Annotated in this window: 58 protein-coding genes and 2 pseudogenes (1 of these 60 cut by a window edge); 27 read left to right on the top strand and 33 right to left on the bottom strand. The window is 43.6% G+C overall.

The genetic code is table 11. The annotated features are described in order from the left end of the window. From L2W36_RS07270 to L2W36_RS07230, 9 genes are all read right to left on the bottom strand, one after another. On the bottom strand, positions 1 to 15 hold the 5' end (the start) of the coding sequence (locus L2W36_RS07270; protein ID WP_096441819.1) for a potassium channel family protein. The gene continues 672 nt to the left of window position 1, outside the view; the window shows 15 of its 687 coding nt (coding positions 1-15); the start codon lies at positions 13 to 15; its stop codon lies off the left edge, out of view. A 12-nt stretch (positions 16 to 27) separates the two neighbouring features. Then, the gene (locus L2W36_RS07265) at positions 28 to 906 is read right to left on the bottom strand and encodes an HlyD family secretion protein (protein WP_006072342.1); all 879 of its coding nucleotides are present in this window, start codon (positions 904 to 906) and stop codon (positions 28 to 30) included. 12 nt (positions 907 to 918) lie between these two features. After that, entirely contained in the window at positions 919 to 1,122 is a 204-nt protein-coding gene (locus tag L2W36_RS07260) for a DUF1656 domain-containing protein (RefSeq protein ID WP_006072343.1), read from the bottom strand. Then, positions 1,123 to 2,745, bottom strand: coding sequence for a TolC family protein (locus L2W36_RS07255; protein WP_236109686.1), 1,623 nt, complete (start codon positions 2,743 to 2,745; stop codon positions 1,123 to 1,125). Positions 2,746 to 2,756: 11 nt separating this feature from the next. Beyond that, positions 2,757 to 4,925, bottom strand: coding sequence for an FUSC family protein (locus L2W36_RS07250; RefSeq protein WP_236109685.1), 2,169 nt, complete (start codon positions 4,923 to 4,925; stop codon positions 2,757 to 2,759). 139 nt (positions 4,926 to 5,064) lie between these two features. Next, positions 5,065 to 6,189: a permease gene (locus L2W36_RS07245; RefSeq protein ID WP_038228320.1), complete on the bottom strand. Its 1,125-nt coding sequence runs from the start codon at positions 6,187 to 6,189 to the stop codon at positions 5,065 to 5,067. Positions 6,190 to 6,352: 163 nt separating this feature from the next. Continuing rightward, positions 6,353 to 7,720, bottom strand: coding sequence for an L-cystine transporter (locus L2W36_RS07240; protein ID WP_236109684.1), 1,368 nt, complete (start codon positions 7,718 to 7,720; stop codon positions 6,353 to 6,355). Positions 7,721 to 7,877: 157 nt separating this feature from the next. Continuing rightward, positions 7,878 to 8,561, bottom strand: coding sequence for an NAD(P)H-binding protein (locus L2W36_RS07235; RefSeq protein ID WP_236109683.1), 684 nt, complete (start codon positions 8,559 to 8,561; stop codon positions 7,878 to 7,880). A 76-nt stretch (positions 8,562 to 8,637) separates the two neighbouring features. Then, complete coding sequence (locus tag L2W36_RS07230) at positions 8,638 to 9,522, bottom strand: sigma-70 family RNA polymerase sigma factor (protein WP_038222111.1); 885 nt, start codon at positions 9,520 to 9,522, stop codon at positions 8,638 to 8,640. Positions 9,523 to 10,243: 721 nt separating this feature from the next. On the opposite strand from L2W36_RS07230, the gene L2W36_RS07225 reads away from it, so the two are divergent. The 9 genes and pseudogenes from L2W36_RS07225 (at position 10,244) to btuD (ending at position 18,922) form a co-directional block, all read left to right on the top strand. Next, positions 10,244 to 10,534 (top strand): hypothetical protein, encoded by a 291-nt coding sequence (locus L2W36_RS07225; RefSeq protein ID WP_006070567.1) that lies wholly within the window; start codon positions 10,244 to 10,246, stop codon positions 10,532 to 10,534. A 457-nt stretch (positions 10,535 to 10,991) separates the two neighbouring features. Beyond that, positions 10,992 to 12,020, top strand: a complete 1,029-nt coding sequence (gene cobT / locus L2W36_RS07220) for a nicotinate-nucleotide--dimethylbenzimidazole phosphoribosyltransferase (protein WP_236109682.1) — start codon at positions 10,992 to 10,994, stop codon at positions 12,018 to 12,020. Beyond that, complete coding sequence (locus tag L2W36_RS07215) at positions 12,017 to 12,805, top strand: adenosylcobinamide-GDP ribazoletransferase (protein WP_124941020.1); 789 nt, start codon at positions 12,017 to 12,019, stop codon at positions 12,803 to 12,805. The genes cobT and L2W36_RS07215 overlap by 4 nt, the downstream gene beginning before the upstream one ends. Positions 12,806 to 12,814: 9 nt before the next feature. Continuing rightward, a complete protein-coding gene (cobU, locus tag L2W36_RS07210) occupies positions 12,815 to 13,351 on the top strand; it encodes a bifunctional adenosylcobinamide kinase/adenosylcobinamide-phosphate guanylyltransferase (RefSeq protein WP_038228334.1) in 537 nt (178 codons plus the stop codon). Positions 13,352 to 13,379: 28 nt separating this feature from the next. Next, the gene (locus tag L2W36_RS07205; RefSeq protein ID WP_006070571.1) at positions 13,380 to 14,006 is read left to right on the top strand and encodes a histidine phosphatase family protein; all 627 of its coding nucleotides are present in this window, start codon (positions 13,380 to 13,382) and stop codon (positions 14,004 to 14,006) included. A gap of 113 nt (positions 14,007 to 14,119) precedes the next feature. After that, positions 14,120 to 15,920, top strand: a pseudogene (locus tag L2W36_RS07200) (M3 family oligoendopeptidase). 187 nt (positions 15,921 to 16,107) lie between these two features. Continuing rightward, positions 16,108 to 17,136, top strand: a complete 1,029-nt coding sequence (locus tag L2W36_RS07195) for a succinylglutamate desuccinylase (protein ID WP_038228341.1) — start codon at positions 16,108 to 16,110, stop codon at positions 17,134 to 17,136. 45 nt (positions 17,137 to 17,181) lie between these two features. Continuing rightward, the gene (gene btuC / locus L2W36_RS07190; RefSeq protein ID WP_236109681.1) at positions 17,182 to 18,180 is read left to right on the top strand and encodes a vitamin B12 ABC transporter permease BtuC; all 999 of its coding nucleotides are present in this window, start codon (positions 17,182 to 17,184) and stop codon (positions 18,178 to 18,180) included. Then, complete coding sequence (btuD, locus tag L2W36_RS07185; RefSeq protein WP_006070575.1) at positions 18,164 to 18,922, top strand: vitamin B12 ABC transporter ATP-binding protein BtuD; 759 nt, start codon at positions 18,164 to 18,166, stop codon at positions 18,920 to 18,922. Before btuC ends, btuD begins: the two co-directional genes overlap by 17 nt. A 115-nt stretch (positions 18,923 to 19,037) precedes the next feature. Here the strand turns inward: btuD and L2W36_RS07180 are convergent, their stop codons facing one another. The 6 genes from L2W36_RS07180 to L2W36_RS07155 all read right to left on the bottom strand — a co-directional run bounded on the left by L2W36_RS07180 (position 19,038) and on the right by L2W36_RS07155 (position 24,549). Beyond that, positions 19,038 to 19,238 (bottom strand): hypothetical protein, encoded by a 201-nt coding sequence (locus tag L2W36_RS07180; protein ID WP_006070576.1) that lies wholly within the window; start codon positions 19,236 to 19,238, stop codon positions 19,038 to 19,040. Positions 19,239 to 19,259: 21 nt separating this feature from the next. Beyond that, on the bottom strand, positions 19,260 to 20,747 hold the full coding sequence (locus tag L2W36_RS07175; RefSeq protein ID WP_236109680.1) for a SulP family inorganic anion transporter: 1,488 nt from the start codon (positions 20,745 to 20,747) through the stop codon (positions 19,260 to 19,262). Positions 20,748 to 21,270: 523 nt separating this feature from the next. Then, complete coding sequence (locus L2W36_RS07170) at positions 21,271 to 21,843, bottom strand: nucleoside triphosphate pyrophosphohydrolase family protein (protein ID WP_236109679.1); 573 nt, start codon at positions 21,841 to 21,843, stop codon at positions 21,271 to 21,273. A 419-nt stretch (positions 21,844 to 22,262) separates the two neighbouring features. After that, positions 22,263 to 22,526: a hypothetical protein gene (locus L2W36_RS07165; RefSeq protein ID WP_006070579.1), complete on the bottom strand. Its 264-nt coding sequence runs from the start codon at positions 22,524 to 22,526 to the stop codon at positions 22,263 to 22,265. 384 nt (positions 22,527 to 22,910) lie between these two features. Beyond that, the gene (locus L2W36_RS07160; RefSeq protein ID WP_006070581.1) at positions 22,911 to 23,486 is read right to left on the bottom strand and encodes a DUF1415 domain-containing protein; all 576 of its coding nucleotides are present in this window, start codon (positions 23,484 to 23,486) and stop codon (positions 22,911 to 22,913) included. Positions 23,487 to 23,658: 172 nt separating this feature from the next. Further along, positions 23,659 to 24,549 carry a LysR family transcriptional regulator gene (locus L2W36_RS07155; RefSeq protein ID WP_236109678.1) on the bottom strand — a complete coding sequence of 297 codons (891 nt, stop codon included), beginning with the start codon at positions 24,547 to 24,549 and terminating at the stop codon, positions 23,659 to 23,661. Positions 24,550 to 24,667: 118 nt separating this feature from the next. Here L2W36_RS07155 and L2W36_RS07150 point away from each other — a divergent pair, with 118 nt between their 5' ends. Further along, complete coding sequence (locus L2W36_RS07150) at positions 24,668 to 25,108, top strand: ester cyclase (RefSeq protein WP_006070583.1); 441 nt, start codon at positions 24,668 to 24,670, stop codon at positions 25,106 to 25,108. 78 nt (positions 25,109 to 25,186) lie between these two features. Here the strand turns inward: L2W36_RS07150 and L2W36_RS07145 are convergent, their stop codons facing one another. The 4 genes from L2W36_RS07145 to L2W36_RS07130 all read right to left on the bottom strand — a co-directional run bounded on the left by L2W36_RS07145 (position 25,187) and on the right by L2W36_RS07130 (position 28,182). After that, the gene (locus L2W36_RS07145; protein ID WP_198557706.1) at positions 25,187 to 25,378 is read right to left on the bottom strand and encodes a hypothetical protein; all 192 of its coding nucleotides are present in this window, start codon (positions 25,376 to 25,378) and stop codon (positions 25,187 to 25,189) included. Positions 25,379 to 25,708: 330 nt separating this feature from the next. Then, the gene (locus L2W36_RS07140; RefSeq protein WP_038222115.1) at positions 25,709 to 25,954 is read right to left on the bottom strand and encodes a hypothetical protein; all 246 of its coding nucleotides are present in this window, start codon (positions 25,952 to 25,954) and stop codon (positions 25,709 to 25,711) included. Between the two features lie 140 nt (positions 25,955 to 26,094). After that, positions 26,095 to 26,514 (bottom strand): hypothetical protein, encoded by a 420-nt coding sequence (locus L2W36_RS07135; protein ID WP_006070585.1) that lies wholly within the window; start codon positions 26,512 to 26,514, stop codon positions 26,095 to 26,097. Positions 26,515 to 26,970: 456 nt separating this feature from the next. After that, complete coding sequence (locus L2W36_RS07130; RefSeq protein WP_236109677.1) at positions 26,971 to 28,182, bottom strand: MFS transporter; 1,212 nt, start codon at positions 28,180 to 28,182, stop codon at positions 26,971 to 26,973. 104 nt (positions 28,183 to 28,286) lie between these two features. On the opposite strand from L2W36_RS07130, the gene L2W36_RS07125 reads away from it, so the two are divergent. After that, complete coding sequence (locus tag L2W36_RS07125) at positions 28,287 to 29,156, top strand: LysR family transcriptional regulator (protein WP_006070587.1); 870 nt, start codon at positions 28,287 to 28,289, stop codon at positions 29,154 to 29,156. On the opposite strand, the gene L2W36_RS07120 is transcribed toward L2W36_RS07125, so the two are convergent. The 3 genes from L2W36_RS07120 to L2W36_RS07110 all read right to left on the bottom strand — a co-directional run bounded on the left by L2W36_RS07120 (position 29,140) and on the right by L2W36_RS07110 (position 31,176). Then, the gene (locus L2W36_RS07120) at positions 29,140 to 29,862 is read right to left on the bottom strand and encodes a hypothetical protein (RefSeq protein WP_236109676.1); all 723 of its coding nucleotides are present in this window, start codon (positions 29,860 to 29,862) and stop codon (positions 29,140 to 29,142) included. The two genes, L2W36_RS07125 and L2W36_RS07120, sit on opposite strands and share 17 nt — an antisense overlap. 48 nt (positions 29,863 to 29,910) lie before the next feature. Further along, positions 29,911 to 30,141, bottom strand: a complete 231-nt coding sequence (locus L2W36_RS07115) for a glutaredoxin family protein (protein WP_006070589.1) — start codon at positions 30,139 to 30,141, stop codon at positions 29,911 to 29,913. Positions 30,142 to 30,282: 141 nt separating this feature from the next. After that, positions 30,283 to 31,176: a DMT family transporter gene (locus L2W36_RS07110; protein ID WP_088877153.1), complete on the bottom strand. Its 894-nt coding sequence runs from the start codon at positions 31,174 to 31,176 to the stop codon at positions 30,283 to 30,285. Between the two features lie 117 nt (positions 31,177 to 31,293). Here L2W36_RS07110 and L2W36_RS07105 point away from each other — a divergent pair, with 117 nt between their 5' ends. Continuing rightward, positions 31,294 to 31,776, top strand: a complete 483-nt coding sequence (locus L2W36_RS07105; protein ID WP_006070592.1) for a MarR family winged helix-turn-helix transcriptional regulator — start codon at positions 31,294 to 31,296, stop codon at positions 31,774 to 31,776. Between the two features lie 34 nt (positions 31,777 to 31,810). Here the strand turns inward: L2W36_RS07105 and L2W36_RS07100 are convergent, their stop codons facing one another. Both L2W36_RS07100 and aceB read right to left on the bottom strand, forming a co-directional pair. Next, positions 31,811 to 32,248, bottom strand: a complete 438-nt coding sequence (locus tag L2W36_RS07100; RefSeq protein ID WP_006070593.1) for a GlcG/HbpS family heme-binding protein — start codon at positions 32,246 to 32,248, stop codon at positions 31,811 to 31,813. A 102-nt stretch (positions 32,249 to 32,350) separates the two neighbouring features. Next, positions 32,351 to 33,949, bottom strand: coding sequence for a malate synthase A (aceB, locus tag L2W36_RS07095; protein WP_443088385.1), 1,599 nt, complete (start codon positions 33,947 to 33,949; stop codon positions 32,351 to 32,353). Between the two features lie 330 nt (positions 33,950 to 34,279). On the opposite strand from aceB, the gene gcl reads away from it, so the two are divergent. The 4 genes from gcl to L2W36_RS07075 all read left to right on the top strand — a co-directional run bounded on the left by gcl (position 34,280) and on the right by L2W36_RS07075 (position 38,632). Further along, positions 34,280 to 36,073, top strand: a complete 1,794-nt coding sequence (gene gcl, locus L2W36_RS07090; protein WP_236109674.1) for a glyoxylate carboligase — start codon at positions 34,280 to 34,282, stop codon at positions 36,071 to 36,073. A gap of 10 nt (positions 36,074 to 36,083) precedes the next feature. Next, on the top strand, positions 36,084 to 36,860 hold the full coding sequence (gene hyi / locus L2W36_RS07085; protein WP_038228368.1) for a hydroxypyruvate isomerase: 777 nt from the start codon (positions 36,084 to 36,086) through the stop codon (positions 36,858 to 36,860). Between the two features lie 22 nt (positions 36,861 to 36,882). Beyond that, the gene (locus L2W36_RS07080; RefSeq protein ID WP_172427839.1) at positions 36,883 to 37,782 is read left to right on the top strand and encodes a 2-hydroxy-3-oxopropionate reductase; all 900 of its coding nucleotides are present in this window, start codon (positions 36,883 to 36,885) and stop codon (positions 37,780 to 37,782) included. Positions 37,783 to 38,017: 235 nt separating this feature from the next. Then, positions 38,018 to 38,632, top strand: a complete 615-nt coding sequence (locus tag L2W36_RS07075) for a TetR/AcrR family transcriptional regulator (protein ID WP_038228372.1) — start codon at positions 38,018 to 38,020, stop codon at positions 38,630 to 38,632. A gap of 83 nt (positions 38,633 to 38,715) precedes the next feature. On the opposite strand, the gene L2W36_RS07070 is transcribed toward L2W36_RS07075, so the two are convergent. Beyond that, positions 38,716 to 38,979 carry a hypothetical protein gene (locus tag L2W36_RS07070; RefSeq protein ID WP_038228374.1) on the bottom strand — a complete coding sequence of 88 codons (264 nt, stop codon included), beginning with the start codon at positions 38,977 to 38,979 and terminating at the stop codon, positions 38,716 to 38,718. A 545-nt stretch (positions 38,980 to 39,524) separates the two neighbouring features. Further along, positions 39,525 to 40,031: a DUF3087 domain-containing protein gene (locus tag L2W36_RS07065; RefSeq protein WP_236109673.1), complete on the bottom strand. Its 507-nt coding sequence runs from the start codon at positions 40,029 to 40,031 to the stop codon at positions 39,525 to 39,527. Between the two features lie 174 nt (positions 40,032 to 40,205). Here L2W36_RS07065 and L2W36_RS07060 point away from each other — a divergent pair, with 174 nt between their 5' ends. Both L2W36_RS07060 and L2W36_RS07055 read left to right on the top strand, forming a co-directional pair. After that, a complete protein-coding gene (locus L2W36_RS07060; RefSeq protein ID WP_236109672.1) occupies positions 40,206 to 40,610 on the top strand; it encodes a helix-turn-helix transcriptional regulator in 405 nt (134 codons plus the stop codon). 60 nt (positions 40,611 to 40,670) lie between these two features. Next, positions 40,671 to 41,060 (top strand): VOC family protein, encoded by a 390-nt coding sequence (locus L2W36_RS07055; RefSeq protein WP_236109671.1) that lies wholly within the window; start codon positions 40,671 to 40,673, stop codon positions 41,058 to 41,060. Between the two features lie 92 nt (positions 41,061 to 41,152). On the opposite strand, the gene L2W36_RS07050 is transcribed toward L2W36_RS07055, so the two are convergent. The 4 genes from L2W36_RS07050 to uraH all read right to left on the bottom strand — a co-directional run bounded on the left by L2W36_RS07050 (position 41,153) and on the right by uraH (position 46,176). Beyond that, complete coding sequence (locus L2W36_RS07050) at positions 41,153 to 42,514, bottom strand: 8-oxoguanine deaminase (protein ID WP_096441266.1); 1,362 nt, start codon at positions 42,512 to 42,514, stop codon at positions 41,153 to 41,155. 139 nt (positions 42,515 to 42,653) lie between these two features. Then, a complete protein-coding gene (locus L2W36_RS07045; protein ID WP_236109670.1) occupies positions 42,654 to 44,063 on the bottom strand; it encodes a nucleobase:cation symporter-2 family protein in 1,410 nt (469 codons plus the stop codon). Positions 44,064 to 44,229: 166 nt separating this feature from the next. After that, the gene (locus L2W36_RS07040) at positions 44,230 to 45,573 is read right to left on the bottom strand and encodes an NCS2 family permease (RefSeq protein ID WP_006070605.1); all 1,344 of its coding nucleotides are present in this window, start codon (positions 45,571 to 45,573) and stop codon (positions 44,230 to 44,232) included. Positions 45,574 to 45,822: 249 nt separating this feature from the next. Beyond that, positions 45,823 to 46,176, bottom strand: coding sequence for a hydroxyisourate hydrolase (gene uraH, locus L2W36_RS07035; protein ID WP_006070606.1), 354 nt, complete (start codon positions 46,174 to 46,176; stop codon positions 45,823 to 45,825). Between the two features lie 359 nt (positions 46,177 to 46,535). Between uraH and puuE the strand changes: the two genes are divergently transcribed. The 5 genes from puuE to L2W36_RS07010 all read left to right on the top strand — a co-directional run bounded on the left by puuE (position 46,536) and on the right by L2W36_RS07010 (position 51,002). Further along, on the top strand, positions 46,536 to 47,468 hold the full coding sequence (gene puuE, locus L2W36_RS07030; protein WP_236109669.1) for an allantoinase PuuE: 933 nt from the start codon (positions 46,536 to 46,538) through the stop codon (positions 47,466 to 47,468). Beyond that, entirely contained in the window at positions 47,468 to 47,983 is a 516-nt protein-coding gene (gene uraD / locus L2W36_RS07025; RefSeq protein ID WP_006070608.1) for a 2-oxo-4-hydroxy-4-carboxy-5-ureidoimidazoline decarboxylase, read from the top strand. Before puuE ends, uraD begins: the two co-directional genes overlap by 1 nt. Before the next feature lie 158 nt (positions 47,984 to 48,141). Beyond that, on the top strand, positions 48,142 to 49,128 hold the full coding sequence (alc, locus tag L2W36_RS07020; protein WP_006070609.1) for an allantoicase: 987 nt from the start codon (positions 48,142 to 48,144) through the stop codon (positions 49,126 to 49,128). Positions 49,129 to 49,148: 20 nt separating this feature from the next. Further along, a complete protein-coding gene (locus L2W36_RS07015) occupies positions 49,149 to 49,718 on the top strand; it encodes an ureidoglycolate lyase (protein ID WP_236109668.1) in 570 nt (189 codons plus the stop codon). A gap of 21 nt (positions 49,719 to 49,739) precedes the next feature. After that, positions 49,740 to 51,002 carry a urate hydroxylase PuuD gene (locus L2W36_RS07010; RefSeq protein WP_062460126.1) on the top strand — a complete coding sequence of 421 codons (1,263 nt, stop codon included), beginning with the start codon at positions 49,740 to 49,742 and terminating at the stop codon, positions 51,000 to 51,002. Between the two features lie 67 nt (positions 51,003 to 51,069). Here L2W36_RS07010 and L2W36_RS07005 read toward each other — a convergent pair whose 3' ends face one another. Next, a complete protein-coding gene (locus tag L2W36_RS07005) occupies positions 51,070 to 51,390 on the bottom strand; it encodes a hypothetical protein (protein ID WP_236109667.1) in 321 nt (106 codons plus the stop codon). A 213-nt stretch (positions 51,391 to 51,603) separates the two neighbouring features. Next, on the bottom strand, positions 51,604 to 52,404 hold the full coding sequence (locus L2W36_RS07000; protein ID WP_236109666.1) for an SDR family NAD(P)-dependent oxidoreductase: 801 nt from the start codon (positions 52,402 to 52,404) through the stop codon (positions 51,604 to 51,606). 323 nt (positions 52,405 to 52,727) lie between these two features. On the opposite strand from L2W36_RS07000, the gene L2W36_RS06995 reads away from it, so the two are divergent. Next, entirely contained in the window at positions 52,728 to 53,204 is a 477-nt protein-coding gene (locus tag L2W36_RS06995; RefSeq protein WP_236109665.1) for a hypothetical protein, read from the top strand. Positions 53,205 to 53,327: 123 nt separating this feature from the next. Here the strand turns inward: L2W36_RS06995 and L2W36_RS06990 are convergent, their stop codons facing one another. Then, positions 53,328 to 54,278 (bottom strand): AraC family transcriptional regulator, encoded by a 951-nt coding sequence (locus L2W36_RS06990; protein ID WP_236109664.1) that lies wholly within the window; start codon positions 54,276 to 54,278, stop codon positions 53,328 to 53,330. 311 nt (positions 54,279 to 54,589) lie between these two features. On the opposite strand from L2W36_RS06990, the gene L2W36_RS06985 reads away from it, so the two are divergent. From L2W36_RS06985 to L2W36_RS06975, 3 genes and pseudogenes are all read left to right on the top strand, one after another. Continuing rightward, complete coding sequence (locus L2W36_RS06985; RefSeq protein WP_236109663.1) at positions 54,590 to 55,912, top strand: metal-dependent hydrolase family protein; 1,323 nt, start codon at positions 54,590 to 54,592, stop codon at positions 55,910 to 55,912. Positions 55,913 to 56,117: 205 nt separating this feature from the next. After that, positions 56,118 to 56,618, top strand: a complete 501-nt coding sequence (locus L2W36_RS06980) for a DUF3299 domain-containing protein (RefSeq protein WP_443088381.1) — start codon at positions 56,118 to 56,120, stop codon at positions 56,616 to 56,618. Between the two features lie 489 nt (positions 56,619 to 57,107). Then, positions 57,108 to 57,181: pseudogene (locus L2W36_RS06975) on the top strand (DUF1456 family protein); the annotation flags it as partial.

The following is a 57,181-nucleotide window of genomic DNA, read 5'->3' as shown; positions in this document are numbered from 1 at the left end:
ATTCCCCATTTCCATCATCGTTTCTCCCTAGTCTTCACTTTGTTCCATCACCATAATTGACGCTGATAATCCAAAACGCAGATGTACTCCTTCAGGGAGTTCATGTAACGACACTCGAACTGGGATTCTCTGGGCGAGGCGAATCCATTGGAAAACAGGATTGACGTTGGGCAAAAGGTTATAGCCAACTGTGCCATCTTTGGGCGCGATACCCCAGCCGATAGAATCGACAGTGGCATGAATAGGTTCATCTGGATGTGACATCAAAGTCACTCTTGCTTGGCTACCAGGGTGTATTCTTGGTAGTTGGTTCTCTCTAAAGAAGCCAAATACCCAGAAACTGTTTTCATCAATCAAGGCGACAAGAGGTTGGTTAGCGACGGCCTGTGTTCCTTCTCGGATATCAAGGTTGGAGACATAGCCATCCACCGAGGCGACAACGCGCGTATAGCTAAGATTGAGGCGAGCGGACTTTAATTGTTCCTCTGAGGCTTTGATTTGCAGTAGTGACTCTTGATAGGCAATTTCGCGTCGAATGAGATCCTTATGAGAGACTGCTCCTTTGTCTTTTTTGCGAATGTCGAGCAAACGGTCGTACTCGATTTTCTTTCCCTTGGAGCTGATGATGGCGCGTTGCAAAGCCACTTCAGCTTGGGAGAGGGCAACTTGATAGGTTTCAGGGTCGATTTCAAATAACAAGTCGCCTCGTTTGACTTGTTGGTTGTCAACAATAGCTACGTTGACAATCGGGCCTGAGACTCTTGGGGCAACCTTGATGATATTCGCTCTAACTTGGCCATCGCGTGTCCAAGGGTTGTTGAAGTAATCTTGGTATTTCTGATACCCAAACCACCCAGCGCCACCAAGGATAATCAGGTTTAGGATAATAATGAGAGATTTTTTCATAGTGACGAGCTCCTAAAACCTTAAATAGAAATGGTCGATAGCAATGACATACAACACTAGGATTGCTAAGAACGTGAGCGAAGGGAAGGCGATGAATCTTGATAGCTTCACCTTGTTTAGCATCACGACGGTTATCCAAGTCGCAATGAGTGCGAGAATCAGGACTAACACCAAAGGAGAAAAGTAAATATCTCCCCACGACATTTCATGTGGCATCTATTTATCCTCCTTGTCCGTTGCTGGTGGTTTGGCACCTGTGCGTAGAGTTAATGAAGGTAGCGCAACATTTTCTTGCTGTAATTGGTCACTCCAATCGGTGCGCTTGTTCATCTGTTCGACATGCTCTGGAGACACAAACGCTTTTCCTGAGTTAATTTGCCAACCGCCACCTAGTGACTTGTACAAGGCGACAACTTGGTTAGCGACGTTTCCTTTAATTTGAGCGTAACTGTCTTCGCTTCGAGTCATTTTTTCGACGGAGTTCAATAAACGCTCAAATGAGATTTGTCCGTTCTCATACTGAGTGAGTGAGATATTAAACGCGCGAACTGAGGCGTTTACTGACTCTAAGCGCAGGGATTTTTGTTCTCGATACAAATCGTAGGCTTCCATTGCATTCGTCACCTCTTGAACCGCTTGTAGTACTTTTTTGTTGTAATTGGTCAGGGTTTCTTGGAATTTCGCGTCTTCAAAACGGATATTGTTCTTCACTCGCCCATATTGAAAAATGTTCCAGCTCATTGCGGGTCCGGCCACCAACGTCAGCGAATCGTTGAAGCTGAAACTACTGCCTGAAGGTACAGAGCTGTTAATGCCTATGGATCCAAAGAGGGAGAAGCTTGGGTACAACGCCGTTTCAGCGACACCGATTTGAGCGCTTTGGGCATGAGCTTGAAGCTCTGCGACTTGTAAGTCTGGTCTGCGCATAACCAAACTAGCGTCAACAAGATTGGCTAATACTGGGGTTTCTGGAACGATAGAGCCATCTCCCTTTTCCGAAATAGCGCTTTTTGATCCGGAAGCTTTAAAACGCTGCTCAAATTGAACCAGTTTCTGCTCCATGTCTGACTTAAGAATGGGCTCTATTGCTTCAGGCAATGTGCCCAGCAGGACCGCCAACGCATTTTTGGCTTGCAACATCGCTACAGTTAGCGCCGGTAGGGCAGCTTTGGTGGTGAATAGTTGATTGCGCGCCTGTTGAACGTCGAGTTCGGTGACATTGCCTGACTCAAACTGCACTCGCGTAATGTTGACTACTCGCTCTTGAATCTCGATATTGCGCTGTGAAAGCAGTATGCGTTCTTGGAATGTTCGGTAATTAATATAGTTTCTTGCCACTTCAGAGGTGATGGTCACCAAAATATCGTTGTAGGAAGCGATGGAGGCGTAATAACCCGCTTGGGCTGATTCAATTCCGCGTGCATATTTTCCCCAAACATCCATTTCCCAACCCGCATCAAAGCTCAAGGTTGCATTGTTGAATGAACTTTCATTGGCGTAAGCTTTGGCTAGGTTGCCAGATATGGATTGTAGCTGAGGATATTGCAATCCATCGGCGATACCCAGAACTGAACGCGCTTGCAAGATTCTAAAACCGGCTGCTTCCACATCTAAATTCTGTTGAGAGGCAATATCAACAAGTTTGTTCAAAGTCGGGTCGTTAAACTGTTCCCACCATTTTACGGTTGAGTCCATGCTAGCTTGTGTGTCTGAATCGTTCCACGATGACGGAAGTTGGGTTTCTTGACTCGGTGTAAAATCTGGACCAAGCGTAGTACACGCTGTCATAGACAACGTGGCTAACGCGATAAAACAGGACTTTGTGAGGTGAGAGATCATTACTACCTTTCCTAAAATCGATGCATTTTGAGATTATTGAGGTCGACATTCTGAACCGCTTCTTCCACTTTTATCAGAGACTCAAAAACACTTCGTTTTAAGCTGAGGAAGATATAGAACTCTGCAATGTCTTTTTGAGCGTACTGCTCAGGATCTAACTGCTGAAAAAACGCATCGAGAATAGCCTCTGTTTTAGCGTATTCGCATTGCACGTCTTCAAGCGTTTGTACACGCTCTCTTTGATCACGGTTATGAGTACGGATTAACGTTAGTAAGCTTTCGTCCGTGTACTCGTTTCTAAGCTTAGTAATCAATGGGTTATTTTTCAGATGAGTTTGTGCGATGACGAGTGTATTTAAATGATTTATTAAATTACGACACTGCTTTGTGTAGGCAGTCAGTGATTGGTGATCGTTCTTGTCAAAGTAGTTGAGATCGATCTTACTTGCCCACAATGCAAGTTTCTTAGCTGCAACATTGGCCGTTTTTAGATGTAATTGAATTGTAAAGTTAGCCAGGGTTGAGCGGTTTAGCATTTGAAGCTTAACAACTAATTGATAAACATGAGTGAAAAGTCTTTGTCTTACCAATAAGAATAGGCGTTCGGCTTTACTCGAGAAAGGGAAGTAATGGGCGAACACAAGCATTAAAACCACAAGATAGAACAACATCATGATGGTAAGGAGAATGCCAAAATGGTAATTCATGACGTTGTCGATACCGAGAATAAAAAGGCCGATCATAAAGAAGATTGTGATGGGGCCTTTAAATAGATAGAAGCCAATAAAGGTATACGCAAAAAGGAAAAGGGCGAGTTCGATGCCAAGTTCCAATGTGGGAAGAACAAAAACGTAAGCGGGAACGGCAAAGATAAACCCGAACGTAAATAGAAAGCCGAGTAATTTAGGATGCACGGGTAGGAAAGAGAGTAAAGAAACAAAAATGGTGGAGAAAATGACGAAGCTATACCCACCCGGAGGATTGAAAAAGATCCAGATAAAAGCGGCTACCCAGTAGGTCACAAAGACTTTAATCGATGTCTTAAAGTTTTCTGCGTCCCACCATAGGAAAGCTCCGGCACTTTTCCGAGGCTTTTCGTCAAATGACACTGATTTGGTAACGGAATCGATACAACTAACAGTTTCGTTCAGCCTCGAAATACTGGTATGAAGGCGGTTGAGCACATACCCCAAGGTAATGGCAGAACTCTTAGATAGATGAGGATGATTACTGAGAGAGTCTAGGTCTAAGGCGACTTTTCGTTCTTGCCAACGATACTCTAACCCCTCGTCTGATGCTTGGAGGCAGTGTTCACACTGTTCGAATAATTGCTGAATATCGGCGACAAACTCATCGTAATTGGTGATAAATTTCTGAGGCTCACCCTGCAGAAAGTTCGAACTAGAAGTTGCTATCAGCAGATTGGTTATCTGTTTGGTGTAGTGAAGCGTGAGCTGCCACTCTTGAAGGTAAGCGGACACATCGCTGCATTCTTTACTCTCGGTAGAAAAGCGAGTTTCTAAGGCGGTTTGACTCGCGTACAACTTCTCAATTAAGTCATTTAGACTGGGGGACTGATTATCGTCTGACGATGGTTCAGACGCCTTTTCCGAATCTGTTATATGAGATGTTGTATCGATTGGTGGCGAGAGGCGTTCGAGGATCTGTTTTTGGAGCGAAACGACGTCGTGGGTCATACGGCGAAGATTCTGTTCTGTTTTGTTTGGGAACAGGTAGGTGCCTACCAAAGTGTAAATAATGACACCAAACACGGTCATGTGAGCACGGTCAACGCCATATAAGAATGCACCTTCTGCATCTCCTCCGTTTGACATCATTAAGGTCATGACACCTGTTAACATGAATAACGTCGGATCTTTTAGATAGGCATTTTTAAAGTAGAAGATAAAGGATGCCACAACAGAAACACTCAGCATGTATAACAGACGATCTTGGGCGAACATACCGACTAGCAACAATCCAATAACGGCACCAACTATGGTTCCAAGTACTCTTAAGGTTCCTTTCTCTAATGATTCACGTTGGCTTCCTGTTGATGCGATGAGCATAACAGTGGTAGCCGCAGTAGAAGCCTGAGGCCAACCTAATGCAAATGGAATGAGGTAAGCGAGGGTAAGACTGAGTGCTACCTTTGTCGCGAATTTGGCCTTGTCGTTCATAATCCCTTACGTTGAAGATACCAACTCATAAGAAACTATAGACATTAAATGAAGTTTTGCGTGGTAATTTTGACGATAACTATTGAAAATTAAAGAAAAAAGCGCTGCCGAGCAGCGCTTTGAAGTTTACTAAGTTGTATTAACCAAATAGGTAGCTGTAGAGGTAACCCGCGCTAATTGCCATGCCTAAGATAACGACTAAGAAAGCGGCAATCATTTGGTTCTTGAAGATAGATTTCAACAAGATAACCTCTGTTAAGCTGGCACCAGCACTGCCAATGATAAGTGCCATCACAGATCCTAAAGCCATACCTTTTTGAACCAAAGCTGCACTTAGCGGAATAACGGCCTCTGCACGAATGTATAGTGGAATACCAATAACAGCTGCAATCGGAATCGCATACCATACTCCTTCACCAGCATATTCTGCGATAAGGTCAGTTGGTATAAACCCGTAAATAAATGAACCTAACAAGATACCAATCATTAGATATGGGAATACTTGTTTGAAGTCGCTCCAAGTCGATTTCCAAATACGTAGCCAGCGGCTATCTTCTTTTGTTACTGCTGAAGTGGTGCCACAGCATGCACTACCATCGGTGTTGATGTCGGTAATGGTTGGTTCCTCGCTAGAGCAGCAGCTTGTTTTCGCAGCTACAGGTGCACAGCATGACGACTCTTTTGCCTGCGTTACAACCGGTTTTGCAGAAGTGCCACAGCCGCTAGATGTGCCGCAAGAAGAAGTTTCAACTTTTGCAGGTTCAGTATCACCACATGATGTACCACATGAGCTCGCTGCTGAGTTGGTTTGGTATGCTTCAGGTTTTACGTAGCGTTCAAATCCTAGTTTCTCTAGAACATAGCCAGCAGTGACGGCAACGAACATTGCGATAGAGAAATAGAACACTGCGACTTTGATACCAAATGTCACCACGAACAAGCCGATGATTACAGGGTTAAGTAATGGGCTAGCGAACAAGAAAACCATCATTGGGCCAAACCCCGCTCTCGCTCTCAGCAAACCTTTTAAGAAAGGGATGGTTGAGCACGAGCAAAACGGTGTAATTGAGCCAAGAAGGGCAGCGATAAAGTAACCTTTGCCATTTTTGGAACTCAGAATAGATTGGATTTTTTCAGGTGTTAGGAACTCCTGCAATACCCCAACAATGTAACTTATTGCTAAGAAAAGGATGATAAGTTCAGTGGCTAGAAAGGCAAACATGTTTGCAGTTTCTTTAGCCATTTCTAAAAATTCAGCGTTCATATTAGTTAGTCCTAATGATTCGATATGTTTGGAATTATAGAACTATTTGGATTGAGATCAATAAATATTTCGATAAATATCGAAATAAATTTTAACGCACTGAAATTAATAATAAAAAAAGCGGCCATGAAGGCCGCTTCGCTAGAATGACTTGAGCTAGTTATTATGCGTTAGCTTGCTCGAGCTCAGGTTGTTTCTTCTTGAGCAGACGACTAGTAATAGTACCTGCGGTCATCGCGCCAGAGACATTCAGTGCGGTACGCGCCATGTCGATTAAAGGTTCAATGGAGATAAGTAGCGCAGCGATAGTGACCGGCAACCCCATTGCTGGCAGTACGATAAGAGCAGCAAATGTTGCGCCGCCACCGACACCCGCGATACCAAAAGAGCTAATAGTAATAATGGCAACTAACGACAGGATGAAGTTAAAGTCCATTGGGTCAATACCGACAGTTGGTGCAACCATTACGGCTAACATTGCAGGATAGATACCGGCACAACCGTTTTGTCCAATTGTCGCCCCAAATGATGCTGATAAGTTAGCAATAGCTGGTGGTACGTTGAGTTTGGTAACCTGTGCTTCTACGTTCAATGGAATGGTCGCAGCAGAGCTTCGAGATGAGAACGCAAAAGTTAGTACTGGCCAAATCTTCTGGAAATATTCTTTCGGACTTACGCCAACAAGTGAGACCAAGAAACCGTGAACCAAGAACATTAAGAAAATGGCTAAGTAAGACGCAACGATAAAACCAAGTAGATTTAAGATGTCACCTGCACTTGAAGTCGCGACAACTTTCGCCATCAGAGCCGCAATGCCATAAGGCGTTAATGCCATAATCATTTTTACCAGGCGCATAACAACAGATTGCGTTGCATCGACAAAAGTGCGGATCGGTGACTCAAGCTCTTCTTTCTCGGCCATCACTTTTCGTGCAGCTATACCAGTAAGGACACCAAAAATAACTACAGCGATAATAGAAGTAGAGCGGGCACCGGTTAGGTCAGCAAATGGATTGGTTGGAATGAAGCTAACCAGCATTTGTGGAATTGTGAGATCGCTTACACGGTCGACGCGACTTTCTAGTACCGCGATACGAGCCGTTTCACGTGCACCTTCAGTGAGCCCTTCAGCACTTAAACCAAATGCTTGAGTGACTGCAATACCGATAAGTGCGGAGACGGCAGTCGTAGCAAGTAGTACAGAAATAGTCAGGCCACTAATTTTGCCTAAAGAGCCGCCTTTTTCCAGTTTTACCACAGCGGCAATCATAGAAACTAAGACTAAAGGCATGATGATCATTTTTAAAAGACCGACATAGCCTCTGCCCACAACGTTAACCCATTCAAGGATTTCGGAAATAGCTGCGTGACCTTCACCTAGTAGTAATTGTAGTCCGAGTCCGAAAGCACTCCCTAAAACCAAACCGAATAAAACAAGACGTGAAAGGGCGTGTTTCTTTTGTTGCTGTCCATACAAAAAATAGAGTATGCCTAAAAATATCGCTAGCGCTGCGACAACCGCAATTGACATTGAAGTATCCTTTTATCCATCTGACGTATAAACCTTATTTAGCATAAGGTAATTAGAAGTGTAGATGGCTAAAGTACCGATCTGTTGTAATCGTTAACAATAAATTAATGTCATTAGTTAGAGCAATTTGTTATATGCTGTTTAATATATATTCGAGCTAGTTTTGATAACTAGAAAGAATATCCAACATATTTGCAGAATTATATGCGACGCAATTCGCATCATGATGTTCAATTACGCTATAGAGCATCGCTTGAGCAACAGACTCTGCGGGGATAGGGGCGTATGATCTAAGAGAGCCGATCATGAGAGGTGATAGGAGGCTGAATATTTTTTGAACAGCCACTTCATCTGATCGGATCTGTTTTTCTCTACCTGCGAGTGGTCCAGGTCGAACAAAGACAACTTGGTCGAATCCCATGCCTTCGATACGACGTTCAACGCGCCCTTTGCACTTGAGATAATGGGAAAGAGATCTTGGAGAGGCTCCTAAGCTTGAAACTACCGCAATACGCGTTACACCAATCATCTTCATGGTTTGAGCAACATCACAGACAAGGTCGTAATCTACTTTTTCCAACGCCGCTTTGCTGCCAGCTTGTTTAAGGGTAGTACCGAGACAGATAAATCCAAGAGTAGGGGTAGGCGAGGAGTCTTCCCAGTTTGTAACTCTGAGCGCCCCATCCATTAGTTGGATCGTTTTTGATGCGTGTGTATCTAGAGGCGAGCGACATAGCGCGTAAACCGTTTCAATGTGATCGGTTCGCTCTAACAGTGTGAGCAGTTTGCTTCCCACTAACCCAGATGCGCCAGCGATGATGGCATTGTAACTTGATGACATAAAGAAAAGTCCCACTAACCGATGGTAAGTGGGACTATAGTAAATGTTGAGCTAACGTGCTGTGATAGAAGCGAAATTAATCAATTTCTGCTCGAGTTAGATTTTGTCGTTTAAGTTTATCTCGAAGCGTCTCCATGGCACTTTTTTGTATCTGACGCACTCTTTCTCGGGTGACGCCGACAATTTCTCCCACTTGTTCTAATGTCTTGGGATCATCGTCAAGTAATCCAAAACGGTGATGTAGAATAACGCGTTGTTTGTCGGGTAAACTGTCCACCAAATCAATGAGAGCTTTATTTAGATTCTGGGTCACGATATCTTGTTCTGGAAGCTCAAATACATCGTCATCATCGATGGTTTGCAAGTGATCTTTCTTATCGCCTTCTTCATCCCAGCCATTATCTAGTGATAAGGACTGTTCAGAGAGCTTAAGTAGTTTGCTTACTTCTTCAGGTGCACGGCCTGTACGCTCTGCTATTTCTGAAGACGTAGGCTCATGATTACCTTCTTTGCGAAGCTCATGAGCTGCTTTGCTACATTCACGTATTTGCTTTGTAACGTGGACAGGAACACGAATGGTTCGGCCTTGGTTCATGATCGCTCGGTCAATCGCTTGCTGAATCCACCAAACTGCATACGTTGAAAAGCGATAACCTAACTCTGGATCAAACTTATCAACCGCTTGAATGAGCCCTATGTTTCCCTCATTGATTAGATCATAGAAATCAAGCCCTCTGTTTGAATAGCGCTTCGCTGTTCTAATCACTAATCTAAGGTTGGAGTTGATTAAGTGCTGTCGCGCTAATGTATCTCCAGCTCGCGCTTTTCTTGCAATGTGTCTTTCATCTTCGGCGCTAAGAAGATCGTGTCCTGCGACTTCTTTGAAATACGTTGCACCAATATTTAGGGATTCATCTTTGCCTGAAGTTGTATGACTGCTCTTTTCCTTGACTGCTCTCATATTCATCCCTTCCCAACTGCTTGTAATAAATGTGTCTTTCTTCTTCTGATTATATTGTTCAGCTATGAAATTGGTTTCTCTGTCATAAATTACTATATTTTAAAATCGGAATACAATGTTCATTTAATAAAATGGATACATAGCGGCAACATTTATCCTTTGTTTCATTTGTTGCCACCACCTGTTTGAGAATAAGCATCATTTGTATCAATGTTCCTGAGTATGTGCGCCATTACACCGCCAATTTAACCTTATGATTTATATGATATAAATCATAAGGTTTTTCTGTTGTTCAGAACGATTTTACTCAACACTTCTAATGTATACCTAAATTGAAGTGGCTGGTTTACAGTTGTATAAATCATGCTCGTTACGTTGTGAAAATTCTTTATTGTTGATTGTTTTGTAGATAAAAGTGCGATTATAAGGGTGGATGCTGGTGTAATAATTGGCCTTTCTTGGGTGGTTTAGTATCGTGCATCGTATTGCATTTGGCCGTTTAATTGTGTGATATTTAACCCATTTTATATTCTTGGAAGCTATATATTTACCGGCATGTTACAAAGTGCTGTCGTTTGCGAAGCGTTTTATAAAAATAGGACGATAGTTTAGAAATATGACAAATGTATCAATTTAAGTGATCAAGGTTGTTGGATTTAATAAGTACATTAGACTTTAGTATAAATAGACAGGTAAAGACCGCCAGAGTCGGGATAATAATATGAATCAAGAATTAAAACAGAAGATAGAAGAGCTTCTTGTGCTTGCGAGGATGCAAGGAGTTTCTATCGTTGGGTTAGCGGATATACCTAACTCAGATAAATGTCACGTATTTAAAACTATTGAGCATGATTGCAAGCAAGGTACGCGCAATTTAGATGATATTATGATGCGCCAAATGTGCGATGGAAAGCCGAGTAATTGTTCTACTTGCCACAAAACTACACCAGTGATCTCAGACGATGGCCTTGCACAACTATTTTCTGAACTTCAGCAGCCGATTGACACTTAGCAAGCCAACTTTCCCTCTAAAATGACGGACACTAAAAAGCCCTCTACAGCATTGTAGGGGGCTTTACTATTTTACTTACAGTTAAGTGATTTGGTCACGTCAGCGATAAAGGGACATTAGAACGTTTCTTGTTACTATTTTGCGGTCCTTTTTTAGACGGAGCTCTTTGATTGGTAAGCATAATTGCCTCCTCACTTTTTTGTTATGTTGTTATTTTCAACACCTAGTCCGATTTAACTCAATTCCTTCTTCTCAATGTACGTTTGTTGATACGATCTTGGCAATACAAGGCTGTCCTTCACGTTATGCTTCCAAGATTTGGGTGAGATCTAAAGTTGGTTTGTGATCTCGTAATAAGTACACTAGGTGAACCCTAAGTATAGCTCATAAGCTCTAATGCAAATTTTGACCGTTTTGCAGGGAGTTAGAGTAAGTGGAACCATAAAGAAAGGACGTCATGCTAGCGAATACATTTGATCAATCTATTCAAAACCGAATAGACCAAAAGACCAAGCCATTAGGTGCATTAGGAAAGCTTGAGGGCATCGCTTTCCAGTTGGCAAAGATTCAAAGCCTCTCTTTAGGTTATTTAGCAACTAGTGTCGATGTATCAAATCCGCATGTCATAGTATTTGCTGGCGACCATGGTGTGGCCGAGCGAGGAGTGAGCATTGCGCCAAGTGCGGTAACTCAGCAAATGGTGATGAACTTTCTTGCCGGTGGCGCTGCAATTAACTGTTTCTGCCGTGCTAACGAGATAGCGTTCTCCGTTGTAGATTGCGGAATGCTTGAGCCAGTTTCAGATAGTTCAGGTACCTTAGTTTTGAGTCGTTTAGGATGTGGAACGGATGATTTCTCCGCACATCCTGCAATGACACTAGAACAAGCTACACAAGGTATCGAAGCGGGACGGAATATCGTCGCATCAAAGATAGAAAGCGGCGCAAACATACTCATGTTTGGCGAAATGGGTATTGGTAATACTAGCTCAGCATCAGCGTTGCTTTCTGCTATCACCGAGCTACCAGTGGCCCAGAGCGTAGGGCTTGGGACTGGAATTAATGCCGAGCAGCTTGCGTTAAAGCTGGCGTTGGTTCAGCAAGGTGTCGATAGAGTGCAGAGCAAATCAGTCATGGAGATCTTATCCGAGCTGGGTGGTTTTGAAATTGTTCATATGGTGGGTGGTTTTCTAGAAGCCGCAAAACGACGCGTTCCAGTATTGGTGGATGGCTTTATCGTTTCCGTTGCAGCGCTTATCGCTGCTAAGTTAGAACCAAGCGTAGAAGATGTTTTACTGTTTTCTCATACCTCTCAAGAAGCAGCGCATCGTTATGTATTGGAACAATTTAACGCGAAGCCGCTTTTAGACTTGTCGCTAAGATTAGGTGAAGGGACTGGAGCGGCACTTGCGTATCCACTTATTAAATGTGCGGCTGAGTTCTATAACTCAATGGCAAGCTTCGAGAGTGCTGGAGTAACAGTGTGAGTAACGAAAAATCTCGCAGTTGGTGGCGTTATCAATGGCAACTGTTTTGTCTCGCATTGAGTTTTTTTTCACGTTTGCCGATACCTAAAAACACGCCATATTCCACTGAGCGGATGAATCGCTCTGGTCGTTATTTTGCGGTAGTGGGCTTTGTGATAGCGGTACTGTGCGCTCTGGTATTTGTTGCTGCGAGTACTGTGCTTCCTGTCTCTGTCGCCGTCGTTATAACAATGGTGTTTAGTTTGCTATTAACGGGGGCGTTTCATGAGGATGGCCTGGCAGATATGGCAGACGGCATTGGGGGTGGAATGACGGTCGAAAAACGACTGCTTATCATGAAAGACAGCCGACTTGGAACATACGGCGTCAGCACGCTCGTGATGGTGTTACTGTTAAAGTTCGTCACCCTTGTAGAGCTTGCTAACCACAACCAGTTCATTGCCGCTATTATTCTGGCGTATGTTTTTAGTCGAGCCGTCGCGGCGTCGTTGATATCGACGATGCCGTATGTGTCTGATCCAGAGGGTAGCAAAAGCAAACCGCTAGCTAATCAACAAACACAAAAAGAGCTTATTTTTCTCGCTGTGTGTGCACTGCTTCCAGCGGTTTATTGGGGTATGCAAATCACTATTACTTTAGTGATTTGGGCATTGTTATTTCGAATAGGATTTAAACGTTGGCTTATGGCGAGATTAGGTGGATTCACAGGTGACTGCCTTGGCGCTGCGCAACAAATCGTGGAGCTGTCGGTTTACCTTATCTTGCTCGCATACACTGTGCCATAGGAGAAGTCTGTGCCAGTAGAATTGATAATAGGCGGTGCTCGCTCAGGCAAATCAAGCTTTGCAGAAAATAGAGTGTCGGAATTAATTGACGCTAGCGAGGGGCTTACCAAGCATTATGTAGCAACCTCTGAGCCGATTGATAACGAAATGCGCGCTCGTATTGAGCACCACCGTCGCCAACGTGGACTTGGCTGGCGAGAGTGGGAGTGCCCATTGGCGCTGGTGGAGCAATTATCGACCTTCTCATCGTCGGATGTCGTACTTATTGACTGCCTCACGTTGTGGCTGAACAACCACCTTTTCCATTTAGGTGACGACTGTGATGATCTGGGTTTAATGAGGGAAATTGAAACCTTAGTCAAGGCCTTAGCACAATGTGATGCGCATGTAATTGTCGTGTCGAACGAGGTCGGCTTAGGGGTTGTGCCTATGGGCGAAGTGTCTCGCCTTTTTGTGGATAATGGGGGGCGTATGAACCAACAAATCGCAAAGATTGCAGAGAAAGTTGTGTTTGTCGCCGCTGGTTTACCGTTAGTTTTGAAGTAACTGCGGAGCGGAGTAACAAGGGAAGGTAATGCAGAACATTTTACTGATGCGTCACGGCAAAGTATCGGCGCCTCCAGCTTTATACGGCGTAACCGATGTTGAAGTTGCTAAGAATACCAACCTAGACATTGTCTCAGCTTTGGCCGCCACACAAATTGATATTCAAAACATCTACTCTTCTCCTTTAAAGCGCTGTGCCACGCTAGCGCAAATGGTAAGTCAAACGATGAATATCGATGTAGCGCACGTCGATGAATTGGCTGAAATGAACTTTGGCACCTTTGATGGTGTCCCATTTGATAAGATGAGCAAACAAGATTGGTTGAGCGTCGAGCCGTTTTGGAGTGACCCGGTGAACCATCCTCTTCCACAAGCCGAGTCACTGAGTCAATTTAGAGCTCGTGTTCTTCACGGTTGGCACAGCCTTCTTGCGTTACTTAGTCAGCCCAATAAAACAACATTGGTAGTTGCTCATGGTGGTGTAATTCGATTGATTTTAGCGGAAGTTGTTGGTTTAGATTGGGCCAATCCAAAGCTCTACTCAACGCTTGATATTGGCAATGCCTCTATCACTCATTTACAGTTTAATTCCGAGTTCCCTGCGCATGTAAAAGTGAAAACGGTCGGGGCCTCTCTACATTCTTTTAAGTTATAACAGTGACTTACGGCAGCTGTGCCTCTTCGAAGGCTGTCAGCAACCGTTAACTAGGTCTCGTGGAATCAATGATGTTTAGGTTTCGCGAAACACTAATACAAGGAAATATCGCAATGAACAAAGCCGTTTGGGATCTATCAATAGCTTATCAAAACCTTGATGATCCAAAAGTAGAGCAAGACATTGCTTTGATTCAACGTTCTATTGAATTGTTGAATAGCCATAGTGGTGAACGTCAAAACGTGTCAGCGATGCAAAATGCGATTCAAACCATGGAGGCGGCTGGCACTTTGTTGGCGACCGTAAATACCTTGGCAAATTGCTTTGCCTCTACAGATGCGCAAAATACACAAGCCAAACAGTTAATTGGACGTATTGCTCAGCTCAACTCAGAGCTGGAGCAGGCGTTTACGCCGTATGAAAATACCCTAGCGTTGGCGGAAGTGTCATTCATAGAACAAGTTTTAAATCATGATAATCCTTCAGTCTCCGGGCAAGGTTTTCAAATTGAGTTATTGCAGCGCAAAGCCGAAACTCAGCTGAGCATTGAGGAAGAGCAACTGCTTTCAGCGATGCAAGTGGACGGACGCGATGCATGGGGCAGGTTATACGATAATATTACTGGCTCACTGACCATTGATATCAAAACGGATTCCGGCTCTGAAACCGTAGGATTTTCAACAGCGGCGAGTCTCTTGTATGGTGGTGAATTTGCTAAGCAGCAAGCTTGCTTGGGAAGGCATCCAATCAGCCATGAAAGCCAATGAAACGTCGTTTGCTGCCATCGTGAATGCCTTAGCCGGTTGGCGACACAATGAAGGTAAAAAGCGTTCAAAAGCGAAGCAAGAACATTTCTTAGACTCTAGCTTGCGCGAGAATCGTATTCAACGAGAAACACTGGATGCGATGATGTCTGCTGCTAATGAGAGTAAAGCAATAGGTCAGAAAGCGGGAAGATTAATGGCTCGCGTTCATGGACTTGATGCGATGACACCTTGGAACCACCTCGCTGCGATGCCACCATTAAACAGTGGCGAAGCACAAGTCTATTCTTTTGAAGAAGGCATCGCGGTCATTAAAGCCGCATTTGAACAGGTCGACCCATCCATGGCGGAGTTTGTTCAAACCATGGTTGATAATGGTTGGATTGATGCGGAGCCGTCAAACAACCGCCGTTTAGGCGCGTATTGTACCAAGCTTGCCGCGACACGCACGCCATTGGTCTTTATGACTTGGGGTGGTAGCCGCTCGGATTTGCTAACGTTAGCTCATGAGCTAGGACATGCTTTTCACAACTGGGTGATGCGTGACTTGCCTCTGTGTCGTACTCATTACCCGATGACTTTGGCAGAAACGGCCTCCATTTTTGCTGAAAATATCGTTCGAGATTACTTGTTAGATCAAGCGCAAACCACGGAAGAGAAGCTAGAAATGCTGTGGGAGGAGTTATCTTCTGCCTACGCTCTGACGATCAATATTCCAGTGCGCTATGAGTTTGAAAAAGCCTTCTATGAAGCCCGAGAAACAAATGAGTTGGACGCTAGGCAACTGTGCGAACTTATGTCGACAACATGGAGTGATTGGTATGGTGATTCCATGTCAGGAACCGATCCATATTTCTGGGCGAGCAAGCTGCATTTCAGTATCTCAGAACTGAGTTTCTACAACTATCCATATTTATTTGGTTATCTATTTAGCCAGGGTGTTTATGCACAGCGTACAACCAAAGGAGAGGCATTCTTCCCTGACTATGTTTCCTTGTTACGAGATACAGGGTCTTATTTAGCTGAAGAGGTTGTGTTGAAGCACATGGGTAAAGACCTCACTCAAGCCTCATTTTGGAATGAAGGAATGGCTAAGTTGGCGTTGAAAGTGGATGAATTTGAATCTTTGCTTGATAGCCTAGAAAGTTAAGAAAGCCTGAAACGTATGTGGTGATAGAGTAGTTATGTCACCACATGCGTAGTGCTCAACATTGATTTTTCGGTAAAATAGGTGTTTTGCCTTAAAGTTACGAGACTTACTTCGATAAACGCGATCATATCCGTATAAATTTATTGAATGTTTCATTACCATACCGCTGTTAGATAGGGAGCAGCGCATGACGAAATCGCTTTTTCGCCAGTCATTTCTAAAAGATACATTGGAAACCGAAACTGAGTTCACTGCAAAATCGCTGAACACTCCAGATGGAGTGAAAATGGAACTGAGTTATCGTGGGGTATTAGAAGTTACCCCAAAACATCTAGATAAAGACAGTAAACACATCATAATTTCATGTGGCATCCACGGTGACGAAACAGCACCGATGGAACTGGTCAGCAAAATGGTGGAAGACATAGAATCGGGCTTTTTAAAGCTGAATGCTCGTTGTCTGTTTATCATTGCTCATCCAGAGGCTACCAACCGACATACGCGTTTTATTGATGAGAATCTAAATCGATTATTCGGTAGTAAAGAGCACGCCGTAAACCGTGAGGTGGCGATTGCTAAGCACTTGAGATTGTTAGTCGACAAGTTTTATCAAGGAACAGAAGAGGCAAGTCGCTGGCATTTGGATTTGCACTGTGCGATTCGTGAATCAAAACACTATTCTTTTGTCGTTAGCCCTCGTGCACGACATGCGGTAAGAAGCAAGGCTCTGTTTGATTACGTTGCGAGTGCTCATATGGATGCGGTGCTGTTATCCAATGCGCCGTCGAGCACGTTTAGTTGGTTCTCCGCCGAGAATTATGGCGCACAAGCGTTAACAATGGAGCTTGGGCGTGTAGCGCGAATTGGCGAAAACGATCTGGAAAAACTGCTTGCGTTTGATATTGCTACTCGAGATCTGTTGTCTGAAGAAACACCAGAGCATTTAGCGAAGCAGCCAGTCATTTATCGTGTGTCACGCACTGTGGTTCGTCACCATGATGATTTTGGCTTCTTGTTTGACGATGATGTCGAGAATTTCACAGAGTTTAAACACGGTGAAGTCTTTGGCCATGACGGTGATAAACCATTAATGGCAAAGAACGATCATGAAGCCATTGTTTTTCCGAACCGCAAAGTGGTGGTTGGGCAACGCGCTGCCTTGATGGTGGTTAAAGTGGCAACCCGCTATGAGGATGACCAATTGGTCTACGATTGATCGAAAAACAGTGGCGTTCTGCATCGCCGCTGTTATGCTTCTCAAATGGAATTCAATCAGTTACTGAATCAAAACCAAAGACGCTGGCGCAAATTGATTATTGCGATGACTGGCGTCTTAGTTATTTTCGCGTTACTCCACCTATCGGTTGGAGAGCTTTTTATTAATCCGTTCTCACCTCAGACCGCACTTGAGTCTCGTCTTCTCTATGATTTGCGTTTACCAAGACTGCTTGCTGCCGCTGCGATTGGAGCCGCGCTCGCGCTCTCTGGTGCTTCGCTGCAAGTGTTGTTAGGTAATGTACTCGCAGAACCTGGTGTCCTGGGTATTTCAGGCGGTGCCAGTTTGGGAATGGTGATCATTTTGTTTGCTTTTCCCGCGGCTGCGACGCCACTGGGTTTTATGTTATCCGGGGTGGTTGGGGCACTTGGCTTCACCTTGATATTGGTGAGTATGGCCAAAACCTTGAGATTGACAACAACTCGACTGCTGTTAGTGGGGGTCGCACTTGGAATTCTATCTAGCGCTGTGGTGACTTGGGCGTTCTACTTCAGTGACGAGCTTAGTCTTCGCCAGTTAATGTACTGGTTGATGGGAAGCGTCGGTGGCGTAAGTTGGTATCAACATGTTCTCACGGTGTTAATGATTCCAATAGGCGTCTGGCTATGCCTTCAAGGTAAGGTTTTGGATAAGTTGATGGTAGGAGAAGTTCACGCTAAGCAATTGGGTGTGGATGTAAACCGCGTCCGTTGGCAACTCATCCTTTGTGTATCGCTGTTGGTAGGTGGCTCGGTTGCTTTAGGTGGTGTGATTAGCTTCGTTGGATTAGTTGTCCCGCATCTACTTCGCTTGGCTTTCGGCACTGAAAACCGTTACTTGTTGCCATTGTCTGCGGTAACGGGAGCAACATTGTTGGTGATCTCTGACATACTTGCGCGACTAGTACTGGATTCTGCTGAGCTACCCGTTGGAGTGATGACCACGACAATAGGAGCGCCGATCTTTATTTGGATGCTGGTGAAGAGTCATGATTCAAGTTCATAACCTAACTATTGGCACTAGGTTACTGCCATTGACGATAGATATCCCAACGGGACAACTAACGCATGTTATTGGTCCGAACGGTAGTGGCAAAAGCACCTTACTAGCAGCTTTAGCTGGTGTGATTGACTATCAAGGTGACATTGTTATTGAAGGTACGGCGCTGTCGACCTTATCTCTGCCAGATATTGCATTAACGCGAGCGTATCTCAGTCAATCCGCTCGCCCAGCGTTCAATATGCCTGTTTACCAGTTTCTTTCGTTATCCATTCCTGCAAATTGCAGAGATGACAGCGAAGAGGTAAATCGAGCCATTTTATCTATTGTCGAACTGCTTAATCTGGATACCATGTTGAGTCGTACCGTCCATCATTTATCTGGTGGGGAGTGGCAGCGAGTGCGGTTAGCGGCTTGTTGTCTTCAAGTTTGGAAACCCATCAACCCATTAGCCAAATATCTAATTCTGGACGAACCAGCGGCTCCACTTGATATTGGTCAGGAAAAATACCTCCATAGACTCATAGATCTTGTCACTGGGCAGGGTACAACTGTCGTTGTGGCGAATCACGATCTTAACGTGACTCTGAGAAGGGCGGACAATGTTGTGCTATTGAGCAATGGTGTACTCGAAGCGGTAGGGAGTAGCCAGCATGTTCTGACAGTTGAGAACATTAACTCGGTTTACAGGACTAATGTGCAAAAGGTTGAGCATAACGGCAGAGCCTATCTTATTTTTGAAGATTAATGATGCCGTTAATAGAATGACCAGCGCATTTGGACGAACAGCCTCATCGTCGTAATAGGTTAGCTTTGTACAGCTAACCTATGCTTAGCTTAATGATTGAACTGAAGAATTAACATTAGTGGTTGAGAGCCACGAAAATCGCAATAACAGATAAAATGGATGGAATTGCGATCCCAAAAATCATCACTTTCAATTTCATCCAATATAATCTTGATTCATATCTCCGCGTTTGCTCCAGTAGATACAAAAGCCGATCTAACTTCATATCTTCATCACCAAAATAGGTAGCGAGTTCTTCGTCATAACGTAAGCTCATTGTTGGTTCTCCCAATGGTGATTAGTGACCGAATGTCATAGTTAAGAAGTTAGGGTTGTCATATTTACCGTATTTTTTGACCAGAGCTTCGGTTTGAGGATTCATCCCGATGACTTCAACTTGATTACCAAGTTTGGAAAAACGTAATACCACTCTATCTAAGGCATCAACCGCGGTAATATCCCAAAAGTGAGCATCTGATAAATCGATTGTGACCACAGGGTGCTCATTGTCATAACTAAACATATCAACGAAGTCGTAGGCTGATGCAAAGAAAATCTGCCCATGAACCTTATGAGTAATATGCTCTCCATCAACAATAACTTCGTCGACCACATCCATGATAGAGATACTGGCATTGGCGTAAAATACGGACGCCAAAAGTACGCCAACTAGCACGCCGATGGCGAGATTATGTGTCATAACCACGGATACCACCGTTGCTAGCATGATGACATTGGATTGGAGTGGGTGATGTTTTATCTCGACCAGCGATTTCCAAGAGAAGGTGGAGATGGAAACCATAATCATCACAGCGACAAGTGCAGCCATTGGGATTTGCTTTAAGAAGTCGCCAAGAAAAACTACCATTACCAGCAATGCTACGCCGGCAAATAAGGTGGACAGTCGAGTTCTTCCTCCTGATTTCATGTTAACCATAGACTGACCAATCATGGCACAACCAGCCATGCCGCCCAGTAATCCTGCAACAATATTAGCAACACCTTGACCTTTGCACTCTTTGTTCTTATCACTGGTTGAATCGGTGTAATCATCAATGATGGTCGCCGTCATTAGTGACTCCAACACGCCAACAACTGCTAAGGCAAGTGAATAAGGGAAGATGATTTGCAGCGTTTCTAAATTGAATGGAATATCAGGTAAAAGGAACACTGGTAAAGTATTAGGCAGTTCACCCATATCACCAACGGCTCTGACGTCAAAACCCAGGTAGGTACTGATTAGGGTAATCGCGACAATACACACCAAAGGAGAGGGTAACGCCTTGCCAATTTTAGGGATTAAAGGAAGCAAATAAATGATGCCTAATCCTGCTAGTGTTAGTGCGTACACGTGCCATGTCACATCGGTCAACTCAGGCAATTGTGCCATGAAGATCAAAATGGCTAACGCATTGATAAACCCAGTAATGATCGATTTGGCGATAAATCGCATCAGATTGCCCAGTTTAAGCCAACCGATTACATATTGAATCACTCCGGTTAACAGAGTTGCTGCCAAAAGGTAATCCAATCCGTGGTTTTTAACCAAAGAGGTCATCAATAAAGCCATGGCTCCAGTAGCCGCTGAGACCATGCCAGGTCTTGCGCCAGTAAAAGCAATGACGACACAGATACTAAACGAGGCATACAAGCCTACTTTAGGATCTAATCCTGCAATAATCGAAAAGGCAATAGCCTCTGGAATCAGTGCTAGGGCAACAACAATACCTGCTAAGAGATCGTTGCTGATGTTACTAAACCACTCTTCTTTACTAAAAACTGCCATATAAATGAGTTCTGTCCTAATTATCAAATTGTAAAAAGCCAACTTCGTTTCGCGCGAGCGCAAGTACGAATTTGTCGTTTAGAACCTAAGTTCTTTTTGTTTCGGCTGTCGCCGAGCGTTCATTTTTGGGATTTTGTAGTCACAACCAGATATCTGGGACGATACCTAATCGCAGTGAGTAATCGTGTAATTACTTACATGCCGTGACCAATGCTGTGTTGACCTCAAGAAGGCAAAGATGCCTCAATCAGTCTGCGTATAGCTGTGACGCTTGGGAGAGCGCCGACAAGAGTTATTCGATAGCAATAAGGTATTAAACTAGCGCCAGTTTTTATAAACTTGCATTAGGTTTTTTGCCTTGGTATCGAATGGATGGCATTGTACGCTCATCTCGTTATGTGCATAGATGCTCAATCATAACTTGCAGTTTTGATAGGTAGAAATAAAGCGAAGGGGTGAATGATTCTAAGGGAAACAAAAATGGCTATCACAAGGATAGCCATTTAAAAGCAAGTCGCTAGGTCTATACCAAAGGAGCTAGATCTGCTGGGCGGTAATAGACGGATTTAAGTACTTTGCCTTTACGAATTGTTTTTGCTTCAGAAACGAAATCTTCAGCACATTTTGCGATGATGTATTCGCCTTTTTGAACGGCCATTAGGGCAATGCCTTGCTTCGCGTAGTGCGCTTCAGTTTCCGTATACTCTTGCTCGTTGCGGCATACTTTGCTCATGTTACTAGAGTGGATTTCATCCCAGCATTTGATGAAGTCGATGTCGCGGTTGGCTGCTACATGCAGTAGAAGCTCAATAAGGTAACTGATAGCCACGTTATCTTCTACTTTGCTGTCGCCAAGGTGCACTAAGCGACCCATTAAGACATAAACAGAATCGATGATCGCGTCCGCTTGTTCGACTTTGCTGTCAGCTTCGGCCAACTCAGTCATTTCTTCGATAGCAAGAGAGCTATGCAAAGTATCCGCTGCATCATCTAGAGAATTAGAGTCATTTACTGGTAGGTCAAATGTAGTACGGAACTCAGTGATATCACGATAAAGGTGATCGAAAATCTCTTGGGTAAGTTTGGTTAATTTCATCGATTTCTGTCTTTTGGTATAGGTTTTACGATCCTATCAAACACCATAGCTTTTCGCTAGCAATGCGATATATGCGTATTGTAGATATAAGTGTGATTGAATTATCACTATTGCTAATTTGTGTGTACACTTTGTTCACGATCTAATCACTGTAAGATTGAATAAGATCATGATTGTTATTAGAATTATTTCGATCCCCAAAACAAGCTGTGAATTTCGACCAATCGGTGTCATGTATACGAGAACGGGTTGGTCTACAGTTTCAGAAAGTACACGTACTTTTTGGAAAACGTCGTTTCGGAATTAGGGTCCCGAGTCGTCGTACTTAAAGGCCACCTTTCGAGGTGGCCTTTTAACATCTTGTACTCAATAGCGCAGTAAAATGGGCGTTAACTAGACACAAGTTTGTGTTGGAAGTGTCATCTGTCAGTTGGCAGTTCAGTATAAAAGTCATCGAAATTGCCCCATAGTTCTAGTAACTGATACACCTCTTTTTGATTAATAAACTTACTATTCACATGATCTTTGCCATCTAAAAGCACGAGGTAGTGAGGCGTGACTTGGTTTGCTGTTGATATGGCATTCCATTGGGCGAGAATGCTATCGGAGCAAGCGTTAGAAAAAGTGGCAAGCTCGATGCCTGTTTCTCCAACAGTATTGTAGATAGTTAGAGATAAACTCATATTAAAATGCTGAATGAATAGAGTCTTAAGGATGGCTGTAGTGTATCAGTAGGCATGAATACTACAAAGCAAAGACTTGTCAGAATTGTATGGCATTTATACGTGGAAAAGTTCGCCCACTAAACTAACAGCATAGTGGGCAGACTAATCACTTCGTTGACTCTATTTGAGCCGTAGTTTGGGCTGCGTTGTCATGTCCCATTTGATCCATGATGTCGTAGGTCACAAAATAGGTGACAAGCAGAATCAAAGGGATAAATTTAATCCAAGGTTTCATGGTGGTAGTCTCATCAAATCAATTAAGGTGAAACTACCACTGAGTTAACGGTTTCGATACGACTAAAATCGCAATGTAAGGTTGACTTGAGCAGAGCTTGAATTTGATCAGTGACCAAATAGATATGGGAACAATTGTTTTCTTTCCGATTCATTTAGAGCGCTGACGCGATCAATATTATTATCTGGGATCGCTTCCGGATTCGGGTAGTGCTTTAGCACTCGCTCCATACTTTCTTCTCGAATAAGGTGGAAGATAGGGTAGGGAGAACGATTGGTCAGATTTTCTGGGTCTTCTGGCTCTGCACCACCAAAGCAGTAATCTGGGTGGAATGTCGCGACTTGGTAAATACCTTCCCAATCATTTTGTTTGATAAGCGCTTCGACCCAATCAATAAAGAAGTTATAGTCCATAAAGTCTTCAAGCATGTTCGGAACTACAACCAACGTGGTCTCGAGATCACTCACTTCGGTTTGTTCCAATAACATCAGTTCACCCAGAATATCTTCTAAAAGACCTTCTTCATTATTGGCCAGACTAACAAAAGTTTTGATTTGCTTGTTTCTTTCTGGTTTAGCTGCAAAAGGGCAAAGGTTTAAACCAATAACCACATCTTTCAACCACTGTTGAACTTGCTGCTCGATCTTTACTACTTCTTCACGTAAGGGTCTAATTTCTTTCATATATTTTTGTAATCAACGCATTGTTGCTATTCAGTTGCTTAAGCTGAGGCACCAAAAATCCATCAGCTGAAGTGAAATGATACTCGAACCCATTGGATTAAAGCGTCAGTTAGCCACATGCTAATGCAGTTGAGGCTAATTTGAAACTCTTTTGGGTCACAGTCAATAATAGTCAAAGCATCAAGAAAGCTCTAAGTTCCTCAATAAACGTTCTGACTTTTCGAGGTGTATTAACTCGTTCTCGATAGAGTGCGTACACTGCCCGGTTTTGTAATTGGTAGTGGCTGAGCACTTCGATGAGTTTACCATCAATGATTTCTTTTTTAGCCAATTGTCTTGGGAGCATAGCGACACCAAAGTGGTTGAGCAGCGCCACTTTAATGGCTTGAACACTATTGACCGAAATCGAAGGCGAAACCTCAATGTCGTGTTCTTCTATGCCCTTGCGAAAACGCCATAGAGAATAGTTTTTAAGATTTGGGTCTTCAACTACCCGATGAGACAATAAGTCTGTTGGATGTAGAATCGGCTCATGATTTTGCAAATATTGTGGTGACGCACAGACAATGCATTGGTTTTCAGTGAGTTTCGTAGCAACAAGATCTAGGTCTTGTTTGACTAAGTTACCCGAGCGGATGGCGACGTCATAGCCTTGCGAAGAGATATCGTTTACTCCGTCATCAAGGAGTAGGTTAACTTTAACTTCTGGATACCTAGTACAAAATTTGCAGATGAATGGCATTAACATGATCTCGGTAAGACCATTCGGTGCGAGAACGTTCAACGTACCCGACATTGCAACGCTATCGTGCTTAATGCTGTCGTTCAGCGTATCCAACTTAGTCACTAAAATATTTGACTCAAGGTAGTAGTGTTTACCTGCATCAGTTAAAGACAGTGTTTTCGTTGAACGATTCATTAACCGCGTACCTAGATGATTCTCTAGATCTCGAATGTTTCGGCTAACCAGAGATTTGGATACGCCTAATTGCTTTGAAGCACCAGTGAAGCTGCCTTCTTCAACGGTACTGATAAACGAGCGCATAAGTGTAAGTAGATTCATGGTTCTTCTTATTGTGTACTAATTGTTGACATCCTATCCACCTTTTAAAGTCTATTCAAATCTACTGATGCCAATAAAATAACAATAAAAACAAAGGTAAAGTAAAAGGAGAATAAAGATGACAAGTAAACAAGTTCAAACAATTAAAGACTATTTTGAATTTTGTGTTGATGGAAAGGCAACAGAGCGTGTGGGCGAATATTTTGCGGCTGATGCTTTGATCCATAGACCGGATTGCGGAACAACATTACGAGGGCTTGAAGAGTTTGAAGCTAAGCTCAAATCTTGTGTTACTGAACGGTACGAAAGTGTGAAAACAACGTTTCAAAGAGTCATCGAGACTGAGGGCGAAGTAGTCGTGGCGTTAACGCATAAGGCTGAAAATTCAAACACGTGGATGGGTTTTGATGTGTCAGGAAAAGATGTGACATGGACTAGCCTTACCTATTTCCGTTTCAATAATGAAGGCAAAATAATCGAAGAGATTGTTGAACGAAACGAACTTAGTATGGCTAACCAATTGGGCTTACACCTAGATGTCACCAAAGAGCGTAATTAACACTTACAGCATAGAATTCGAAGTATTTCTTTGAGTCAACAAAGTAGAAAGCCATCTTGTATAAGATGGCTTTTATCGTTAATCGGATTTTCTTTCTACCTCCGCAGGACAAGACTTCGCCAGTGGGACTTCAACGACGTAGTCACGACCGTTGTCATCGTAATGGCAAATACGATGATCACCATTCTTAAACTCATAGTCGTACTTGACTGTGTAAGCGAAGGCTAGCGGAGCTGCTAGTGATAGCGCTAGAAATATCAGTTTTTTCATAGGTACTTCCTCCTTGTTTGTCTTTGTTTGATTGACAGTTGTAATCGCTTAAAAACAAAAAATCCTTAAGTGAGTAATTCCATGAGAGTGAGAAACGCTGGAGCTATCAAAAGAAGAAAGCAGAGCCACATCATCGCAATGGCCAGACGCTCAACACAGTCAGTAGTGCAGACCTTGAGTAGGGTCTTTGTGAGCGGGTGGTCTAAAAACTTAACTATACGCGCCATATCAACAAGCATTGAGCAAGTAATACGTTGTCGTTGCGACAGCGCAGGCAGAAAATAAAAGTAGGATGAGAGCGAGCGTTTCTTTATCCATCTTCTTATGCCGCTACTGACTAAAAAGTAGCGCTTTTGAGAAAAAACGAGTGAAACCGCATTTATCGCAACAGAGATGTACATATTCAATGTTGCCCATCGTCACCGTATAGATAGTATCTGGTAGAGCCGAAATATTGGAATAGCGACTATTGATCTTTGGTGTTCGCCAATATTCAGAGCCACATTGAGAACAGACAGATTCGACTTTCTTTTCTTTCAAACGGTCATATAGTTCATTTATTGTTAGTGTGTTCATAACTAATACCTAGATGTTCTTTTGAGAGAAAAATAAGATAGTAGATCTCGCATTAGCCAATTGTTAACTAAACATAACGAGAAAAAAGAGAATACTTGAATATTGTTATTGGTCATGTTTGGTTTCTTCATTATTGATGTTCATAGATCTTTTGCACATCTAACATCTTTCAAGGTTCTTATCGTCGGTTCCATTACGGGAATTTGCCTTTTGCGAAAGACCTTGCGATGTTTAATTACTTCAGTGATAGATTGGTGTTGAGAGATATTCCCGGTATAGATGACCTTAATGTCATGACACAAGAACCAACCACCGATAAAATCGCCGCTTAGCCTTGTCAGCAGCTTATGCGACGAGGCTTTCTTACTTCGTCCAACATGCCCTCCAAATGACATCAAATCACCGTTAGATACGACACACCAATACACTTTGCTCACTTTTCGGTTTATGAATAGTGTCCCGTCGGGGAAAAGAGGTGGGGCGTTCTCACCCAATAAGTTCTCTATATCAGGGTTGGTAAGAATTTGGAAAGGTTTGCGTTGTGCTGTAGCGCGTCCCATTGTTTACCTCTCATAAAATCTTCGTTTTATGTTAATTTTGATTATATAGGCTGACATGGTTTGTTGATTAATTAACTATTTTTACTGTTATTGTGATTATATTATTAAACGATTTTTAACTTATTTGGATAATGGTTTTAATAGTCCTTGTTATACATGGCCTTCAATTGGGCGATCTTGTGATTTCATATTTTAAAAAGAACCCTCTAACAATTTTTCATGGAAGTTTGTTAGAGGGCTAATACACGGATTCGTGTAGAATGTTAGCATTAATATTAACGGTGTAGTTCGTTAATAACTCTGTGAGTTGTTGGATAGCCACAAAGTAAATAAACCTTAAACAATTAGTTAAGGTTTGTAACGAGAAAAGTTATTAACGTTATTTGTTACTTACATTAATATTGATTACCGTTGGTTAGTATGTGCCCAACGGTAAAGGAAAGTTTAGGAGAGGATTTAGCGAGAGTCTGCGACAAGTGCCGTAGTTTGCTCTGCTCGATCTAGCTTGGAAAGTTTCCAACATAATGCAAACAGGACAAGGTATAAGGCTAATCCACCTTCAACCACAGAAGTCCATTTACCGTGTTGCCAACAATACAGTAAGAAGAAACCTCCAATACTTCCGCCGACGTAATAATGCACAAGATAAAGTGCGGTAGCCGTTGCTTTGGCGGTAGTCGCTTTCTGACTTACCCATGCGTATGCCAATGTATGAGTAAAAAACGCGCCGCCGCTGATGAGAAGTAGCCCGACCAACATAGCAGGAATGCTCTCTATTATTGCGACTAGCATACCGAGTAAGCTGAGTGTCGTGCCTAGCGCCATTCCAAGAATTGGCGAGAAGTAAGCGCGCCATTTGCCAGTCCATTTGGAAGAAACCGTACCCGCTAAGTAGCAAAGGAAGATCAGCGCAGATAGCGTGACTGGTAGATTATGCGGATCCGCCACCAATCTAAACCCCATCACAGAGTAGAGATTGACGAAGAGCGCAAAGTTAATACCGCCGATGATCATTGCAACCCAAACTATCGGTGTAGAAAGATGAGTTAACAGGGCTCGGTTGTGGTGAAAGAAAAGGCCACGCGTCGGTTTGAAATGTTGCTGCTTCGGCAATAGCAAGGCGACAATGATGACGCAAACTAATGTAAAGCTGGAGATAATTAGCACCGCGGTATGCCAATCAAAGTAGCCTGTGAGTATACCGCCAGCAACACGCCCTGCAATACCACCTAGTGAGTTGGCAGCGATATAGCCGCCGATAGCTCGAGTAAAGGCTTCACTGGATAATTCCTCTACCATATAGGCGACGGCTACTGAGGCAAATGCTGCTAAGGATACTCCCATACAAGCTCGCAGAAACACGAGTGTCGATAAGTTATCGGTTAACAACATCAAATAACCGATAACAGGAATCGCAAATAAACCTGCGAGCATAACGAACCGTCGGCCTAAGCTCTCCGAAGTAATAGCCCAAGGTACTAGACATACCGACAGCCCTAGCGTAGAAGCAGCGAACACCCAGTTTATATCAGTTTCAGAGACTGAAAAGTGTATAGCAAGCTGCGGTAGGATTGGTTGGAAGATATATAGATTACAAAACACCAAAAAGGAGCCGAGGGCTAATGCCCAAGTTATCTGTTGGTATTGTTTCGTATGCAGCTCTATCACAACCTGATTCTCTATAACTAAACGATGCTTATGTGACCAAGTTAGCACTCAGATATGGATTAATGAAATATATTAAAGCTATAACTTCGATATGTTTTATTAATATGGATATTAAACAACTTAAGCACTTTCTTGCCGTCGCAGAACACCAAAACTTTACCCGAGCAGCCCAAGCGGTGGCCATTGCTCAGCCTGCACTGAGCATTTCTATCAAGAAGTTTGAGCAGCAGCTCGGTGTACAGCTTTTTTCCCGCGTCGATAAACAAGTTATGTTGACACAGGAAGGTCGAGTATTATTGCCTCATGCTCAGAAGGTTCTGCGCCAAATTGATGATGCCAGCCTAGCCATTGATGAGATGAAAGGGTTATTAAAGGGCGAAGTTCGTTTGGGGACACCAAGTATGATGGGGTCCTATTTTTTTCCAGAAATAGTCATGGCATTTAAGAGTGCCTATCCCAATCTCAAAATGACGGTTATTGAGGCAGGGACACAAGACATCAGAAAGATGTTACTCCATGGGGATATCGACCTCGGTGTTATTCGCAATACGGACGTGCCCGGTGATCTAGAAGTCGACCAGATCTTTCGCTCTGAAATGGTCGCGGTAGTCAGTCAAAACCACCCATTTGCAAATAAACAATCATTAGATTTTGACGAGTTTTTCGATGAAGAACTGGTGATGTTTAAACCCGGATATTTCCACCGCGACTTTATTGATGAGGAGTGTGAACGCCGTAATATCGAAGCGAAGTTCTCGTTTGAAACTAATCTTCTCCCAATGATTCTATCTATAGTAAAGCGTGAGTTTGCTATTACGGCATTATTGGAGTTGGTCACAGGGCATGAACCAGAACTTAAGGGGTTGTCGTTTGAGCCGCCAGTATTCGTCGACCTTGCTCTAGCTTGGCGTAAAGATGGGTACTTATCGCGCGCTGATAGGACTTTTATAGACTTTGTTAAGAAGCATCTTTGATGCAAGTACTCGAAGTAGGTAGCCGAGTGAGCACTTGCCCGATAAACGTTGCGGAATAAACAGAATGGCTTATGTCTTGTTGTTTATTGGTGACCATACCAATCAAAGCCATATTCACACCTATTTGGACGTAAATAGGTGTGCCAGAAAACACCTGAGTCATATCACTGCATTGACTTATGGTCATGTTGCTCAGATTAGATGAGTCAACAAAACAGGTTTCAATGGCAAGTGCTGCACGAGCTTGATCATAAACCAACAATTGAATCGGCTCGTTCTCCCATTGAACGGTAGAGGCGTCGACGAGAGCGGCGATATCCTGATGACAGCCTAGCTGAGAACCCACTTCAAGAATGGCCCAGTCATCTCGCGCCGTCATCTTTTCGACGTTCTGGTGATCGGTCTTTACTGAAGTCGCGTGAGCAAAGTCATAACGTTCATCTTGGCCAAATAGCGCGGTTAGCCGAATATCTCTAAGTGGGTAGAAACTGCGAGAGGTATAATCGTAGATACAATGAGCCGGTGTGATTAACGTTTGGTTGGCAATTTGGGTGGCGAAACAAGTGTGTATCGGCGAAGGCTGACTGCCAATATGAACTAAATACAGTCGTTGATTAATGATCCTCGCTTCATCCAAGACTTCTAAACTGTCCGCATGGCTGAAAGCGGTAACGAATCCAATTAAAAATGCCCACCAATTGTTCATACTATACTGCCTCTCGACATTGATAGAAGCAGTATAGGAAATGAAGGATTAATTGCTTTTGTACATACGTTCGAAATTCTTCGGGTTCCAACCTACCATATATTGGTCACCAATTTTCAGTACAGGAAGAGAACGAGCTCCAATCGCATCTAACTCTTTGCGACCACGCTGCATTTTTGCATTGGTCAGGCGGTATTTATAACCCTTGCTGTCCAAATAACGCTGAGCATCTTTACAGTGAGGGCATTTGTCTGAGACATACAGTACTAATCGTTTCACAAGGATTCTCTTTTGGTAAAAACAGCCGCCTATAGTACGGTTCTGACTATGTTTGTAAAGTGTTAGCCTCGGAAACAACAATGCTCGGTAGAAGCTGCCGAGCATTGTATTAAACGCTTTTGGGAAAACGGTATCTTGTAATTATCGGTTGGCTAGTCGCGTCACACGATGCTGTTTTATCGCCATGATCATTTGTGGAATCAGTGAGGTTATTATCATACCCATCATCAGAATGTATTGAGTATGCGTGAACGACTCACCAAGTAGCATTAGGCCACAAACAATGCCTGCTATTGGGTTTGCGATACCACCGAAAGTGAAATCTACCACTGTCATCCGCTGTAACAGCCATACGTACATGCCGTAACTTAGTGCGGTATTGAGACCAACGACCCAACTTAAACCAAACAGGTTTCGACCATCAAAGTTCTCGATGACCGAGACATAAGTTTCCGGTGCAATTGCGGCGTGAAAGCCAGAAGCAATCGCTAAGATTGCGCCGCCTAAGATTAGCTGCCAAGTTAATATTGTCCACCAGTGAATTCTTGTGCCCAATGACTTAGTGATACTACTACCCGCGACAATACACATAATCGCTGCAAGCATTGCGCCTAAACCTATTGGGTTAAGGCTGATCGAACCTGGCGAAAACAAGAAAAATGCCAGTGATACCAGTGCTAGACCACTCAATGCTTGTGACCAGCTCGGACGGTGTTTTTTTACCAGCCATTGATATAACATTGCGAAAACAGGCACCGAAACCATACCTACGCCTGAAATGGCAGACGGCAAGGTTTGCGCCATCACAAATATCAAACCAAAGAAGGTGGCGATGTTGATAAGACCAAGCGTTAGTAATACTTGCCATTCACCTTTTTTAGGTAAAGTCGGCTTAACCAGCAGTAATAATAAACCTGCTGGTAGCGCTCGCAGAGCCCCTAACAAAATCGGCGGCCAGTCTGGTAGCGTAAATTTGGTTACGGCATAAGTTGTACCCCAGAAAAAGGCGGGGATCATTGCCAGAAGTATGTTCATTTAATTTATCTTTACGTTAAGATATTTGCGCACACTCTAACGACAAATTGGCTGCCTGTAAAGTATCTTTATGTTAAACTAATTTTTCTTGATGATTAACCAGTGGATGAATAAGACATGGATGCGATTGATCGCGTAGTAGAGCAGTGGGCAAAACAGAAGCCTGAGCTGGACACAGAACCTATGGCCATGATGGGGCGGCTAATGCGCATTGCCAAATATATGGAAACCAAAGTTGCGGATTTACATAAAAAATACGACTTAAAACTTGGTGAATTTGATGTCTTGGCAACCTTGCGACGTAGTGGTAAGCCTTATCGTTTAACACCGTCAGAGCTAATTAACACGATGATGCTTACGTCAGGAGCGATGACCAATAGATTGGATAAGCTGGAGTCCAAAGGATTAATTTCGAGAGAGCACAGCAAAGCGGACCGTCGAAGCGTTACGGTGCAATTGACGCAAGATGGTTTAGTGCTGATTGATAAAATGATCGAAGAACACGTCGAAGTGCAAGATGGATTGGTGAAATCTCTTTCGGCTTCTCAGAAAAAGCAGGCAAATCAGTTGTTTAAAACTTGGTTGAGCCAATATGAATAAGCATTAAGGCCCTAATTCGTTAGGGCCTTATACGTTAAGCGGCTACCTCATCGCTGTATAAGTTGGCACAGTTAATCCCTTGAATAGCGCAGCGCTCATCAATATCAGAGAGATCGCCACTCACGCCAATAGCGCCAATCACGTTTTTCTCTTCGTCTCGAATAAGCAGTCCGCCCGGAACGGGAACCATGTTACCGTGGGCAAGTACGTTAACTGCGGAGATAAATGCAGGACGAGAATCAGCGTCTTGCGCTAGTTTTCGGGAGGAACAACCTAACGCTAATGCGCCCCATGCTTTGGCAATTGCAATGTCAGGTCGCATCATGCTAGACCCATCTTGTCGCTGCAAAGAAATCAGTTTTCCTCCATTATCAAGAACGGCAACAGTCAAAGGCGCACAGTCGTCAGACAGTCCAGCTTCAAATGTGCCATCAATAATGGTCAGTGCTTGTTGTAGAGTTAAACTTCCCATGTTATCTCCTCGTCTCATAGCTTGCGCTATTCGTACCTGCTGCCTTAAGCACTTATTCGGATTAAGTCAGCAGGATTTAGGCGTACTTTGCCAACAGTTTGGTTAAAGTAACGAATAGCTTGGAAGGGTCAGGAAGTTAGCGAACTGTTTTGCTGTAGAAAGCTCATAAAAAAGGTCAGCTGTTTCATCAAAGCGTCCTGCAGCATAACGTGCATCGCCAACTTCCTGTTTAATCGTTTTTAGCTCTTGGTAGAGCCAAGTGTGAAAGAGTGATGATGTAAAGACTTGGCCATCATCCAGAGTGACACCATGGTGGATCCACTGCCAAATGTTGGCACGAGAGATCTCAGCCGTTGCGGCATCCTCCATCAGTCCATAAATTGGTACGCAACCGTGCCCCTGTATCCATGCTTCAATGTAGTAGAGAGCAATACGAATATTCTTGCGCACACCCGCTTCATCACGCGTACCTTCGCAAGGTTTTAATAGCGTCTCGGCAGTAATGTCTTCCGATGGACTGACATAATCAAGTTGATTTGTTTTCCCCTGAAGCTGCTCGTCAAACACCGACATCGCAAGATCAACCAATGCAGGGTGCGCGACCCAAGTGCCGTCGTGACCGTTATTCGACTCGCGTTTTTTATCTTCAATGACTTTCGCTGTTACACGTTCCATCTCTTCAGGATCTTTTGCCGGAATGAAGGCAGACATCCCGCCCATTGCAAGTGCACCACGTGCATGACAGGTTTTAACCAGTAATTGGCTGTAGGCGTTTAGGAACTCTTGGTCCATACCGATGCCGTGTCGGTCTGGTAAAATTCGGTCTTTGTGGTTCTTCAACGTCTTAATGTAGCTGAATATATAGTCCCATCGACCACAGTTCATGGCCACAATGTGGTCCTTCATTGCATACAACATCTCTTCCATTTGGAATACAGCAGGTAGTGTTTCGATAAGCACGGTCGCTCGAATTGTTCCTGTTGGTACCCCGAAGTAGCGTTCAGTAAAGGCAAATACGTCATCCCACCATTTCGCTTCTTCCATGCTTTCCAACTTTGGAATGTAGTAATAAACACCTAAGCCTTTGTCTGCACGAGACTGATAGTTGTGGAAGAAATACAACGCAAAATCCATTAAGCACCCGCCAATCGGCTGGCCCTGATATTGAATAGATTTTTCTGGTAAATGAAGTCCGCGAGGTCGAGCAATTAATAGTGCTGGATCACTATTCAATGAGTATTGCTTGTCTTTGGTGTCGTCGTAATAACTGATGGTTCCAAGGTTAGCGTCGCGTAAGTTGATCTGTCCCTCTACCATGTTTTGCCAGGTCGGGGAGGAAGCATCCTCAAAGCAACACATAAATACTTTTGCGCCGGAGTTCAGTGCATTAATGACCATCTTTCTATCAACAGGACCGGTAATTTCAACGCGACGATCTAATAGCGGAGCTGGCGGCGGGCTAACCTTCCAACTCTTGTCATCTCTTATTGATTTGGTGTCCTTGCGAAAATCTGGTAGCTCGCCCGCATCAAAGGCGGCTTGTTTGGTTTCACGGTCTTGTAGCAGTTGAGTGAGTCTACTGCCAAAGTGCGCAACTAACGTTTCTAGGAAGGTTAGGGCGTCGGAATTTAGGATCGCTTGATAAGCTGTGGACTGGGTATCTCCAATTACCTTAAGACAATCTGCTTGTGCTGCGTCCATAACTTCATTAAGTGCCATTGTTCGTCTCCTTTAAACAATACTTTCTTATTTTGTATACAAAACTGTATCCGTGTATTTACTTATATTGGAAAACAAACAAATGATCAAAGGGTATTTAACATTAATTTATCATCGAATTTTTCTGAAAATATTTTTACGTAAAGATATTTTATATAAAGCATTATCTGTTAGGAACTACGGCGTAAGTGGTCACTTAGTGCTTTAACTCTATGTTGCAAAAATGTTGATTTTGGGGTTGCGATTCTCTGGATATGGTTCATAGTACACAATATGGATTTGAATTGTATACAATCTGAGAGGGATATTAGAATGGCGAAAATGAAGGCAATTGAAGCAGCTGTAGCCGTACTAAAGAAAGAGGGAGTAGACATTGCGTTTGGTGTTCCGGGCGCAGCAATCAACCCCATGTATGCGGCGATGAAACACCTAGGTGGTATTGACCATGTGTTAGCCCGCCACGTTGAAGGCGCATCACACATGGCTGAAGGCTACACACGAACTAACCAAGGTAATATTGGTGTTTGTATTGGTACATCGGGACCCGCTGGAACGGATATGATCACGGGACTCTATTCTGCGTCGGCGGACTCGATTCCGATTCTATGTATTACTGGGCAAGCCCCTCGAGCAAGACTGCATAAAGAAGATTTTCAGGCGGTAGATATAGAATCTATTGCCAAACCAGTAACGAAGTGGGCGACCACAGTACTGGAACCCGCTCAAGTGCCACGCGCATTTCAAAAAGCATTTCATTTAATGCGTTCAGGTAGGCCTGGCCCGGTTCTTATCGATTTGCCACTAGACGTACAGCTAGCTGAAATCGAATTTGATATCGATACCTACGAGCCACTTGCGGCATACAAACCAACCGCAACTCGCGAGCAGGCAGAAAAAGCACTCGATATGCTGTGTGCTGCCGAAAAACCGGTCATTGTTTCAGGTGGCGGTGTTATCAACGCAGGCGCATCAGAATTGCTACAACAGTTTGCGGAACTGACTGGTGTGCCAGTGATTCCAACGCTGATGGGCTGGGGTACTATCCCTGATGATCACGAGTTGATGGCAGGTATGGTGGGTCTTCAGACGGCACACCGCTATGGTAACGAAACGCTTTTGAACTCTGATTTTGTATTCGGTATTGGTAACCGCTTTGCTAACCGTCACACCGGTTCATTGGATGTGTATACCGAAGGCCGCAAGTTTGTCCACGTAGACATTGAGCCGACTCAAATTGGACGCGTATTCTGCCCGGATCTTGGTATTGTGTCGGATGCCAAATCTGCATTGGAGCTGTTAGTCGATGTTGCTCGCGAACGTTCATCAAAAGGCACTCTACCTAATCGTGCGTCTTGGGTTGGTGAATGCCAGCAGCGCAAATCCAGTATGTTGCGTAAAACGCACTTCACGGAAACGCCAATTAAACCAATGCGTGTTTATGAAGAGATGAACAAAGCATTTGGTCGTGAGACTTGTTACGTCAGCACGATTGGTCTATCGCAAATCGCGGCGGCTCAGTTCCTTCATGTATACAAGCCACGCCATTGGATTAACTGTGGCCAAGCGGGTCCTTTAGGCTGGACTGCTCCCGCTGCGCTGGGTGTGAAAGCCGCGGATCCAAACCGTGATGTTGTCGCAATATCAGGTGACTATGACTTCCAATTTATGATTGAAGAGTTAGCTGTGGGTGCGCAGTTTAATCTTCCGTATATCCACGTAGTCGTTAACAACTCGTATCTTGGCCTAATTCGTCAGGCACAACGTCAGTTTGACATCGATTATTGCGTGCAGCTTGCGTTCGACAATCAGAACTCTCCAGAACTTGAAGGGTATGGTGTTGACCATGTGAAAGTGGTGGAAGGGTTAGGCTGTAAAGCGATTCGTGTAACACAGCCAGAAGACATCCAAGATGCGTTCGTTCAGGCAAGAGAGCTGATGGCGAAACACAAGGTCCCTGTTGTGGTTGAAATCATTCTAGAGCGTGTCACTAACATCTCAATGGGTGTCGAAATCAACGCTATCAATGAATTTGAACCACTAGCTGAAAATGCAACGGATGCACCAACCGCACTGTCGTCACTAGATTCGTCAAACTCACAGTCTTAAGGAGAAAATTATGCCAAAATTCGCAGCTAACCTATCGATGCTGTTTAATGAAGTTGACTTTCTGAGTCGATTTGAAAAAGCGGCTAATGCAGGGTTTCACGGAGTAGAGTATCTGTTTCCTTACGATTTCACAGCAGAAACTATTAAGTCGGTGTTGGATGACAATAATCTAGAGCAGGTTTTGTTTAACCTTCCTGCTGGTGACTGGAATGCGGGAGATCGTGGTATTGCGGTCGACCCAAGTCGCATCGAAGAGTTCCAACAAGGGGTGAGCCAAGCGATAAGCTACGCCCAGACTCTGGGCTGTAAGCAAATCAACTGCTTGGCAGGCATTGTTCCGGCAAGTGTGACTGAGCAAGACGCGAGAACGACGTTCGTAATCAACCTTCGTTATGCTGCTCAGCAACTGGAAGCGGCAGGCATCAAGTTGGTGATTGAAGCGATTAATACACGTGATATTCCAGGCTTCTTCTTGAACACCACAGAACAAGCGAAATCCATTATTGAAGAAGTCGGTAGTGCGAACCTATCGGTTCAATACGACATCTATCACATGCAAATTATGGAAGGCGACTTAATTCCGACCATCACCAATAACTTATCGCAAATTTCTCACATTCAATTGGCTGACAACCCGGGGCGTCATGAGCCAGGTACCGGTGAAATCAATTATGACTTTGTATTGAGAGAACTTGACGCAATGGGCTACCAAGGTTGGGTGGGCTGTGAATACAAACCGAAGACGACCACTGAAGAAGGTCTTTCTTGGTTAAACGCTTTTCAATAATTCGATACGTTAAGGAGAACACATCATGAAAATTGCATTCATCGGTACCGGAATTATGGGTCAGCCAATGGCTAAAAACCTGCAAGCGGCAGGTTACGAATTGGTATTGTCGGATCACTTCAATGCTCCACCGGCTGAACTGGTTACTCGCGGCGCAACAGTATGTCACTCACCGAAAGAAGCGACTGAGCTCGCCGACGTTATCATTCTAATGGTGCCAAATACACCACAAGTTGAAGACGTATTGTTCGGAGCAAGCGGAGTGGAAGAGGGGTTAGCGGCAAGCACGTCTCATAAGTTAGTGATTGATATGAGTTCAATTTCGCCAATCGCGACTAAGTCATTTGCTAAACGCATTAAAGAAAGTGGTGCACAGTATCTAGATGCTCCGGTGTCAGGTGGTGAAGTGGGGGCTGTTAATGCAACACTGAGCATTATGGTAGGCGGCGACCAAGAAGCATTTGATCAAGCTCGCCCACTGTTTGAGAAACTAGGCAAAAACATCACGCTTGTTGGTGACAGTGGCGCAGGCCAAACATGTAAAGTCGCTAACCAAATCATTGTTGCACTTAATATTGAGGCAGTGTCGGAAGCCCTTGTTTTTGCATCGAAAGCCGGTGCGGATCCAGCGCGTGTGAGACAGGCGCTATTGGGAGGCTTTGCAAGTTCTAAGATTTTAGAAGTGCATGGCGAGCGTATGGTAGAAGGCACATTTGACCCTGGCTTTAAGATTGCGCTTCACCAAAAAGATCTAAACCTTGCGCTAACTGGAGCTCAAGAACTTGAAGTCGCGTTACCCAACACTGAAAACGCGCAAGCACTGTTTGGTGAGTGTGCCGACTTAGGTGGTGAAAACTGGGACCACTCTGCACTAATTAAAGCAATAGAGGCTCGCTCTAATCATTCAATCCGTAACGAATAATGATTACTTAGGGCCATGATTTCCGCATAAATCGCGTAGTTTTGTCTCCTTTTATACGCGTTCCCGAAATCGTGCAGGCAGTTATTGGAGTTAAAGGGCTTCTAACTTCAACATTAACAGGCGCTGTTTGTATCGGTTTTGGGATTTTTTACCTCTCAGTATTCCCCATAAGTTTTGGACTTATTCTTTGTTTTCATTAAGATTAACTAAGTAGCACATGAGAGCAGGGAAGAGTATGTCGCGAATCAGACGAAAGAACCAAGACCTTATTATCGAGGTTGCCAGTGAACAGTTTGCTATGCATGGTTACGCTGCCACCAAGATGGCCGATATAGCAAAAGCGGCAGATATTCCCAAGCCTAACGTCTTTTACTACTTTAGCTCCAAAGACAAACTTTACTATGCCGTGCTCGAAACCGTCACTCAGCCATTGCTTGCTGCGTCATTACCTATCGAACAGTTAGATGATCCCGTCGAAGCGTTGACTCAATACATTCGTACCAAACTGACGATTTCCCGTGATTATCCTCATGCTTCTCGTGTGTTCGCTAGTGAAGTAATGTCCGGGGCAAAGGTGTTGCCAGAATCCATTCGAGACAAGCTGTTTGAACAATCGCAGATGATCATTTCCAAGTTTGCTACTTGGTCGAAACAAGGCTTTATGGATGAAGTACCACCGCATCATCTTATGTTTGCGATTTGGTCTGCGACTCAGACCTACGCTGACTTTAATTGGCAGATTTGCAGTGTGCTGGATAAACCCGAATTAGACGATGCAGATTATGAGCAAGCGGCGACGTTTCTCACCAAGTTAGTTATACAAGGTTGTGGTGTTAAGAGTCGCGTATAAGTGCACTTTTACAAGGTAGAGGTGACGTACAGCTGCTCCATCGATATAGAGCGGAATAGAAGCAGCTGTGTCTAATAGATATGCTAAAGGTCTTTATTTCGGGTGGTTTGCTGGCGAATATAGTCACCAAATTCGTATTTGCGTTCCTGACTACCAATTTGATACAACTCTGTTTCTGTTCGCTGTTGAGCATAGTTAGAGGCTTTCATCGAGCCATTGAGAATTTTTAACATCTGAGCAGAGACACGCTTCATAAATCGATCAACACGCCTTCCATACACTCTTAGTATGCCTAGAAAGCTGCAAAAGCTCATTGCGAGCGCGACCGACCAATGGATTTCAATCATGAGATTTCCTTGAGTATTATAACGACTTTGACTTCAACAAAGGTTATTAACCAGTGCACAAATATTTATATAGTTATTATGGTTTGTGAATATAGTTATATAAGTTCGTTATATCAATGTGCCAGAAATCTATTGATACAAACAGTCACACAGCTAGAAACTAATTAACGGAACTTTTAATATTGAAACTAATATATCCCATAGTTTCTTTGTGGGTACTGGGTTGGGTTTACTTTCAAAGAGCCAATGAAGTGGATAAATAAAAATAGATGTTACTTGAAGGTTAGCTTAAAGTAAAATTAAGTATGTCATATATAAATCAATGAGTTATTTAATATGTTGGTCATTGTGTATTAATTGGTTAGATTATATTTCAAAGTGACCGGTGTGTTAGTTGGTTGGCACTGGTTTATGGGGGTAATAAAAGTCTGAGGATTTGTTTGTTATTGAAACAGAGTGTTTCTTTAGAAAGTATCGCCTATTAAATATATTATTTAAAGGCGATGTTCAATTGATGGTGATATTTTTATGTGGCTTAATGAATATTAAAATTGCTTCAATATTGCTGAGTCGTAGTCGCTGACATTAATTGTCACACCGTACTTTTGTATCCACTCGTCAAGGTTTTCCTGTGCAGTGCTTAAGCTACTTATGGTGATAGTGTTGTCATCAAGCTGCCAAAGTTGGCGCGACCCTTCATAGCTGAACTGCAGGGCTAACATCGCATCAGCGTTGCCTTGTTCGGCGGCAGCTAGCAGCTTGCGATTTTTGCGATAAATGAGGTTCAGTGCTTGTTTCAGTTCCCAAACGTAAACGACCTCTTTCATCTTGGGTTGGGCTTTTAGCTTCAGAAGAACAATAACAAGCCCAATAGCGCTAATTATTACGCCTAGAAGGTTCCAGTGAAAGTGAGAGCCAGAAGGAGAAGGGAAGAGATAAATCAGGGTTTGTGAAATCGCTAAACTTGAAATTGCTAAGGTCGCGATACAAGCGATTATGACGATGTTTAAACGAGAACGGTATAACTGCTTATCGATAGTTTGTAATTTCATCTTCCATCCATTTTAGTTCGCTGTCTTTCTCATGCTGACAGCAAGAGTCTGCCGACGATTATACACACTTGCTCGTACTCATAAATCATACCGATTGAGATTTGTTTGCCTAGCAATTAAGACCAAGTCGTGTGTTAGACTTTGATGAGTATTTTGGAAAGGGACAGAGTCCAAGTGGCACCTTCTAACAAAACATTCTATGAACAAGAGATTGACCGTCTCTACAGTGAATCTCCCATAAAGGCCAAGCAGTATTTACTCATTCGCCAATCCAAAGCCTTCATGGAAAAGTTTCACTCAGAGAATATTGAGTTGAACGACTTAGCTAAAGCGGCGTTGATGTCGCGCTTTCACTATGTACGCCTCTTTAAAAAGCTCTATGGTGTCACACCTCGAAGCTATCTCAGGGATATGCGCATCGCCAAAGCGAAAGCACTGTTGCGAGAGGGGCACCAGATTACCTATACCTGCTTTGAAGTGGGGTACGAAAGCGTAGCGACGTTTTCCTCGGTGTTTAAAAAGTGTACGGGTTATTCACCAAGGGAGTTTCAAAAGCGCAATAAAAGCAATCTAGAATAAGTTTTCCTATGACTTCTTGGCTATCTTTTAGTTATTCCATTACGTCTAAGGTAAATATGAATGATTAAAATTGCTTTAACGAGTGTTCCTGTCAACGATCAGGACAAAGCATTAGACTTCTACACCAACATGTTGGGCTTTGTGAAGAAGACGGAAGTACCTGTAGGTGAGCACAAATGGTTAACCGTAGTATCTCCACAGGAACAATCGGGTGTTGAACTACTACTTGAACCCATGGCATTTGAACCTGCCAAGTTGTATCAACAATCTCTTAAAGAGGCAGGTATCCCTTGGACGTCGTTTGTTGTTGACGATATTACTGCGGAATACGAAAGAATGTCTGCCCTTGGTGTTGAGTTCTCCATTGCGCCAAGAGAAACAGGCACTGTGATGATTGCAGTACTTGATGATACCTGCGGTAACTATATTCAGTTGATGCAAGAAATTTAACGCATCACATCTCGTTAGAAGTTATTGATGTGAATAAAAAGGGTCTCACTAATAGTGAGACCCTTTGCTATCGTGATAACTCAATGAATAAGCTACATACTTAATGCTGCTTGTCTTAAGCGAAGTGCGGCGGCTTTATGTCGCTCAATGAGCTGTGGCATATCCACGCCCATAACAGCACCATCGTGAACTCGCCATTGACCAGCCACCATCACACGGTCTGCCTGTTGAGCTCCGCACAATAGTAGAGCAGCGAGTGGATCGTGGCTGCCAGAGAAGCGAATGTCATCGAGCTTAAACATGGCAATATCTGCTTGTTTGCCGACGGCGAGTTCGCCTATATCTGTGCGCCCCATAGCGCGTGCTGATCCTGACGTTGCCCAGCGAAGCGCGTCAAAGTGCGTCACGTTGTTAGAGCCATAGCGAAGGCGCTGCAAATACATCGCCATACGAACCTCAGCTATTAGGTTTGAACCGTCGTTGGAAGCGGAACCGTCTACCCCCAAGCCTACTTTCACGCCAGCTTTCTCAAGCTCGTTATTTTTACAGATACCGGAAGCTAACATCATATTAGAAGTAGGGCAGTGACTTATTCCTACCTCTGCTTTACCAAGTCTGCGAATCTCTTCACTGTTAAAATGGATACCGTGAGCTAACCAAGTGCGCTCATTAAGCCAACCTACGTCCTCAAGGTAATCTACCGGACGCATACCAAACTTCTCAAGACAGAAATCTTCTTCGTCCAATGTTTCGCAGAGATGCGTATGTGTCATCACCGATTCATTTTTGGCGATTCGTGCCGTTTCTTTCATTAAATCAGTGGTCACAGAAAATGGCGAACAAGGTGCGAGCGCGATTTGAGTCATCGCTCCATCTTCACGTTGATGATAGCTATTGATCAAGCGCAAGCTGTCATCAACGATGGTCTGTTCAGTTTGTATTGTGTGACGCGGTGGTAGTCCGCCATCATCTTCCCCTAAACTCATCGAACCGCGAGTAAATATGGCTCTTATTCCGAGCTTTTGCGCGGCTTCAACTTGCAAATCTATCGCATGTTCAAGACCAGTCGGGATTAAATAGTGGTGATCCGAGGCTGTCGTACAGCCAGAGAGCAATAGCTCAACAAGTGCCAATTCTGTAGCGACACTCATCATCTCTTCGTCGAGATTTGCCCATACTGGATACAAGCTTTTTAGCCAATGAAACAGCTCTTTGTTGAGCGCATCGGGGTAAGCTCTAGTTAGCGTTTGATAAAAATGATGGTGGGCATTCACGAGCCCTGGAGTGACGACATGTTGTGATGCGTCGATAACCGCCGTTATGGTTGTGGTGGGTTCTTGGTTGCTTGCTACTAGCTCGACAATTCGACTGCCTTGTACAACGATACCGCCGCCAGCGTCTTCTGTAGTGCCAGTGTAAATAGCAAGTGGATTCTTAATCCATACGGTTTCCATTCATAGTAATCCTTAGCCATCTCAGCCTTTTCAGGGAAGAGGGTCTTTTTTAGTTTTTAGTTGATGTAAGGTGCTCTATGTCATTGATTAAGCCATGTCTTAGAGCACGACAGTTATAGCCACTGATTGTTAGCTGTTCTTAATTATTACCTTTTGCAGACAGCTCTGTCTGTGATATTTCTTGGTTTTCTTCTTGTTGCTGAAGTTCATGAATCTCTTGCTTAACCATAGCACGGCTTTCTTCGTGTGCTTCTTGCTCTTCGTGCTTGCTTGATTTTGGCAAGAACTGATGCAAAAGTACCGTGACGATCGTACCAGTTGTAATCCCTGAGTGAAGGAAGTTTGAAAGTTCATGAGGGAAATGTTGAAGTAAGCGTGGCTCAAACGTGACTGCCAATCCTGATGCTAAACCAACGCAGATGACAAGAGCATTCCGTTTAGTGTCAGCTGCTTTAATAAGCATGCGAATGCCCGCGTAAGCTATCATGCCAAACATGACAAAACCCACACCGCCTAACACCGGTTTTGGAATCGTTACTGCAATCGCTGCCAGTTTCGGGAACAAACCACCCAAGATGAGCAGTCCACCCGTTGCTGCAACAACGTAACGGCTTGCAACACCTGTAATGCCAACAATACCTACGTTTTGACTGAATGATGCCAGTGGCATAGCTGTTAAGCATGACGCAAGTGTGCTGCCCAAACCATCGCCAAGCAATCCGCGCTTAAGGTCTTTACCATCAATCTTGGTGTGACAGTTGTTTGCGAGTGCCATAAAGTCACCAGTCGCTTCGGCGATGACAACTATATAAACCAAACTCATACTAACAATGGCGCTGGCTGAGAACGTAAGACCATATTTAAACGGTTCTGGACCACCTACCCATTCAGCGGTGCTTATTTGGTCGAGATCAACCATTCCCATGGACAGCGCTACGATGTAACCACCGGCAAGGCCGATAACAATAGCTGAAGCCGCAACCGCACCTTTACAATAAACCGATACCGCAATCACAATACCAAGTGACACAGCGGCAAGAAACAGCTTAGGCAAGGTAGCAAATTCACTGCTAACGGCGGGGGCGTCTCCGACCCAGTTCATGGCAACGGGGAGTATGGTGAGCCCGATTAGGGTGACCACGACTCCACTTACAACAGTTGGGAAGAGCTTACGAACTTTGTCCATATAGAAGCTAGCTAATATGACGACAAACGAGCCAACCAACGCTGCACCCATAATGCCGGATACGCCAGAATCTTTACCTATGGAGATGGCAACACCAAGAAAGGCAAAGCTTGAACCCATAACAACTGGTAGCTTAATTCCGATAGGGCCGAAACCGACACATTGTGCGATGGTGACGATACCAGATGCCAGTAAGGCGGCGTTAATGAGGGAGACAATTTCGTTGTTAGGTAGGCCAATGGAAGCGCCAACAATTAATGGTACAGCGACGATACCACCAATAGAGGCCAGCATATGTTGGACGGCCAGTAAAAAGGTCATGCCGTGAGGCGGTTTTTGGTTCAGGGTGTACAGAAGTTTCATACTTATTCCTTTAGAGAGCGATGAATCGACTCTTCCTTGGTGGTGACATGGTGACTTCTACAAACTGCGTAGTGATAGTAATCCTGCTCGTCCTTTGTGCTGACCTAAACGGCAGGGTTAAAAACAAGCGGTAACCGTTAAGGCACGATTACCGCTTGATTTTGGGTTAGCCAATGAATACCAGTTTGGCAACGAAAATGGCGCTTAATAGGTACATTGAAATAGAGACATCTTTGGTTTTGCCCGTTGCTACTTTAAGAACGGTGTAAGTGATAAAACCAAGAGCTATACCATTAGCGATAGAGAAAGTAAGTGGCATCATTAGCGCTGTTATGGCTGCTGGAGCACCATTGGTAAAGTCTTTCCAATCAACATGCTGCATACTACTCATCATGACGAACGCGACATAAATAAGAGCGCCAGCTGTAGCATAAGAAGGAATCATACCGGCTAATGGAGAAAGGAAAATTGCTGCTAGGAAAAGAGCGGCAACGACAATCGCGGATAGACCAGTTCTAGCGCCTGCAGCTACACCTGCGGCACTTTCTACATAACTGGTCACTGGTGGACAACCCACACATGCACCAGCAACACTAGAAATACTATCGGCTTTAAGTGCCTTGCTTAGCCCTTCAATTTTGCCTGTTTCTTTGTTGATTAGGTGAGCTCGCTCAGCGACACCCATTAGCGTACCTGCTGTGTCGAACATGTTCACAAAAAGGAAAGCAAGAATCACACTGACCATAGAAACGTTAAGTGCGCCTGAAATGTCCATCGCCATAAAGGTTGGGGCAATGCTTGGTGGTGCAGAGAAGAAGCCATTGTATTGAACAAGACCCAACATCATGCCAACAATAGTAACGCTCAGAATACCGATTAATACCGCACCGAACACGCGACGCTCACTGAGCACCGCAATGATCAAGAAGGCAATAGCAGCCAAAAGCGCATCTGGTTTAGTGAAGTCACCTAGAGAGACCAACGTTGCTGGGTTTTCAACAACAATACCTGCGGTTTTCAGGCCGATAAGACCCAAGAAGAGACCGACACCTGCCGTCATCGAATAACGTAAACTTTCAGGAATACTCTCAATGATCCACTGTCGTATCTTATAGAAGCTCATACCGACAAAGAGAATACCGGAGATAAATACCGCTCCGAGTGCCACTTCCCAGCTGTATCCCATTTCACTGACGACAGTGAAAGAGAAGAAAGCGTTAAGACCCATACCGGGCGCGAGTCCAACGGGCCAGTTAGCAAACAGCCCCATGAGTAAACAGCCAATGGCTGCACCAATACAGGTGGCGACGAAGACCGCTCCCTGATCCATTCCAGAGGCCGCCATAATGCTTGGGTTGACGAAAATAATGTACGCCATAGTAGCAAAGGTCGTTACACCTCCGACGAGCTCATTTTTAACGCTCGAACCGTGTTGCTTTATCTTGAAAAAGCGTTCAAGCACGCCATTTCCAGCCGATTCGTTGAGCACTTCTGCTTTGCTTTCATTCATTTGAGTAAGTCCTTTACACAATACCCTTAATGTAGAAATTGGGTATAAAGTTTGTTGCTTTTCCTTAAATTGAAAACAGCAGTACCCATGACACCTTGCTGCAGAGTCACTCCAGCACTAGTGCCATTCTCCAAAGAGAGTAGGTTCATTCCAATTTACTTATTGCTCTTTCGCAAAAGAGCGAGCTCTTAGAAGTGCAAGGCTGCCTGTTGTTGTCTTGCACTTGCTAGGAGAAGGTTGCTACAGCGATCAACTGCCTCTGTAGGTTGAAAAACTGTAAGGGGAGGCGAGCAGAGGCACATGATAATGCGCATCCTCATCATTCAATCCAAAGCGAATTACGATATCGTCAAGGAAAGGAACTTGGTCTAGCTCGACACCTTTACGCTCAAAGTAAGGAGCGACATGAAAAATGAGTTGATATTTTCCAGCGACAAAATCATCGCCTTCAAGAATAGGAGAATCAGTTCGGCCATCGAAGTTCGTCATTACGCTCTTAATAAACTGACTTTCTTCACCTTCAATACGGAAAAGATCCACTTGGATCTCTGACCCAGGTACACCATTTGCGGTGTCTAGTACATGCGTTGTTAGTCGTCCCATAATTGCTTCGTGCTTACACACGCTCCTTTAATGTCATCTTGTAATTCTGTATACAAAAATCAGGTCTGTTTAATTCTATTGATATTAATATGTACACAATTTACGCCATTAGTAAAGGTTTATGTTATGAAAATGTTGCATCAAAACAGTGCTAAATATGGGCGGAACATGCACTAAAATGGTGATGGTTAAAAATCATTCAATTATAACTTGTTGAAAAATAGCATTATGTTTTCAAAATGTAATTTGATAAACAAAATCTTTACATTGAGATAAATTATTGTATACAATTAAGTAAACCAAAGAGTAAAAGCGCACTCCAAAGAGAGTGCAGAAAAGAACCAAGAAGGAGTCTGTGGATGAATAAGGATTATTCGCGCAATCTCATCGGCTACGGAGCGAATCCCCCTCACCCTAAGTGGCCAAATAACGCACGAATCGCGGTTTCCTTTGTATTGAATTATGAAGAAGGCGGTGAGCGTTGCTTACTGCACGGAGATGATGAATCGGAATCATTCCTATCGGAAATTCCGGGTGCTATGCCAATAAAAGGTGAGCGTCACATCAGTATGGAATCGATTTACGAATACGGAAGCCGTGCAGGTGTATGGCGTGTGCTTAGGTTGTTCGAGCAGTATGATATTCCACTAACCATTTTCGCGGTTGCGATGGCGGTTGAGCGCTATCCTGAAGTCGCTGTGGCAATGAAAGAAGCGGGGCATGAGATATGCAGTCACGGCTATCGTTGGATCGACTACCAATATACTGATGAATCGCAAGAGCGCGATCATATGATCAAGGCGATAGAGATTATTAAGCAGGTGACGGGTGAACGTCCGCTTGGTTGGTATACCGGAAGAACCGGTCCAAATACACGACGTATTGTGGCAGAAGAAGGCGGATTCCTTTACGACTCTGATGCCTATGATGATGATCTTCCTTACTGGCACACAGAGGTGGGGAGACCTCAGTTAGTTATACCGTACACGCTTGACGTAAATGATATGAGATTTGCTACCGCCCAAGGATTCAACTCCGGTGAGCAGTTCTTCCAATACCTAAAAGATACCTTCGATACTCTGTATGAAGAAGGTGAAACTGCACCAAAAATGATGTCTGTAGGCTTACATTGCCGATTAATTGGACGTCCGGGACGTATCGCCTCGCTAAAACGCTTTTTAGATTACGTCAGTCAACATGAAGATGTGTGGCTATGTCGCCGCATCGATATTGCCAAACACTGGCATGAACACCACCCATATCAACCCGATGAACAGCAAGGAGCTCAATAATGACACAATTCAAATCATGCACACCGACAACTATGGTACGTGATGAGTTTGTCTCAAGCTTTGCTGACATTTATGAGCACAGTCCTTGGGTGGCTGAGTCCGTTTTTGACGCTGGACTGGATGCAGATGACAACCATATAGAAAGTTTACATTTGAAAATGTCGATGACGCTGCTTAATGCGTCTGAGCAAAAACAACTCGACTTGATCAACGCTCACCCAGATTTAGCCGGTAGAGCAGCGGTCAATGGAGAACTTACCGCGGCATCTACAGCCGAGCAGGCTGGTGCTGGTATTGACCAGTGCTCCGAAGAGGAATTTGCCAAATTTACTACTTACAACAACAGCTACAAAAATCGCTTCAACTTTCCCTTTATCATGGCGGTTAAAGGGGCCAATCGTTACCAAATTCTTGAATCGTTCGAGATGCGATTAGGCAATGATAGTGAAACTGAGTTTGCTACTGCGCTTAACGAAATCAACAAGATAGCGTTATTTCGCTTGAGAGATATGTAAGTCAAAGGAAAGGCGACTATCTCTTTTATTAACCTAAGCTCGAAAGCCTAAGCTGGAAAATCTAAGCAATGAGCGCGTCGGTAGAGGCCGATAATGGCGACGAGCAAGCAGGTACTCATTTTATTATTAATTGGATTAATTGAACTGGATGACAGGAAATGTCTTTGAATATTGAACAATACATCAACCTTGCAGATGACAAACTAGGCGCAGAAGCGCTATACGCTACCGATGACTTTTTTGCTGACAAGAGTCGTTTACTTCGTCGAGAAGCACCAGAGTGGAAAGACGACCTTTATGATGACAATGGCAAATGGATGGACGGCTGGGAAAGCCGCCGTAAACGTGGCGAAGGTTATGACTTCTGTGTGGTTAAGCTCGGTTTAGCAGGAACGATTGCAGGCCTTGATATCGATACCTCATTTTTCACAGGTAACTTCCCTCCGTCAGCGTCTGTTGACGCGATTTATAGCCCAGATGCTGATCCCACTCATGCGGAAGGCTGGGAAGAAATTCTACCATCACAAAGTCTAGAAGGTGACAAGCACCATCTAAACGAAATTGACAGCGACAAAGTATATACCCATGTTCGTCTTAACATCTATCCAGACGGTGGTGTAGCGCGTCTTCGTGTCTACGGAAGCCCTAGTGTAGATTGGAATGCTATCGACGAGTTGCAACAAGTTGACTTGGCGGCCGTAGAAAATGGTGGTCGTGCGTTGGCTTGTAGTGATGAGCACTATGGTAACAAGTCAAATATCCTTGGCCCTGGTCGTGGTGAAAACATGGGTGATGGTTGGGAGACCGCTCGACGCAGAACACCGGGTAACGACTGGGTGATTGTGGCACTTGGACATGCGGGTAATGTTGGTCGAGTTGTTGTTGATACAGCGCACTTCAAAGGTAACTATCCAGATAGCTGCTCAATTCAAGCCGCTTACGTGAAAGGTGGAACAGATGATCAAGTCGCCACTCAGAGTTTGTTTTGGAAGGAGCTACTTCCTTCTCAAAAACTAAACGCGCACGATATTCACGAGTTTGTCTCTGAGGTTAATGAGATTGGCCCAGTTACCCATGTAAGACTAAACATTTTCCCTGATGGTGGTATTAGTCGCTTACGCCTATTTGGTACAAAAGCAGACTAAACTTAATAGAGGGAATTTTTATGAGTAATGGTATTCGTCATCTAACTATTGAGCCACTCACCAAGGCCGCATTTGCGCAGTTTGGTGATGTGATTGAAGTTGAAAGTAGTGACTATTTTATGATCAATAATGGGTCAACTCGTCGCTACCATAAGCTAGCTGAAGCCGATGTTGAAGAGCATGGGGGGCGTGCGATCATGAGTATCTTCCAAGCGACCCCGCTTCAGTATCCGCTCACCATTTCGATGTTAGAGCGACACCCGCTGGGGTCACAGGCGTTTATACCATTGCTTGGTCAACCGTATCTTATCGTTGTCGCACCAAAAGGCGACGATCCTTCGTTGACTGATTGCCGAGCTTTCTTTAGTAACGGTCGTCAGGGCGTCAACTATCACAAAGGTGTTTGGCACCATCCTGTTTTGGCTCTGACCGACCAAGATAAATTTCTGATCGTCGATAGAGCTGGGGAAGGGCATAACTGTGATGAAGTGTTCTTTGAAGAGAACTTTGTACAGTTGGACTTGAAGGATTTACCGAAAGACATCGATAAGACGAAACAAGATAAGGACAAGCAGCAAGCGACTGTCTAAGCTGCTTTTGAGGAGTGTGTTATGGATCCGCACATGACAGAATGGCTCAACCTGATGATTCGTTGGGCCCATATGATTGTAGGTATCGCATGGATTGGAGCGTCTTTCTACTTCGTTTGGCTTGAGAACAATCTCAACCGTACTAACCCTAGAGACGGCCTATCTGGCGATTTGTGGGCGATTCACGGCGGTGGTATTTACCATCTTGAGAAATACAAACTGGCACCACCAAAAATGCCAGAAAACCTTCACTGGTTTAAGTGGGAAGCTTACTTTACTTGGATTACGGGTGTACTGCTATTGGGCGTAGTGTATTACCTCAATGCTGAAATCTATCTAGTAGCTCCAGGTTCGGGCATCGACTCAACAACAGCGATTATGATCGGTATTGCTGCGCTTATCTCTGGTTGGGTAATCTACAACCTACTGTGTAACTCGCCTTTGGGCAAAACGCCGGTACTGTTAGGTATCGTGTTGTTCCTAGGGTTGGTAGGTGCAGCCTATGGTTTGTCGCAGGTGTTCAGTGGACGTGGTGCTTACATCCACGTAGGCGCTATCATTGGTACCATCATGGTTGGTAACGTGTTCTTCGTCATCATGCCTGCGCAACGTGCTTTAGTGAAAGCGATTGAAAACAATCAAGAGCCGGACCCTACATTGCCAGCAAAAGGCCTGTTACGTTCACGACACAATAACTATCTGACTTTGCCAGTGTTGTTCATCATGATCAGCAACCATTTCCCAAGCACATATGGTTCTGAATACAACTGGGCAATTTTGGCTGCGCTATCAGTATTTAGTATCTTGGTTCGTCACTACTTTAATACACGTCATGGTAGCCAGAAGTTCGCATGGACAATACCTGCTGCTGCTTTGGGTATGGTAACGCTAGCCTTTGTTACATCGCCTTATGCCAATAAACCAGCTGCCCCTGTCGCAAAAGCACCTGTGGTTGAAGCTGGTGATCATCATGCAGACATGCAAGCCTCAGCCGATATTGCGGCTCAAGCAGATGATGGCACAATTGCCTTTGCACAAATTAATGATGTCATTCAAGAGCGCTGTTCGGTATGTCACTCTGCAACGCCAACACATGCTGCATTCCAAACCGCTCCAGCTGGCGTGATTCTGGATACGCCTGAAGAGATCAAAGTGAATGTACCACGCATTGTCGCGCAAACCGTGACGACGAAGGTAATGCCGTTAGGTAATCTAACTCAGATGACAGATGAGGAACGTATGTTAATTGGAGAATGGGTAGAACAAGGTGCTCAGATTCAATAACTGATGAAGTCATCTTTAATACGTTTAAACTGACTAGCACATGCTAGTCAGTTTTTTTATGGTTTAGCTAAAAGCAGAACTCAGACGCTGAGGTACAGACACCATAATCTGTCGTGGCTTGTCGTGAAAGCTCTATGTCTTCAACGTGAAACTCGCCTTCGACGATTTTAACTTTGATGTCAGATCGACTGTAAAACTCAAATGTGCAGCCAGTAATAACCTCATGGTACATTCCCGATACATCAAACACGTCTTTTTTAATACTTATTCCTTTCAACTTATGAAGCTTGTTGCCATCGTTGAAATATTGAGTACTAAACTGGTTATTCTTCATTGAGGTATGAATATGAAAAACCTCTTTAAAGGAATCAATGGTAAATATAATCATAGTTTTTATTTTGGGTTTGAACGGAGCGGGAAGGTTATAGGAATCAGTTGGTTACCACAGTCGAGGTTTTGTCATGGTTTTGTCAAGAATTGCGATAATGGCTAGGTCTATTACTCTATTTTTATAGTTGCTGCCTATCCTGATTATTAATAATAGAAAAGGTTAACCTTTCGACACGATATTGTTGGCTAACCTTTTTATTCCTATATGAGTCTATCTAGCAGATAACATTTCAATAACGGATAATATTTGTTCAGTTTTCGTATCATTTAATGCATCAGGATGCGGTGCGGCAAAGCTTTCTAAATCATTATCAAAATACTTGCCATGTGCATGCGCGAATTCATCGGACAGCGATGCTCGAACTAGAATATCAGCACCGAGAGCTAAGTCATTTCCTGCAATACCATATGCATCTTTCACCATTTTACTTCCCAAAAATGACTTCGGATTAACAGACACAATCATTGGTCCTGTTTGCTCATAGCGTAATCCCAACGCGCGAGACCACATAGTAAGAGCGAGTTTACTTTGCGCGTATGCATCTGAATCACCGAGTGGCTTGTTTCCTCGCAATGCATCCAAGTTGACAGTGGCTTGTGCTGCCGAAGATAAGTTAACCACACGTCCGTTAGCAGCAAGCAATGGAATTAAAGCCTGTGTAAGACGATAAGGGGCAATAGTATTGACGATAAAACGAATGTCGAGATTATCTTCAGTCTTAGTTGCGGGGGCTGTAAATACGCCGGCATTATTAATGAGGACATCGATTTGAGAGAATCGCTGAGAAACCTCATCAGCCATTTTGTTTATTTGGTTGAGATCAGATAAATCAGCAATGATCGTTTCTACTTTCGCATCTGAATTCAATTCCAGTAACTGATCAACGACGTCTGAAACTTTGGCTGGCGTTCGACCGTGAATGATAACTGTATGATTTAGCTTTATTAAATCCTTGGCAGTTGCTAACCCAATACCATCGGTTGCTCCAGTAATTAAGATCACTTTGCTCATTCTAAGCTCCTAGTTATTCAATAGATTTTTATCTGAATAACAACAGATAAATTCTTGTCATGGACTGGCACATAACAACAAACTGCCCAATCGATTTGGTCACTGTAATGTTAGCCGGACTCTGCGACAAGTCACCTTGTTAAGGAAATACTTTATAGATTTTGTTGATAATAGATGGAAACAATAAAGAATTCTTAGTGCTTTGCAGCTATATCAGCCAATCACCTATCGTGGTTTTGTGAAAGATTAACGAGTTTATGTCCCTTTTCGTGTTTCGTATCTACCTTATGACATTCGTCATCCAAAATTCCGATTAATGACGAATGTTCTCTGCTCGATATTCAGATGGTGCTTGTTTCAGGCAGATGGCAGCGGATGCATTCCAGTGGACAGTGAAAGCAACCGTCCATCAAATGATTGCAGCTGCAAACGATTCTAAACAGAAAATGTTTGAAACCGGCAAAGCTAACTATGTGGCCCCTTTGGGCTTAAATGACGAACAGTCAAAAGAGGAGTTTGTTGGAGAAGCTGACTTTCCGGAAATAGCGGAGGAAACATATGATTACTGTGGTCGTGATGGCTATCGAGGTCTTGTAGCAGTCGAGAACTTCACCAACATCCATGTGGCAGATCAGCCAATGCAATCCTTATTCTCTCTTTGTTTCAACGTATTGAAAACAGGCCCCAGCGAAGCATCATTTGACTTACTTTTCGTAATACTAATCAAGTGTCTATGGAAGCAGGGGAATATCAATCGCGATAGCTTGTTCTTTTGCCATTATGGGGCATTGTTTGCCTAACTAGCTGTTGTCAAGTCTGGGTAGTGTAAAAGCTTATACTTAACATTTCGGAAGTATTGGCTGCTATCAAAGATTAATAGGGAGACGGCATTACAGACAGGGCTTAGCTTAGAAATCTAAAAGTTAACTTTTGTCGTTGATATAGTGCTTAAATGATACTCCAAAGCGTTTTTTAAACGCTCTTCTAAAGTTTGATGCATCGGTATACCCGCAACGAAAGGCGATGTCTTCGTTGTTTAATATAGGGGTTGCGTTGTAAAGCTTTATGGCATGATTGAGTCGAGAGTCTAACAAAAGATCCCTGAAAGAAACCTTCTCGGAATGCAATCGCCTTTGCAAAGTTCTCGAACTCATGCCGATAAGCCGCGAGAAAGAATGTATAGACATATTTTCTACAAGCAGATAGTTGTCGAGAACCAATGAAATTGATTTGCTTAGAGACCAATCGCTGTCGTCGCTAGTTGGTTCTATCTCTTCAGAGAGTGGGATAGAAAACCCAGAAAAAGAATGCCCATCGATAACTTGAATCTTCAATCTCGATTGGATTAGCGAATGCGAAATTTTCCCTGTGACCCATATAAAATCAGGCTCCCAGTCCACGCCTAAATAGAGTTTGCAAAAAGAGATAAGTTGCAGGTTTCTATAGATATCAAAGTCTGCTTTACCAATACTTTTGTTTGAGTAACCACTGTCGTGGCAAAGATACCATTTGCGATCTTTTCCATAGCTTAACCAGGTCTTCGCTTGGGATGTTATGTAGGGGATTTTTGGAAGCAGCACGTTTAAGGCTTGGCCAAGTGTGCTTGGTCTGTTCTCTTCGTTCAGCTCATCTGTGATTAGGGAAATATCAAAAGCCTTGCTCGCTTGAATAAGGATGTCGAGACGCTTCTCATGGGGGAGTTCTTGTAAGATTGCGACCAATTCATCGATAAGTACCCAAGAATCATCACTGCTAGAAGTATCTTGGTTTACTCGAGAGTAATTCAATTTTGCTGCAACGTTTACATTGAAATCGTAAAGTGCTTGATAAACTGGATAAAAAATCGTGCTTCGAGCAATTTTAAGATTTTCCATTTTCGTATCTCTCTACCATTTTGTGAACTTAACGTTTATCAAAGTACTCAACGGAATCACTAGGAAAATTTATTGTCATTCAGTATTCATTATAAGTCACTTTGGCGCAAAGTGACCTTTTTATGTTAAGTGTCTTAACTATAATGAATACCATTGAAAGCGGGTAATAATAAATGGTTTATAGATCGGATTTATAGTTTAGTTATAGAGCTACTTCTACTGACTTAATTTAGTAACGACACCAAATTACCTTGTTGGACATTATTTTTTCGATAGAGAATCGTATTATGATAAATTCAAAAAGAACTAAAATGGCTAAATTCTGCTTTAGCTTATCTTTACTTGCGGTATCTATAGGAGTAGAAGCTGCATCGACAGTAATAACAAATGCAAACGTATTTGATGGTGAAAACAAAAATCTCCAAAAAGGCGTTAGCGTACTAGTGGAAGAAAATAAAATTACATCGATTGGTAAAACGGTATCTGTCCCTGAAGATGCCACCGTCATTAATGCTAAGGGTAAAACACTAATACCGGGTCTAATTGATGCTCATTGGCATACGATGTTCGCCAATGCTTCTATGAGTGAGCTCATGAACTCGGATTTTGGATACTTGACCCTCATTGCTTCTGATGGTGCAAATAAGACTTTAATGAGAGGGTTTACAACAATTAGGGATGCAGGAGGAAACCCTTTTGCTATCAAACAAGCGAGTGATAAAGGTTTAATCAATGGACCGAGAGTTTATCCATCAGGTGGCCCAATCAGTCAGACCGCAGGACACTTTGATTATCGTGGACGTTATGATGTGCCAGCCAATAGCACTGACCCATTAAACTATTTAGAGCGCAACAGTCTTGCTATCGTCGCCGACGGCGTGCCTGAAGTGACGAAGAGAGTACGAGAGCAGTTGAGACTTGGTGCTACCCAAATAAAACTGGCTGCTGGTGGCGGGGTATCTTCAAGCTATGACCCGATTGATGTTGCTGAATACACTTACGAAGAATTCAAGGCTGCGGTTGACGTAGCAGAAAGTTGGAATACTTATGTCATGGTGCATGTGTTCACTAACAAAGGAGCACAAACCGCATTAAGAGCAGGTGTTAAGAGTATCGAACACGGCAACCTTCTCTCAGAAGAAACTTTTAAGATGATGGCAGAAAAGGGCGCTTGGTTGAGTATGCAGCCAATCTTCGATGATGAAGATGCAATCCCTTTTCCTCCTGGTTCTTTTCAAGAAGCGAAGTTTAAGTTAGTGACCAAAGGTACAGCACGAGGTATCGAGCTTGCTAAAAAATACGGGGTGCCGATTGCATTTGGTACCGACATGCTGTTCGACCCATCACTCGCCAACAAACAAGGTAAATTCTTAACTAAGCTAACACCTTGGTTTGAACCTTGGGAAATCTTAAAAATGGCGACGCATGATAACGCTCAGCTTCTCAAACTCAGTGGGCCTCGTGATCCCTATCCTGGTGAGTTAGGTGTAATAAAAGAAGGTGCGTTAGCCGACCTTGTTTTGGTTGATGGTAACCCTTTAGAGGATATTAAATTGGTTGCCAATGCAGATAAGAACTTTGTGCTAATTATGAAAGATGGGAAAATATATAAAAACTCACTTTCAAAGTATTAGCTACAACACAACTGATTTTAATTTTACCTGAGTTGTTTGCTTGTTGATTTGTCTTTATTCGAATATTGGCAGGTAAACAACTTGAGTAAGTGATTGACTACAATGCTGAATTATATTTTGAGCGATGATTTAGTTTAAAAATATATTCGACATAGGGATGGAAATTGACAACGGAGTGTTGACGTTAACAAGAATAGTGAACGATATGAAACAGTTAAAAACACTCTTAAGTCTAATATTTTTGATGTTAACCATCTTACCTCCACAAACTGCGCTTGCTGACATTGAAACAGATGTACAAAGACTGCATTGGATAGATTTGATACCAGAGCAAGAAAGAAATATTCCGACCAAGAATTTAATTACCGAGCACACTGGTGGAGCGGCACTACAATCTCAAGCACACACGGTGCGCCAAGAACTCGATGGAACTGAGGTCAAAATAGCCGGATTCGTCATACCGCTTGAGGGGGATAATGAGCTGGTGACAGATTTCTTGCTGGTGCCTTATTTTGGAGCCTGTATTCATATTCCACCACCGCCACCGAACCAAATTATTCGAGTGAGATTTAAAGAGGGTGTGGCAATATCTGAAATCTGGGATGTGGTTTACGTAGTCGGTATGCTCAGAACAGAAAGCAGCAGCTCGGAGCTAGCAGATACAGCGTATGTCATTGATGGTAGTCGAATTGAGACATACCAATAATCACCTTAGTAAAAAGCAGAGAGACAGATAGTTTGGATAGTGTTTAACGACCGAACAACACACTCTGAAACGGCACGGTCCTGCTATTTAAGATAGATAAAGTTACCCGTGAGTTGCTAATTTAGTAATTTCACTGACGCACTTTTGTCCAGAGGCTTCATGTGGCGGAAGTTTACATACGGCACTTTTTTATCAAACTGCCTCCTAGCTAGGCTTTGCCCCATTCCTTGCCAGTAACGCTCAACCTTGCAAATCACAATAAGGTGGTTTGATCTACTTCTTCTAATCAGCATAGGGTCTATGAAAGTGGGGTGTTACCAACTTAGCCAACTAGTTCGAATAGGCCGTCTTATTTCCTTTTTTACCTACCGAAGAAACGCGTTCTCTGTTAGAGTCACCGTCAACTACGCTATTGAATCAAGACACCCACAGATCGCATGTAACTGATGGATTTTTATTCACCCTTAGAACTCATTTTAGGAATCCCTAGTGACTAACAACGAAATTTTACGTCGTATCCAACACGCGTTAAACCTTAAAAACGCACAGATAATGAAAGCTTT

It is taken from the genome of Vibrio sp. McD22-P3, assembly GCF_021568915.1.
GTDB classification, from domain to species: domain Bacteria; phylum Pseudomonadota; class Gammaproteobacteria; order Enterobacterales; family Vibrionaceae; genus Vibrio; species Vibrio mediterranei.
The sequence above is the reverse complement of the archived record's forward strand: the minus strand, read 5'-3'. Positions and strand labels throughout refer to the sequence as shown.

Bases quoted from the DNA above. Each gene is read 5' to 3' on its own strand.
- L2W36_RS07265 (WP_006072342.1), bottom strand. From the start codon at position 906: ATGAAAAAATCTCTCATTATTATCCTAAACCTGATTATCCTTGGTGGC.
- L2W36_RS07260 (WP_006072343.1), bottom strand. From the start codon at position 1,122: ATGCCACATGAAATGTCGTGGGGAGATATTTACTTTTCTCCTTTGGTG.
- L2W36_RS07255 (WP_236109686.1), bottom strand. From the start codon at position 2,745: ATGATCTCTCACCTCACAAAGTCCTGTTTTATCGCGTTAGCCACGTTG.
- L2W36_RS07250 (WP_236109685.1), bottom strand. From the start codon at position 4,925: ATGAACGACAAGGCCAAATTCGCGACAAAGGTAGCACTCAGTCTTACC.
- L2W36_RS07245 (WP_038228320.1), bottom strand. From the start codon at position 6,189: ATGAACGCTGAATTTTTAGAAATGGCTAAAGAAACTGCAAACATGTTT.
- L2W36_RS07240 (WP_236109684.1), bottom strand. From the start codon at position 7,720: ATGTCAATTGCGGTTGTCGCAGCGCTAGCGATATTTTTAGGCATACTC.
- L2W36_RS07235 (WP_236109683.1), bottom strand. From the start codon at position 8,561: ATGTCATCAAGTTACAATGCCATCATCGCTGGCGCATCTGGGTTAGTG.
- L2W36_RS07230 (WP_038222111.1), bottom strand. From the start codon at position 9,522: ATGAGAGCAGTCAAGGAAAAGAGCAGTCATACAACTTCAGGCAAAGAT.
- L2W36_RS07225 (WP_006070567.1), top strand. From the start codon at position 10,244: ATGAATCAAGAATTAAAACAGAAGATAGAAGAGCTTCTTGTGCTTGCG.
- cobT (WP_236109682.1), top strand. From the start codon at position 10,992: ATGCTAGCGAATACATTTGATCAATCTATTCAAAACCGAATAGACCAA.
- L2W36_RS07205 (WP_006070571.1), top strand. From the start codon at position 13,380: ATGCAGAACATTTTACTGATGCGTCACGGCAAAGTATCGGCGCCTCCA.
- L2W36_RS07195 (WP_038228341.1), top strand. From the start codon at position 16,108: ATGACGAAATCGCTTTTTCGCCAGTCATTTCTAAAAGATACATTGGAA.
- btuC (WP_236109681.1), top strand. From the start codon at position 17,182: ATGGAATTCAATCAGTTACTGAATCAAAACCAAAGACGCTGGCGCAAA.
- btuD (WP_006070575.1), top strand. From the start codon at position 18,164: ATGATTCAAGTTCATAACCTAACTATTGGCACTAGGTTACTGCCATTG.
- L2W36_RS07180 (WP_006070576.1), bottom strand. From the start codon at position 19,238: ATGAGCTTACGTTATGACGAAGAACTCGCTACCTATTTTGGTGATGAA.
- L2W36_RS07175 (WP_236109680.1), bottom strand. From the start codon at position 20,747: ATGGCAGTTTTTAGTAAAGAAGAGTGGTTTAGTAACATCAGCAACGAT.
- L2W36_RS07170 (WP_236109679.1), bottom strand. From the start codon at position 21,843: ATGAAATTAACCAAACTTACCCAAGAGATTTTCGATCACCTTTATCGT.
- L2W36_RS07165 (WP_006070579.1), bottom strand. From the start codon at position 22,526: ATGAGTTTATCTCTAACTATCTACAATACTGTTGGAGAAACAGGCATC.
- L2W36_RS07160 (WP_006070581.1), bottom strand. From the start codon at position 23,486: ATGAAAGAAATTAGACCCTTACGTGAAGAAGTAGTAAAGATCGAGCAG.
- L2W36_RS07155 (WP_236109678.1), bottom strand. From the start codon at position 24,549: ATGAATCTACTTACACTTATGCGCTCGTTTATCAGTACCGTTGAAGAA.
- L2W36_RS07150 (WP_006070583.1), top strand. From the start codon at position 24,668: ATGACAAGTAAACAAGTTCAAACAATTAAAGACTATTTTGAATTTTGT.
- L2W36_RS07145 (WP_198557706.1), bottom strand. From the start codon at position 25,378: ATGAAAAAACTGATATTTCTAGCGCTATCACTAGCAGCTCCGCTAGCC.
- L2W36_RS07140 (WP_038222115.1), bottom strand. From the start codon at position 25,954: ATGAACACACTAACAATAAATGAACTATATGACCGTTTGAAAGAAAAG.
- L2W36_RS07135 (WP_006070585.1), bottom strand. From the start codon at position 26,514: ATGGGACGCGCTACAGCACAACGCAAACCTTTCCAAATTCTTACCAAC.
- L2W36_RS07125 (WP_006070587.1), top strand. From the start codon at position 28,287: ATGGATATTAAACAACTTAAGCACTTTCTTGCCGTCGCAGAACACCAA.
- L2W36_RS07120 (WP_236109676.1), bottom strand. From the start codon at position 29,862: ATGAACAATTGGTGGGCATTTTTAATTGGATTCGTTACCGCTTTCAGC.
- L2W36_RS07110 (WP_088877153.1), bottom strand. From the start codon at position 31,176: ATGAACATACTTCTGGCAATGATCCCCGCCTTTTTCTGGGGTACAACT.
- L2W36_RS07105 (WP_006070592.1), top strand. From the start codon at position 31,294: ATGGATGCGATTGATCGCGTAGTAGAGCAGTGGGCAAAACAGAAGCCT.
- L2W36_RS07100 (WP_006070593.1), bottom strand. From the start codon at position 32,248: ATGGGAAGTTTAACTCTACAACAAGCACTGACCATTATTGATGGCACA.
- aceB (WP_443088385.1), bottom strand. From the start codon at position 33,949: ATGGACGCAGCACAAGCAGATTGTCTTAAGGTAATTGGAGATACCCAG.
- gcl (WP_236109674.1), top strand. From the start codon at position 34,280: ATGGCGAAAATGAAGGCAATTGAAGCAGCTGTAGCCGTACTAAAGAAA.
- hyi (WP_038228368.1), top strand. From the start codon at position 36,084: ATGCCAAAATTCGCAGCTAACCTATCGATGCTGTTTAATGAAGTTGAC.
- L2W36_RS07075 (WP_038228372.1), top strand. From the start codon at position 38,018: ATGTCGCGAATCAGACGAAAGAACCAAGACCTTATTATCGAGGTTGCC.
- L2W36_RS07070 (WP_038228374.1), bottom strand. From the start codon at position 38,979: ATGATTGAAATCCATTGGTCGGTCGCGCTCGCAATGAGCTTTTGCAGC.
- L2W36_RS07065 (WP_236109673.1), bottom strand. From the start codon at position 40,031: ATGAAATTACAAACTATCGATAAGCAGTTATACCGTTCTCGTTTAAAC.
- L2W36_RS07055 (WP_236109671.1), top strand. From the start codon at position 40,671: ATGATTAAAATTGCTTTAACGAGTGTTCCTGTCAACGATCAGGACAAA.
- L2W36_RS07050 (WP_096441266.1), bottom strand. From the start codon at position 42,514: ATGGAAACCGTATGGATTAAGAATCCACTTGCTATTTACACTGGCACT.
- L2W36_RS07045 (WP_236109670.1), bottom strand. From the start codon at position 44,063: ATGAAACTTCTGTACACCCTGAACCAAAAACCGCCTCACGGCATGACC.
- L2W36_RS07040 (WP_006070605.1), bottom strand. From the start codon at position 45,573: ATGAATGAAAGCAAAGCAGAAGTGCTCAACGAATCGGCTGGAAATGGC.
- uraH (WP_006070606.1), bottom strand. From the start codon at position 46,176: ATGGGACGACTAACAACGCATGTACTAGACACCGCAAATGGTGTACCT.
- puuE (WP_236109669.1), top strand. From the start codon at position 46,536: ATGAATAAGGATTATTCGCGCAATCTCATCGGCTACGGAGCGAATCCC.
- uraD (WP_006070608.1), top strand. From the start codon at position 47,468: ATGACACAATTCAAATCATGCACACCGACAACTATGGTACGTGATGAG.
- alc (WP_006070609.1), top strand. From the start codon at position 48,142: ATGTCTTTGAATATTGAACAATACATCAACCTTGCAGATGACAAACTA.
- L2W36_RS07015 (WP_236109668.1), top strand. From the start codon at position 49,149: ATGAGTAATGGTATTCGTCATCTAACTATTGAGCCACTCACCAAGGCC.
- L2W36_RS07010 (WP_062460126.1), top strand. From the start codon at position 49,740: ATGGATCCGCACATGACAGAATGGCTCAACCTGATGATTCGTTGGGCC.
- L2W36_RS07005 (WP_236109667.1), bottom strand. From the start codon at position 51,390: ATGATTATATTTACCATTGATTCCTTTAAAGAGGTTTTTCATATTCAT.
- L2W36_RS07000 (WP_236109666.1), bottom strand. From the start codon at position 52,404: ATGAGCAAAGTGATCTTAATTACTGGAGCAACCGATGGTATTGGGTTA.
- L2W36_RS06995 (WP_236109665.1), top strand. From the start codon at position 52,728: ATGTTCTCTGCTCGATATTCAGATGGTGCTTGTTTCAGGCAGATGGCA.
- L2W36_RS06990 (WP_236109664.1), bottom strand. From the start codon at position 54,278: ATGGAAAATCTTAAAATTGCTCGAAGCACGATTTTTTATCCAGTTTAT.
- L2W36_RS06985 (WP_236109663.1), top strand. From the start codon at position 54,590: ATGGCTAAATTCTGCTTTAGCTTATCTTTACTTGCGGTATCTATAGGA.
- L2W36_RS06980 (WP_443088381.1), top strand. From the start codon at position 56,118: ATGAAACAGTTAAAAACACTCTTAAGTCTAATATTTTTGATGTTAACC.